The following is a 57671-nucleotide window of genomic DNA, read 5'->3' as shown; positions in this document are numbered from 1 at the left end:
CGGTGCCGGGGCCGCCCGGCGGCAGCCCGCCGCACGTGCCGCCGCCCACGACGGTGCGCACGCGGGGGGTGTCGTGCGAGCTCAGCGAGTTCGTCGACGCGCACCACGAGCGCCACGGCGCGGACGCCAGGACCTCGCGCACCGTGCCGACGACCTGCTCGCCGCCCGTCGACGGCAGCGGTACCGGTGCTCCCGGGTACGGCAGGCCGTGGGCGCCGGGGCCGTCCTCGCCGGGCGTCAGCCACGTCCACACCGGCCGGGTGAAACCCGTGTAGTTCATGGTGCCGTGCCAGCCGTCCCCGGCGAGGTCGCCGGAGGCGTCGTGGCCGTGCTCGGCCAGCAGCCACTGCTCCCGCCCGGTCTGCGCGCCCGCCGCCGCCAGGGTGCGCCGCAGCTCCCGGGCGACGTCGCCGGCGAGGTCCTGCTCGCGGTACCGGCCCGTCATGTTCGCCACGTCGATCCGCCAGCCGTCCAGGCTGAACGGCGGGCGGGACCAGCGGCCCACCACCGAGCCGGGCCCGGCGTACAGGGCCTCGCGCAGGGCGGGGGAGTCGTGGAACAGCTTCGGCAGCGACGGCACGCCCAGCCAGCTGACGTACGCGCCGGGGTGCTCGGTGAACCGGTAGAACGCCGCGGTGGGTGCGGCCGGGTCGGCCTGCGCCCGCCGGAACCACTCGTGCCCGTCCCCGGTGTGGTTCGTCGTCAGGTCGCACACGACGCGCAGGCCGCGCCGGTGCGCGGCCGCGGTGAGCCGCTGCAGCGCACCGTCCCCGCCGAGCGAGGCGTCGACGCGCTCGAAGCTCACCGCGTCGTAGCGGTGCACCGAGCGCCCCTCGAACACCGGGGTCAGGTACAGGCAGGTCGCCCCCAGGTCCGCCACGTGGTCCAGGTGTTCGGTGACGCCGTCCAGGTCGCCGCCGAACCACTCGCGCGCGGTGTCCGGGCCGTGGGCGGACACCGGGTCGTCCCAGCCGCGCCGCACCGCCCAGGGCGGTGCGGGCCGCTCGGCGCCCGAGCGGGCGAAGCGGTCGGGGAACACCTGGTAGACGACGGCGTCGGCCACCCAGCCGGGGGCCGGTTCGTGGGTCACGAGCTGGAAGTCGCCGGCGTCGGTCACCTCGCGCTCGTGCACCCCGGAGGCGGTGAGCCAGGCGTGGCGCACCGGGTCCCCGGGCCCGCCGACGAGCAGGAACCGGTAGCGGGTGACGGGGTTGTGCGCCGTCAGGGCGACCTGCCACCACGTCGCGTCCGCGGTGCGGTGCACGGCGGTGGCGGCGGTGAACCCCGGCTCGCCGTCGCGCACGCTGCGCAGCAGCACCCGCTGCACCGGGTGCGCGTGCGGCACCGCGACGCGCAGCCGCACCTGCTCGCCGGGACGCGGGGCGGGGTCGGAGACGTACAGACCGGACCCGTCGTGGTGGGGCTGGGTGAGCACCCCGCGGACGGGGGCGCTCACCCCTTGACCGAGCCCGCGGTCAGGCCACCGGTGATGAAGCGCTGCAGGAACTGGAACAGCAGCACGACGGGGACGCTGAACAGGACGGCGCCCGCCGCGAACAGCCCGAGGTTGTTGCTGCGGTCGGAGTCGATGATGCCGTACAGGCCGACCGCCAGGGTCTTGGACTCGTCGTCGGTGAGGAAGATGCCGGCGATGAGGAACTCGTTGATGACGCCGACGAAGCTCAGCAGGGCCGTCGTCGCCAGGACGGGGGCGATCAGCGGCAGCACGATGCGGAAGAACACCTGCGCGTGGCTGGCGCCGTCGATCGTCGCGGCCTCGTCGAGCTCCCTGGGCACCGTGTCGAAGAACCCCTTGATGAGCCAGACGTGCAGCAGCGCCCCGCCCATCAGGACCAGGCCGTACCCCACCAGGGTGTTCAGGCCCGCGGCGGGGACGACCTCACCGACCCCGCTGAACATCGAGAAGATCGCGATGACCGCCAGGAACTGCGGGAACATCTGGATCAGCAGCAGGCTGAGCAGTCCACCCCGGCGGCCGCGGAAGCGGAAGCGGGAGAAGGCGTAGGCGGCCAGCGCGCTGGCGAAGACCTGGGCGCTGGAGACCACCAGGCACAGGACGACCGTGTTGGCGTACCAGCGCACGAACGGACCGCGCTCACCGCTGAGCAGCCGGGTGAAGTTGCTGAGGGTGAACTGGCGCGGGACCAGACCCGTGCTCGCGACGGTGCCCAGGGGGTTGAACGCCGCGGAGAGGATGAACAGCACGGGGAAGACGGCGAAGGCGACGGCCACCAGCGCCACCACGTGCCGCCAGCCGACCTCGCGCCACCAGCGCGCGCCGTGCGGTCCGGGGCGGGCGGTGCGGCTCGGTGCCGCGCCGGCGCTGTCGCGCGCGGCGGACGTGGCGGCGGTGGTGGGCGGGGCCGGGATCGGGGTCGTCATGTCGTCCTCAGTTGACGTCTTCGAGCGATCGGGTGGCGCGGAACTGGACCGCCGCGAGGACCGCGGTCACCAGGAACAGCAGGGCCGAGACGGCGGCGGCGAAGCCGAACTGCGCGCCGGAGCCGCCGAAGGCGAGGCGGTAGGTGTAGCTGATGAGGATGTCCGTGGACCCCGCCGACGGGCTGTCCGGCGGGAAGGGACCGCCCTCGGTGAGCAGCTCGATGGCGTTGAAGTTGTTGAAGTTGAACGCGAAGGAGGCGATGAGCAGCGGGGTGACGGCCACCAGCAGCAGCGGCAGGACGATCCTGCGGAACGCCGTCCACGCCCGCGCCCCGTCCATGACGGCCGCCTCGCGCAGCTCGCCGGGGATGGACTGCAGCGCACCGGTGCAGACGACGAACATGTACGGGAAGCCCATCCACACGCTGGTCAGCAGCACCGCAGCCTTCGCCAGCCAGGGGTCGCCCAGCCAGTCCAGGCGCAGGCCCAGCAGCTCGTTGATCAGCCCGAAGTCGCGGTTGTAGAAGTTCGACCACACCAGCAGGGCGATCACCGAGGGGATGGCGTAGGGCAGCAGCAGGAGCGAGCGGTAGAGGCGCTGGCCGCGGATCCGGCGGTCGTCGAGCACGACGGCCAGGGCGAGCCCGACGGCGAACGACAGCCCCACCGCGAGCACGGCGAACGCCAGCGTCCAGGCGAAGACGCGCAGGAAGGCGCCCGAGACGGTGTCGTCGGTGACGATCCGCTCGTAGTTGGACAGGCCCACGCCCTGCAGCCAGCTCTGCGAGAACGCCGGGCGCCCGTCGGGGCCGACGAAGAACTCGCTGTCGCCCACCACGCCGATCCCGAATCTCTCACCGGTGCGGGTGTTCACGATGGTGTCGGTGGCCTCGTCGTGGCGCAGCACCGTGCGCCCCTCGAAGGCGCGGGCGACGCCCTGGGCGCGGATCGCGCCGTCCTCGGTGGGCAGGGTCAGCTCCTGCACGGCGGCGCCGGCGTCGTTGACCTGGCGGGGGGTGAGCAGCGTCCAGCCGTCCGCCGCGCTGACGCGCCCGTCGGTGACCGTGACCTCGCCGGCCTCGACCTCCTGCACGCCGTCGGCGTCGCCCACGGACACCTCGCCGGTTCGGGTGTCCACGAGGAAGAACGAGAACGGCCCCTCGGTGACCGATCCGCGGGTGGCGACCGTCAGGGCGTAGGTGGGGGAGTCGGGCAGCTGCTCCACGGAGCTGCCGACGATGCTGCTGATCGCCTCCTCCTTGGTCCCGCGCTTGCCGTCGCCGAAGTTCGTGAACGACAGCTGCAGGGTCGAGACGATCGGGTAGACGACCAGGGCGAGCAGGAACAGCGTTCCCGGCAGCAGGTACTTCGCGGGGACGAACCGGCTGGTGGAGTAGACGGCGACCAGTGAGACGGCACCGACGACCAGGGCGGTGAGCCCCACCCAGCTCTCCCGCGCGACCAGGGCGGGGGCCAGCCACACGGTGACGGCGGCGAGGGTGCCCAGCAGCAGCACGCGGAGCAGGGCCGCGGACGCGGTGACGGAGCGGCGCCCCGCGTCCGCACCCCGCCGCGGGGCGGCGGGGCTCGGGCTCGCGGGCACGGCGGCGGGGGGACGGGTGGGGGTGGAGGTCACTGCAGGCTCGCGCGGACGGTCTCACCGGTGGTGGTCATCGTCTGGGCGGGGTCCGCGCCGTTGATGACGGCGGCGTACGCCTTGCCCAGGGGCTCCCAGACGGCGGCCATCTGCGGCAGGGCGGGCAGGATCCGCCCGCCGGCGGCAGCCTCGGCGAAGACCGCGGTGTCGGGGTCGGCGGCGGACTGCTCGGCGAGGACCTCGCGCATCGCGGACGGGCGGGGTTCCGCCTCGTACAGCGCCCGCATCGTCTCCGGCCGGGCGGCGGCGTCGAGGACGAACGACTCGGCGAACGCCTTGTTCTCGCCCTTGCTGGCGACGTAGAAGGCCTGCACGCCGGTGAACGGCTGCGCCGGTGCCATCCCGGCGAACCCGGGGACGGGACTGAGCGCGTAGGGGGTTCCGGAGGTCTTCACGTCGGCGGTCGCCCACGGGCCCGAGACCAGGTAGGCGCAGCGGCCCTCGGTGAACAGCGAGATGGAGTTGTCGCCGGTGATGGAGGTCTTCAGCACGCCCTGCTGGGCGAGCTCGGCGACCTTCTGCGCGGCGGTGATGGAACCGGGTGCGCCGACCCCCAGGTCGCCGGGGACGTACTCGCCGGTGTCCGTGGTGCCGAACAGGTAGCCGCCGGCGGAGGTGTACAGCGGTTGCATGTGGTACGCGTCGCCCTCCTGGCCCTGCTGCAGGCACAGGGGGTTCTCGGCGCCCGAGGCGAGCCCGGTGGCCACGACGTCGTCGAAGGTGGCCGGCTGCTCGGGCACCAGGTCGGTGTTGCGGAACAGCGCGAGCGTCTCGACGGCGTAGGGCAGGCCGTAGACCTTCCCCTCGTAGGTGACGCCCTGCAGGGCGATGTCGGTGAACTGCGCCCGCTCGGCCTCGGGCAGGGCGAGGGGGTCGACGGCGCCGTTCTGCACCATGTTGCCGATCCAGTCGTGGGCGCCGATGACCACGTCGGGGCCGTTGCCGGCGGTGTTGGCGGTGACGAAGTTCGTCTGCAGGTCCTGCGAGACGGTCTGGACGGCGACGGTGATGCCGTTCTCCTCGCCGAACCGCTGGGCGACGTCCTCCAGCGCGGCGGCGCGCTTGTCGTCGGCCCAGACGACGAGGTCGGCGTCGGCGCGCTCCGGCGCCGCGGCGGACTCCCCGGACGCGGGCACCCGGGAGGGCGTGGTGCCGGGGGCGCCGGTGCCCTCGCCCCCGCCGCAGGCGGCGAGGGTCAGCCCGAGGCAGGTGGTGAGGGCGAGGGAGCGCAGGAGGGTGGCGCGCGAGGGGGACGTGGTCGAGGAGGGCATGCGGGCTCCTGGAGGTGCGGGACCGGGCGGCGGCGGTGCTCGGCGCGGCGGCGCGGGTTCTGCTCCGTTGTCAGAACGCGGCAAACCTAGCAAGAACTTGCAAGAGGTGGAAGCGTCTTCCACGACTCGCGGGCCGCGGGGTCCGCTACCGTCGCCGAGTGACAGCTCGACTGGCCCAGGTGGCGGCGCAGGCCGGCGTCAGCGAGGCGACGGTCAGCCGCGTCCTCAACGAGCGCCCCGGGGTGGCGGAGTCCACCCGTCAGGCGGTCCTGACCGCGCTCGACGTGCTCGGCTACGACCGGCCCTCCCGGTTGCGCGAGAGCGCCGCGGGCATGGTGGGCCTGATCGTCCCGGAGCTGTCCAACCCGGTGTTCCCCACCTTCGCGCAGGTCATCGAGACCGGTCTGGTGGTCAGCGGCTACATGCCCCTGCTGTGCACCCAGACCCCCGGCGGCGTGCAGGAGGACGACTACCTGCGGATGCTGCTGGACCGCGGCGTCTCCGGCGTCGTCTTCGTCTCGGGCCTGCACGCGGACACCGCCAGCGACCCCAAGCGCTACGTGCGCCTGCGCGACCGCGGACTGCCGCTGGTGCTCATCAACGGGTACCAGCCCGACGTCGACGCGCCCTGCATCTCCAACGACGACGCCGCCTCCATCGAGCTGACGGTGAGCCACCTGACCGCGCTGGGTCACACGCGCCTGGGGCTGGCGATCGGCCCGGAGCGCTTCCGGCCGGTCGAGCGCAAGACCGCCGCCTTCGGCGCCGCCGTGCGCCGGCACGTGGGGCCCGGTGCGCCGGCCCCCGTGGAGAACAGCGTCTTCTCCGTGGAGGGCGGTTACGCGGCGGCGGGCCGGCTGCTGGACGCGGGCGTCACCGCGATCGTGTGCGGTTCGGACCCGATGGCGCTGGGAGCGGTGCGGGCCGTGCGCGACCGCGGGCTGGACGTGCCGCGCGACGTCTCCGTCGTCGGCTCGGACGACTCCCCGCTCATGGCGTTCACCGACCCGCCGCTGACCACCGTGCGCCAGCCGGTGCAGGCGATGGGTGACGCCGCGGTGCGCGCGCTGGTCGACGAGATCGCCGGGCACCCCACGCCGCGCGGTGAGTTCCTGTTCCGCCCCGAGCTGGTGGTGCGCGCCTCCACGGGGGCCGTTCCGGCCCGCTGAGGTCCCCGGGGCCGGACCTCCCGGAGTGAGGTGACGGCCGATTCCTGCAAGTTCTTGCAAACTCGACGGCGAGCTTGCAGAATCCTCCTCACCCGCTGCGGCTCCCGCCAGCCGGCGCCCCGTCCTCCGACGGAGCCCGCCGGCGCGCCCCGCGGCCCGCCCACCACCGGCCGCACCGCCGCCGCCCGTGCCCGGGATCCCGTGCGCCGCCGCCCCGCCCCGAGAGGACCCGATGGACGCCCTGCTCGACTCGCCGCCCTGGACCAGCCTGTTCCCCGTGCACCCGGCCACCGCCGGCGCGCAGTGGTGGCGCACCGCGGTCGTCTACCAGGTCTACCCGCGATCCTTCGCCGACTCCGACGGTGACGGCGTCGGCGACCTGCCCGGCATCACCGCGCGCCTGGACCACCTCGCCTCGCTCGGCGTCGACGCGGTGTGGCTCTCGCCCTTCTACACCTCCCCGCAGGTCGACGCCGGCTACGACGTCGCCGACCACCGGGACGTCGACCCGGTGTTCGGCACCCTGGCCGACTTCGACGCGATGCTCGCCCGCGCGCACGCCCTGGGCCTGCGCGTCATCGTCGACGTGGTCCCCAACCACACCTCCGACGAGCACGCCTGGTTCCGCCGCGCGCTGGCGGCGCCGGCGGGTTCCGCGGAACGGGCCCGGTACGTCTTCCGCGACGGGCGCGGAGCGCAGGGGGAGGAGCCGCCGAACAACTGGCGCTCCATCTTCGGCGGCCCCGCCTGGACCCGGGTGAGCGAACCGGACGGCATGCCCGGTCAGTGGTACCTGCACCTGTTCGACGCCCGCCAGCCGGACCTGGACTGGACGAACCCCGAGGTGCGCGGCGAGTTCGAGAACGTGCTGAGGTTCTGGCTGGACCGGGGCGTCGACGGCTTCCGGGTGGACGTCGCCCACGGCCTGGTCAAGGCCGACGGGCTGCCGGACTGGGACGGCACCACCGCGATGGTCGAGGGCACCTCGGACGGCGCCACCGGGCCCATGTTCGACCAGGAGGGCGTGCACGAGATCTACCGCTCCTGGCGCGCCGTGCTGGACGCCTACCCCGGTGACCGGGTGCTCGTGGCCGAGGCGTGGCTCGACTCGCTCAGCCGCACCGCCCGCTACGTCCGTCCCGACGAGATGCACCAGGCCTTCAACTTCGCGTACCTGACCACGCCCTGGGACGCCGACCGCAACCGGCAGGTCGTCGTGGACTCCCTCACGGCCTCCGACGCCGTCGGCGCACCGACGACGTGGGTCCTGTCCAACCACGACGTCGTGCGGCACACCTCCCGCCTCGGCCTGGCCGACGCGGGGTCCCTGCCCAAGGGGATCCGGGCGCTCGACGAGCAGCCGGACGCCGAGCTGGGCCTGCGCCGCGCGCGGGCCGCCACGCTGCAGATGCTCGCGCTGCCCGGTGTGGCGTACCTGTACCAGGGGGAGGAGCTGGGCCTGCCCGAGGACACCGCCATGCCCGACGAGGCCCGGCAGGACCCGGCGTGGTTCCGCAGCGGCGGGCTCGAAGCCGGCCGTGACGGTTGCCGCGTCCCGCTGCCGTGGTCGGCGGCCGAACCCGCCCACGGGTTCTCGCCCACCGGCCGCTCCTGGCTGCCGCAACCGCCGTCGTTCGCGCGCCACGCCCTGGACGTGCAGCGGGGTGTGCCCGGCTCCACCTACGAGATGTACCGACGGGCCCTCGCGCTGCGCCGGCACCTGCAGCTGGCCTCCGGCTCCCTGGACCTGGTGGAGCTGGCGGGCACCCGCACCTGCGACGTGGTGGCGCTGCGCAACCGCGACGTCCTCGTCGTCACCGTCCACCGCGGGGCACCCGTCCTGCTGCCGGCCAGCTGCGACCTGCTGATCGCCAGCGACGACGTCGCGCGGGACGAGGCGGGGTGCCTCGTGCTGGAGCCCGGCACCACCGCGTGGGTGCTGCCGCCGCGCGTCGCCCGGCTGCCCCACGCCCGAACCACCGGCTGAACCCCGCGTCGAGTTCCGCGTCGAGCGCCCGGGTCCCAGTGCCCGGGCGCTCAGCGCGGGGTGCCGCCGCGGGCCACGAGGTCCTCCAGGGTCGCCCGGGCACCCCTGTCGTGCAGGGACTCCAGCGTCGCGGTGTACTCGGCGACGAACCGCTCGTCGTCGACGAGGTCGCCGAACAGGCTGCGGTCGGCGATGAACGCCGTCGGCTCGGCGCGGTTCCGCCGAGCGGTCGCCACCAGGCGATCCGCGAGGCGGTCGGACACCTCGATCGGGTTCCCCTGCTCGTCCACCCCCTCGGCGTAGCGGGCCCAGCTCGCCACCACGGCCGCGCCGCGGAAGAACTCCCCCCCGTGGGCGAGCTGGTGGCGGACCACCGGCAGCAGCCACTTGGGGATGCGGTCGGAGCTCTCGTTGCACAACCGCGCCACGGTGTCGCGCACCTCCCCGTTGGAGAAGCGGGCGATCAGCTCGTGCCGGTAGGCGTCCAGGTCCGTGCCCGGCACCGGGGGCAGGGTCGGGGTGCCCTCGCGCTCCATGTACTGCAGCAGGAACCGCGCGAACAACGGGTCCTGCACCACCTCGTGCACCAGCCGGTACCCGGCCAGGTGCCCGAAGTAGCACAGCGCCTGGTGGCTGGCGTTCAGCAGCCGCAGCTTCATCAGCTCGTACGGCTCGACGTCGTCGACGACCTGCACGCCGGCGTCCTCGTAGGGCGGGCGGCCGTCGGTGAAGTCGTCCTCCAGGACCCACTGGGTGAACGGCTCGCACACCACCGGCCAGGCGTCGTCCACGCCGAAGCGCTCGCGCACCTCGGCGCGGTCGTCGTCGGTGGTGGCGGGGGTGATGCGGTCCACCATCGAGCTGGGGAAGCGGACGTTCTCCTCCACCCAGGCGCCCAGTTCGGGGTCCCTGGCCCACGCGAAGGCGGTGAACACCTTGCGGGCCACGTGCCCGTTGCCCTGGATGTTGTCGCAGGACATGATCGTGAAGGGGCGCAGGCCCCGGTCGCGCCTGCGGCGCAGCGCCTCGGTGACCAGTCCGAAGCTGGTGCGGGCGGCCGCCCCGCCCACCAGGTCGGCGGCCACGTCCGGGTTGTCCAGCAGGAACTCGCCGGTGACGTCGTCGACGTTGTAACCGCCCTCGGTGACGGTGAGCGAGACGATGCGGATGCGCTCGTCGGCCATGGCCTCGACCGCCGCCTCCGGGTCCTGCGGGGCCAGGGTGAAGTCCAGGATCGAGCCGATCACGCGGGGTTCGCGCGTGCCGTCCGGGTGCTTGAGCATCAGCGTGTACAACCCGCCCTGGCGGTCCAGGACCTCCTTCATCCGCGCGTCGTGGGGCAGCACGCCGACACCGCGGATGCCCCAGTCCAGCGCCTGGCCCTGCTCCATGAGCCGGTCCAGGTACATCGCCTGGTGCGCGCGGTGGAACCCGCCCACGCCGAGGTGCACGATGCCCGGGGTGATCGCCGAGCGGTCGTAGGTGGGCACCGGCACCCGTGCGCCGACCTCCGCGAGGTTCTGCGGAGACAGGGCGACGGTGGACGTGGTCGAGGTCACTTGACGGCTCCGAGGGACAGGCCCTGGACCAGCTTGTCCTGGGCGGCGAAGCCGGCGACGAGCACCGGTAGGGAGATCACGGTCGCGGCCGCGCACAGCTGCGCCAGGAACAACCCCTGACTGGTGACGAAGCCGGTGAGGAAGACCGGGGCGGTACCCGCGACCGTCGCGGTCAGGGTGCGCGCCAGCAGCAGCTCGTTCCAGCTGAAGATGAAGCAGATCAGCGCGGTCGCGGCGATGCCGGGCACCGCCACCGGCGCCACCACCGAGCGCAGCGTGCGGATCAGCCCGGCGCCGTCGATGGAGGCGGCCTCCAGCATCTCCACGGGGACTTCGGCGAGGAACGAGCGCATCATCCACACCGCGATCGGCAGGTTCATCGAGGTGTACAGCAGCGACAGGTAGGTGATGTTGTCCAGCAGGCCGGCGTAGCGGGCGAACAGGTACAGCGGCAGCACGGCGGCGACGATCGGCATGAACTTCGTGGACAGGAAGAAGAACATGACGTCCGTCCAGCGCTTGACCGGCCGGATGGACAGCGCGTAGGCAGCGGGCATGGCCAGCAGCAGCACGATGATCATGGAGACGACCGAGGCGGACAGCGAGTTGATCAGCGGCGGCCACGGGCCGGCCTGGAAGAAGCTGCGGTAGCCCTGCAGGGTCAGCTCCGCCGCGATCGAGGGCGGATTGGTGGCCGCGTCGGTCTCGGAGTGGAAGGAGGTGAGCACCATCCACAGCACGGGGGCGACGAAGAGCAGCCCGACGATCCAGGCGAGCAGCCCCCACAGCGGGTTTCCGCGGTTCAGCTCACGGGCCCGTCGTTCGCGTCGGCTGGTGGGGACGTGCCCGGAGCTGGGACGGACCTCGGCGGCACGGCCGGTGGTGGTGCTCATCGGGCTCCCTCCTCCTTGAACATGGTCGAGACCACCCGCAGCGCGAACGTGGCGATGATGATCGTGCCGATGACGACGACGACACCCATCGCCGAGGCGAGCCCGTACCGCCCGGCCTGGAAGAACGTCTGGTAGATGGTGTAGGGCAGGTTCGCCGTTCCCAGCGCGCCGGAGGTGATGGTGAAGACGGCGTCGAAGTTCTGCACGATGTAGATGGCCCCGAGCAGGCCGCCCAGCTCCAGGTACTGCCGCAGGTGGGGGAAGGTCAGGTAGCGGAAGATCTGCCAGCCGTTGGCGCCGTCCATGCGGGCGGCCTCCTCCGCGTCGGCGGGCTTGGACTGCAGGCCGGCCAGCAGGATGAGCATCATGAACGGGGTCCACTGCCAGATCAGCGCCGCCTGGATCGACATCATCGGGGCGACGGTCAGGTACTCCGGCTGTGGCGCGTCCTCGGCGCCGAACAGGCCCCACACCCAGTTGAGCACGCCGTTGAGCAAACCGTAGGAGGGGTTGAACAAGGCGTGCTTCCACAGCAGCGCGGCGGCGATGGGGACCACGAGGAAGGGGGCGATCATCATGGTGCGCACCGCGCCTCGCCCGAAGAACCTCCGGTCCAGCAGCAGGGCGATCAGCATGCCCAGCACGAGGCTGACGCCCACGACGACGACGGTCAGGACGATCGTGTTCCAGACCGACTCGCGCAGCCGGGCGTTGGTGAAGACCTCCGCGTAGTTCTCGACACCGACGAAGTCGCGCTGGCCGGGGCGCAGCGCGTTCCAGTTCGTGAACGAGATGACGATCGTGGTCAGGAACGGGAGCTGGGTGGTGATGAAGAGGAAGATGAACGCCGGCATCAGCGGCGCCCGGCGGGCCCAGTTCGAGATCCTGCGGGCGCCCGTGGTCGAGGTGGTCGGCGGAGGGGTGACGGCGGTACCGGCCGCCGGCCGCCCCCTCGGGGTGTCGGTTCCCGTGCTCATCGGTGTGCTCCTGCGGGAGTCGTTTGCGGGAGTGGTTCGCGGGAGGCTGCGGCGAGGGGGCGCCGCCGGTGCGGGCCGGTGCGTGGGCCGCCCCACCGCGGGTGGCGGGGCGGCCCGGAGCTCACTGCCGGGTCACTCCTGGTAGACCTCGGTCACCTGCTCCTGGGCGATCTGCTGACCCTGCGCCAGGGCGTCGGGAACGGACGTCTGCCCGGCGATGGCGGAGCTGACCAGCTGCGAGACCTGCGTGGCCATGGCCGCGAACTCGGGGATCGCGACGAACTGGATGCCGGGTGCCGGGCGCGGCTGCACGCCGGGGCTCTGCGGGTCGGCGGTGAGGATCGCGTCGCGGGTCGCCTCGTAGAAGGGGGCGGCGGCCTGCTGGTACTGCTCGTTCTCGTACGTCGAGCTGCGCTTGCCGGAGGGCACCTTCGCCCAGCCGAGCTGCTCGCCGACGAGCTCCTCGTAGCCCTGGCTGGACGCCCAGGAGATGAACTCCCACGCGTCCTCCTTGTTCTGGGAGGCCTCCTGGATGCCCCACGCCCAGGTGTACAGCCACCCGGAGGCGTCGGTCTCGACGACCGGTGCGGCGACGTAGCCGATCTTGCCGGCGACGGGGGACCCCTCGGCCTCCAGGGAGCCGGCGGCGGAGGTGGCGTCGTACCACATCGCCACGTTGCCCTGGGTCATGTTGTTCAGGCACTCGGTGAACCCGGCCTGCGGGGCGCCGGCCTCGCCGTGGGCGCGCACCAGGTCGACGTAGAACTGGGTGGCCTCGGTGAACTCCGGCGAGTTCACCTTGGCGGTCCAGTCCTCCTCGAACCAGGTGCCGCCGAAGGTGTTGACCACCGTGGTCAGCGGCGCGAACACCTGCCCCCAGCCGGGCTGACCGCGCAGGCAGATGCCGCGCATGCCGGGCTGGACGTTGTCGACCCGGGCGGCGAGGTCGGCGACCTGCTGCCAGGTCGGGTTCTCGGGCATGGTCAGCCCGGCCTGCTCGAACACGTCCTTGCGGTACATGAGGAACGAGGACTCGCCGTAGAAGGGCTCGGCGTAGACGGAGCCGTCCTCGCCGGTCAGCGAGGACTCCATCGCCGGGAGGATGTCGTCCTGGTTGAACTCCTCGTCGCCCTCCAGGTACTCGTCCAGCGGCGCCAGCCAGCCGTTCTGCGAGTAGAAGGGCACCTCGTAGTTGGAGATCGAGGCCACGTCGTACTGCCCGGCCTGGCTGCTGAACTCCTGGGTGATCCGGTCGCGGACGTCGTTCTCCGGGAGCACCGTGAAGTTGACCTCGATGCCGGTCTCGGCGGTGAAGTGCTCCTCCGTCAGGTTCTCCAGGTCCACCATCTGCGGGTTGTTGACCATGATGACGCTGATGCTGCCGCCGTCCTCGCCGCCCTCGCCCCCGCCGTCCGCGTTCCCCCCGCCGGCGCCGGCGCAACCGGCCAGCAGGACCGTTCCGCTGAACGCCGCCGCCAGCGCCAGGCGCCGCGTGTGCCCTCCGAGCATCGTGCCCTCCGTGTCTTCGTCGACCGGTTCTCGCGGAGCCCTGGGGAGGTGTCCCGGCTGGTGCTCCACCCCGCTCATGTGAGCGGGTAGTTCTCAGCTGTGCGATAGTGACGCTCATCATGACGGGCTGTCAACCGGCCGCGCCCGTGCGCGGCCCGCTGCGGCGACGGGGAGGACGCGATGACGAAGGCGCTCGCGCGGGGATCGACCACCAGCGGGCTGGCCCTGGCCGCCGCCGTGGCCCAGCGCTTCCACATCGAGGGGCGGACGAAGGTCGACATCGCCCGCGACCTGGGGATCAGCCGCTTCAAGGTGGCCCGGCTGCTCGCGGAGGCCGCTGACGCGGGCCTCGTGCAGATCCGCGTGCTCGCCCCGCCCTCCGTCGACGGCGAGCTCGGTGAGGCGCTGCGCACCCGCTTCGGGCTGCGCGCCGCCTACGTGGTGCGCCCCGACGGCGACTCCGTCCCCGCCCGCCGTCGCGCCGTCGCGCAGTTCACCGCCGGGCTCCTGGAGGAGACCGCCGTACCCGAGGACGTCGTCGGCCTGGCGTGGGGGCGCACCGTCTCGCAGCTCGTCTCGGCGCTGTCCGCACCGCTGCGCACCCGCTTCGTGCAGCTCGCCGGGGCGCTGCCCCGCCCCGACGTGGAGGGCAGCGCCGTCGACCTCGTGCGCCGCGCCGCCGAGGCCACCGCCTCCACCGCGGCCACGTTCTACGCCCCCCTCGCCGTCCCCGACGCCGCCACCGCCGACAGCCTGCGTTCCCAGCCGGAGATCGCGCACGCGCTCGCCGAGCTCGACACCCTCACCCGTGCCGTCGTCTCCGTCGGTGCATGGCGGCAGGGGGAGTCCACCGCCCTGGACTCCCTCGACGCGGACACCGGCGCGCACCTGGCGCGCGCCGGTGTCGTCGCCGAGGTCACCGGGGTCCTCCTCGGGGCCGACGGCTCCGAGGTCCCCGGGCTGGCCGACCGGGTGGTCGGGGTCACCGGTGAGCAGCTGCGCCGCGCCGGCGACGTGGTCGCCATGTCCTGCGGGGAGGTGGCGGCCCGGGCCCCCGCCACGGCCGCAGTGCTGCGCAGCGGCCTGGTCTCCACCCTCGTCACCCACACCGAACTGGCGCGGGAGGTCCTGGACCTGCCGTAGCGGTGCTGGAGCGCTCGCGCCGAGCGGGTGTGCCGGACCGGGTGGAGAACCCCGGCCCGGCGTCCCGGAGCAGCACGGGCGATCCTCGGGTCGGCAGGGCGCGAGGGAGTTCGCCTCGTCGTCGAAGCGGTCGCCCACGTACCCCGCGGAGCGGCCGGGATCGACGGTCGATCCGGCTGGGTGTTCCGCTTCCCCGCCGGTCGGCGACCTCGTGGTCCTGCCGATGTCCGACTGCGGGCAGCCGGCCGATCACGGCGACGTGCCTTCGTCGGCGGTGTAGAGGTGCCACGAGCCGTCCTGCTCGACGGCGACAGCAGCCTGCACCGGCTGGCCGGAGACCGCGTGCAGCGGAGTACCGGGCGGCAGGTGGGCAGCATCCCCATCACGTGGATCGAAGGAGGGGTCGGTGACGGTGCCGGCGATCCGGCACTGCACGCGTCCCACCTCCTCAGCGATGCCGGTCGGCTCCACCGTCTGCGAGGTCAGGGAGTGCTGAACGCCGTTCAGCACCACGAACGAGACCCAGTCGATGGCCGCGCCCGCGGTCGCGGCGTCGGCGGAGGGGCACTGACCGCTCGGCACCACCTGCGGCCGGGGCGTCCTTCCACCGCAGGAGCAGGAGGCGCTGACGAGGGCGAGGAGCAGGGCCCCAGCGCCGCGAGCCGCCTGCTGAGATGCCGCGCCCTGCGCAGAGGTTCCTTCCGAGGCGGTGGATCCGGTCGACCGTCTCGGTCTTGAGCCGCTCCCCGCCAGCGGTGCCCGACGCTTCGCGCGTCGTGGCAGAGCCACACCCAGACCGCGGGTGGGCAGCCGCGAACGGAGCGTCACGCCGGGCACCTCGGCGCCAGCCCGACCGTGCCGTCGTCGTGGAGGAGGTCGGCGAGTAGCCGATCTGCGAGCGTTCACCGCAGGCGGCATCCCCCGACTCGCACGACCGGTGTCGACCGACCGGCCTCCAGCTGACACGGTTGTGACCGTGGACGTCGTCGTCGAGGTGGGTGGCTGGGAGCACGAGTGCTGCGGGTCCGCCGTCGAGCGCGACGACGTCGTCACCTTCGACTGCGTCCGCCACGTGGAACCGGACGGCCGGGTGCGGCTCGTCGAGAGCCACCACGACCTCGGGGCCGGCGAGCGGGTCCACGGGCGCGTGAGCGACATCCACGTCGTCGGGGACGGTGGATCGATCAGGCCGATCCTCCGCGTGCCCAGCGGCAGCGCCCTGCGGGGCTTCGACCCCGAGGACGACGGGCACCTGCAGGACCCCTGGACCGGTGAGGTGATCACCTCGGACAGCGCCGGCTTCCTCGTCACCGTCCGCACGGGCCGCTAGAAGCCGGCCACCTCGTGCGGCTCGTAGGGCGCCTCCAGCTCGGCGACCTCCTCGTCGGTCAGCTCCAGCTCCAGCGCAGCCACGGCGTCGTCGAGGTGGTGCGGCTTCGTCGCCCCGACGATCGGGGCGACCACCACGGGGTTGCGCGCCACCCACGCCAGCGCCACCTGCGCGCGCGGCACACCCCGGCGCTCGGCGACCCGTGCGACCGCCTGCACGATCCGCTCGTCGGAGTCGCGGTACAGCGTCTTGCCGAACTCGTCCCTCTCCGAGCGGTTCGTCGCCGCGTCCCAGTCGCGGGTGAGCTTCCCGCGCGCCAGCGGGCTCCACGGGATGACGCCGACGCCCTCGTCCGCGCACAGCGGCAGCATCTCGCGCTCCTCCTCGCGGTAGAGGAGGTTGTAGTGGTCCTGCATGGTGGCGAACCTCGTCCAGCCGTTCGCGTCCTGCAGGTGCAGGGCCTTGGCGAACTGCCACGCCCACATCGACGAGGCGCCGATGTAGCGGGCCTTGCCGGCCTTCACCACGTCGTGCAGCGCCTCCAGGGTCTCCTCGACCGGGGTCGTGGGGTCCCAGCGGTGGATCTGGTAGAGGTCGACGTGGTCGGTGCCCAGGCGGCGCAGCGATGCGTCGATCTCGGTGAGGATCGCGTGCCGGGACAGGCCGGCGCCGTTCGGGCCGGGGCGCATCCGCCCGTGGACCTTGGTGGCGATGACGACCTCGTGGCGCGGCACCGCCTTGAGCAGGACGTCCCCGAGGATCTCCTCGGAGGAGCCGTTCGAGTAGACGTTGGCGGTGTCGAAGAAGTTCACGCCCGCGTCCAGCGCCCGGTGCAGGAAGGGGGCGCTGTCCTCCTGCGGCAGCGTCCAGGGGTGCCCGCCGCGCTCGGGGTCGCCGTAGCTCATGCAGCCCAGGCAGAGCCGGGAGACCTCCAGGCCGGTGGAACCGAGCTTCACGTAGTCCATGCCGCGATCCTGCCCCCGCTCGTCCCGGTCCGCCCCCCCCGCCGGCGGCGGGAGGGGCCGGGCGCCCTCGGCCCGGGGCGGGGTGCGGCCGGAAGATCCGATTGCCGCGGTGCAACGCATGCAGGGGGCCACGCGTCTGAGGGGTGTCAGGGCCTCGGAGGGCACGCCCGCCCGGGACCACCCCCGACCGGAGGAGCACCTCGTGAACCGCACCGCCACCGCCACCGCCGTCGCCGCCGCGGCCCTCGCCGCCCTCACCGCCACCGGGACCGCGGCCGGGGCCACCGCCACCGCCTCCGCCGGCAGGGCCTCCAGCACCGTCGGCACCCCGGCGCCGGGCGCGCCCCTCCGCTTCACTCCCGGCGCCACGTCCGGCAGCGTCTCCGGTCACCTCACCGAGGGCGGCCGCGAGAGCTGGACCTTCCGGGCCCGTGCGGGGCAGACCGCCGTCGTGGACCTCACCAGCGGTGACCCCAGCACCCGCTGGACCCTCACCGCCCCCGACGGCACCCCCCTGCGCACGCAGATGGGCCAGGCCCAGGACGGCTCGCTCACCCTGCCCGCCACCGGCGCGTACACCCTCGACGTCCTGACCACCGGGGCGGCCGACTACACCCTCGACCTCGCGCTGCCGGTCCCGGTCCGCTTCGCCCCCGGTGCCACCAGCGCGACCGTGCACGCCGACCTGCCCGCCGGCGCCACCCGCGAGCTCGCGTTCGGCGCCCGCGCCGGGCAGAGCGCGCAGGTCGCCCTCCGCCACGCCGAGCCCGGCACCCGCTGGACCCTCGTCGGCCCCGACGGCACCCCCCTGCACACCGCGATGACCGAGGTGCAGGACCGGGTGGACGTGCCGCTGCCCGCCGACGGGACCTACCTGCTCACCGTCCTGACCGGCACCGCCGACGACGTGGACCTGCGGCTGAGCATCCCGGTGGCGTGAGCCGCGGGCGGGGCAGGGGTCAGGTGCCCAGGCGCACCGAGCTGTGCAGCAGGGCCGCGTGCACGAACGCCTGCGGCAGGTTCCCGCGCAGCTGCCGCTGCTGCACGTCCCACTCCTCCGCCAGCAGCGCGGCCGGCCCGCACGCGGCCCGGTTGCGCTCGAAGAACCGGAACGCCTCCACGTGCTGCCCGTCGGCGTGCAGCGCCTCCGCCACCAGGAACCCGCACAGCAGGAACGCGCCCTCCGTCGAGCCCAGCGGCATCGAGTCGGGGGAGTAGCGGTACACGTGGTGGTCCACCACCAGGTCGCGCCGCACCGCCGTCAGCGTGGCCCGGTGCCTGGGGTCGTCCAGCGGGGTGGCGCCCAGCAGCGCCGGGCGCAGCAGCGCCGCGTCCACCCCCGGCTGGCCCGGGCTGCGCTGCCAGCGCCCCTCGTCCGGGTGCAGGCAGCGCTGCGACGTCTCCGCCAGGATCGCGTCCGCCAGCGTGGCGGTGCGCACCGCGTCCTGCGCCGGCGCCACCGCCGCGATCGAGCGCAACCCCGCCACGCACTCCAGCCGCGAGTGCGTCCACCAGTCCGGCTCCAGCTCCCAGATGCCCGCCTCGGGTTCCCGCCAGCGACGCTCGACCGCCGTCACCGCCACGTCCACCGCGCGCCACCCGTCGGCGTCCAGCCGGTCGTGCCCGATCGCCGCGGCCAGCAGCTGCAGCACCGTGCCGAACACGTCCAGCTGGAACTGCTCGCGCACGTGGTTGCCGACGACGTCCCAGCCGCCCGGGTAGCCCGGCAGGCCCGTGCTGCGCTCGCGGGGCACCGGTGCGCCGTGCACCGTGTACGCCGGCACCAGGTGGTCGCCGTCCTCGAGGACCCGCTGCACCACGAAGGCCACCAGCGTGTCGAACAGCGGGTACGGGCCCCCGCACGCCGCCATCGCCAGTCCCGCGTAGCACTGGTCGCGCACCCACGCGTACCGGTAGTCGTAGCTGCGGCCGTTGTCGGCGTGCTCGGGCAGCGACGTCGTCGCCGCCGCCACCATGCCGCCGTCGTCGGACGTCAGGCCGCGGATCACCGCGTAGGAGTGCCGCGCCTCCACCGGCGCCACCGAGTGCGCGATGTCCGGCACCGCCGAGCGCCACGTGTGCATCGTCGACGACCACGCCCGCTCGGCGTCCACCGGCTCCGGCAGCTCCGCGTCGCCCACCTCCAGCACCAGGTCCACGCACCCGCCGGCCGGCACCCGCAACCGCCCGGTGAGCACCCCGCCGTCGACGGTCGCGTCGGGCAGGCCCGACAGGCGCACCCGCAGCCCGCCCGTGCGGGCCGTCCACCGGCCGTCGTCGCCGCGGCGCACGTCCCGCAGCGCCCGGGTCCCGAACCGGGCGCGCAGGTCCAGCACCACGTCCAGCTCCGCCACGCCCTCGACGGCGCGCACCTGCCGCAGCAGCACCGCCCGGTGCGGGTCGCTCGGCATCGCCATCGCGTCCAGGCACTCCACCGTGCCGTCGCCGCGACTGGTCCAGCGGTGCCGGAAGACGAGGGTGCCCTCCTCGTACCAGCCGCCCCAGACGAACGGGTGCGACGGCGTCACCGCGAACAGCCCGCGCCCGCCCAGCAGGGAGGCGAACACCGCGTCGTCGTGCCAGTCCGGGGCGCACATCCACACCACGTCCCCGCGCGGGCCGACCACCGCGCCGCGCGCGCCGTCCGCCACGAGCGCGTAGTCGCGCAGGACCTGCGGCGGGAACCGCGCCGCCAGGTCCTCCGGCGTCACGCCGCGCCCCGCGCCCCGGTGGTCAGCAGCAGCTTGCCGACGTGGGCGGAGGACTCCATCACCTCGTGCGCGCGGGCCGCCTCGGCCAGCGGGAACCGCTCGTGCACCACCGGCCGCACCGCGCCGTCGGCCACCAGCGGCCACACGTGGTCGCGCACGCCGGCGACGATCGCCGCCTTCTCCGCCGCCGGGCGCGAGCGCAGCGTCGTGGCGTGCACCGAGCCGCGCTTGGCGAGCAGCCGCCCCAGGTCCAGCTCCGCGCGGGCACCGCCCTGCGTGCCGATGACGACGAGGCGCCCGCCCGTGGCGAGGACGTCGACGTTGCGCCCCAGGTACGGTCCCCCCACCACGTCGAGGACGACGTCCGCCCCGGCCGGCTCGAACGCCCGCACCGCCTCGGCGAAGTCGTCCTCGCGGTAGTTCACGCCCAGCTGCGCGCCCAGCTCCGCGCAGCGGGCCAGCTTCTCCGCCGACCCGGCCGTCACCGCCACCCGGGCGCCCACCGCCCGCGCCAGCTGCACCGCCATCGTCCCGATGCCGCTGGAACCGCCGTGCACCAGCAGCAGCTCGCCGGGCCGCAGCCCCGCCAGCGTGAACACGTTGGACCACACCGTGCACGCCACCTCCGGCAGCGCTGCGGCGTCCACCAGGTCCACGCCCGCCGGCACCGGCAGCAGCTGACCGGCCGGCACCGCGACCCGCTCGGCGTACCCGCCGCCGCCCAGCAGCGCGCACACCTCCTCGCCCACCCGCCAGCCGGTCACCCCCTCGCCGAGGGCGGCGACCCGGCCCGACACCTCCAGGCCCGGGTGCGGCGGCGAACCCGGCGGGGACGGGTAGCGGCCCAGCCGCTGCACCACGTCGGCGCGGTTCACACCCGCCGCGACCACCTCGACGACCACCTCACCGGGCCCCGGCTCCGGGTCGGGCAGCTCCACCAGGTGCAGGGCCTCCGGGCCCCCGGGTTCCTCCACGGTCACGGCGCGCACGCCGCGACACTACGTCCGGGGCGCCCCGCCCGCCCCCGCACCGCCGGCGGCCAGCAGCGCCCGCGCCCGCGCCAGGTCCTCCGGCACGTCCACGTCCAGGTGCTCGTGCGCCTCCAGCGGCACCTCCACCACCCGCGCGGCGCGCGCGCCGAGCAGCTCGCGCACGGGCCGGCCCACCACGCCGGGCAGCGCCGCCACAACGGCCCTGGCGTGCGCGCGCCGGTACGCCGACAGCAGCGGCTGGCGCCGCCCCGAGCCGTCCACCCCCACCACCGCGTCCGCACCGCCGTCCGCCAGCGCCGCCAGCAGCCGCGGGACCGCCGCCGCCGCGAACGGCTGGTCCCCGCCCAGCAGCACCACCGGCCAGCCGGACCCCACCCCGGGCGCGACGCCGGCGTCCAGCGCGGCCAGCCCGGCGGCGAACCCGGCCAGCGGCCCACCACCCGGCGGCTCCTCCCGCACCGCCGGCACCCCGGCGACCCGGTCCGGCCCCACGAGCACCACCGGCCAGCACGGCGTCAGCCGCGCCAGCAGGTGCCGCAGCACGTCGCTCGAGCCCAGGGGGGCCGCGAGCTTGTCGGCGCCCGCGGCGCGCTCCGCGAACCGCGTGCCGCCACCACCGGCCAGCACCACCACCACCGCGTCCGCCGGTCGCGGCACCGCCGGAGTTCCCCGCACGCCCGTCCTCCAGTCGACACGCCGTCCACCGGTGGTCCGAACGGGCGGTTCCACCCCCGCCCGCTCACCCTCGGCTCCCCACCACCCGATCTGACAGACGTCTGCTCGAGCACCGGTGAGCCACCTCACCGCTCACCATCGCTTACGGAAGGTTGCCATGCTGCGGAACCTGAGCATCAGAGCGAAGCTGCTGATCCTCCTCGCGGTACCACTGCTGCTCCTCATGAGCGCCGTCGCTGCCATCGACACCGACTCCATCCTGGAGGCGGACGACGAGCGCGACCTGGCGAACTACGTCGGGATCTTCGAGGAGTACGACGCGGTCCTGCACGCCGTCCAGGAGGAGCGCCTGCTCACCGTCCAGTACGTGACGGTGCCGAGCGACGACCTGAAGGCGCGGGTCGACGCGGCCCGCGCCACCACCGACGCCACCATGCTGGCCTCGACGGCGGCCGCCGAGGAGTCCGGTGTCGAGTTCGACGAGGGCACCAAGGCCGTCGCGGTGGAGAACCTCACCGCTGCCGCCTACAGCACGCTGCCGCAGCTGCGCGCGGCCGTGGACGACCTGCGCACCACCCCGCTGAACGTCTTCGAGCTCTACAACGAGGTCTACGGCGCCGTCGCCGACCTGACGATCGCCGTCGCCGACGACTCCCCGACCCGCGACCTGGCGGCCCGCCTGGCCGCCACCGGGTACCTGTTCCGCGAGATCGACCAGATCTCCCAGGAGCAGCTGGCCGGCCTGATGGTGCTGCGCGGCACCGCCGGCACCGAGGTGCGCAACCTGCGCCTGAACTCGATCGGCCAGCAGGAGTACTTCGGCGCGCAGGTGCGCGGCCGTCTCGACGGCGAGGGCGCCGCCCTGCTCGACGACGCGCTGTCCACGTCGAAGGCCACCGCGGCCCAGGCGTTCGTCAACCAGGACCGCAACCTGTTCGCCGCCGCCATCTCCGGCTCGCCCAGCCTGAGCGAGGAGGACTGGACCGCGCACTCGCAGGCCCTCATCGACGCCTACCACGTGGCCGCCGACGAGATCGGTGCCGCCGCCGCCGCGACCGCGGAGCAGCGTGCCGGCGCCGCGCTGCGCAACGTCCTGCTCATCACCGTCGGCAGCCTCCTGGTGTTCGTCGCCGCCGTCGTCCTCGGCGTGCGCACCGCCCGCAGCATCGGCACCCGCCTGCGCGCCCTGTCCGCCGCCGCCACCGAGGTGCGCGACGAGCTGCCCCGCATGGTGGAGCGCATGCAGACCCCGGGCGAGGGCCCGGGCGTGGAGTTCACCCCGCTGACCGTCACCAGCACCGACGAGATCGGCCAGGTCGCGCACGTCATCAACGACCTGAACGAGACCACGTTCCGCATCGCCGGTGAGCAGGCCGCCCTGCGCGCCTCCATCGCCGAGATGTTCATCAACGTCGCCCGCCGCGACCAGGCGCTGCTGGCCCGCCAGCTGTCCTTCCTGGACCAGCTGGAGCGCACCGAGGAGAACCCCGACACCCTCGAGGACCTCTTCACCCTCGACCACCTGGCGACCCGGATGCGGCGCAACGCCGAGTCCCTGCTGGTCCTGGCCGGCATCAACACCGGGCGCCGACTGCGCCGCCCGCTGCCGCTGTCGGACGTCATCCGCACCGCGGCCGGCGAGATCGAGCACTACGACCGCGTCGACCTGTCGCTGCAGGTGGACCCCCCGGTCGTCGGCCACCTGGCGCTGTCCCTGTCGCACCTGCTCGCCGAGCTGCTGGAGAACGCCACCACGTTCTCCGACCCCGGCACCCGCGTCGTCGTCGCCACCAGCGAGAGCGCCCGCGGCATCGAGGTGGCGATCACCGACACCGGCCTCGGCATGAACGAGGAGGAGCTGCGCACCGCCCGCGAGCGCATCGCCGGCGGCCGCGCCAGCGAGTTCGTCGGCGCGCAGCGCCTCGGCTTCTACGTGGTGGGCCGCCTGGCCGCCCGCCTGGACCTCGAGGTCGACTTCCGCTCCGGCGAGGGCGCGGGCACCACGGTCACCGTGCTGCTCGGGCCGGCGGTCTTCACTCCCGGCAGCGTCTCCGCGGAGGTCCCCGACCTCGCTCCCGCGGCGGCCACCGCGGCCCTGCCGGCCGCCGAGCCCGCGGCCCTGCCGGCCGCCGAGCCCGCGGCCGCACCGGCTGCCGAGCCCGCGGCCGCACCGGCTGCGGCGATCGTCCTGCCGCCGGCCGAGCCGGTGACCACCGGTCCCGACTCGATCGTCGCCAACCCGCTGGCCGCGGACGGCGTCGGCGGAGCGCTGTCGGCCACGCTGGAGGAGTCGGCCGCCCGTGCGGCCGGCGAGGCCGGCGTCGCCGCCCCCGCACCGCAGGTCAGCGGCACCGGCCGCAGCCTGCCCACCCGCCGCAAGCCCACCCGCGGCGCAGGGGCGGACGAGGCCCGCGCGGCGGCCCCGGCGGCCCCGGTGGCGGCCGAGCCGGCCTGGCGGCCGGTGTCCGCCCCCGCCCCCGCGGCGGGCGCGGCCCCGGTGATGCCCAAGCGCGAGCGCAAGGCGGAGGCTCCCGCCACGCTGACCGCGGCGCAGGACATCCTGCCCCGCGCCGGCCGCAAGCCCCGCCCGGTGCGCGACTCCGCCACCCCGCCCAAGACGGCGGCCGAGGCCTTCTGGACCTCCCGCCGTCGCGGGGCGGAGCCCCGGGGCGAGGAGCGCCCCGCCCCGGCTCCGGTTCCTGAGCAGACCGCGCCCGCGGCCCCGCGGGAGACCGCCGCCGCGCCCGCCGAGGCGACGCCGTTCGTCCCCGCCCCCGCGCCCTCGCCCGAGGTGCTCGCCCCCGAGGCGCCGGCCCCGGCCCCGGTGGCGGCCCCGGTGGCGGCCCCGGTGGCGCGCACCGTCGGGGACACGCTGCGCCAGCGCAACGCGCTCGCCGCGGAGGCCCTCTCCGCGCTCACCGACGGCCAGGCCTTCAGCCCGTCGATGGGTGGCGGCTCCGCACCGCTGGTGCGCCGGCAGGCCGGCGCCACGCCGGCCGCGGCCAAGCCGGCGGTTCCCGCCCGGCCGGCGGCCGCCCGCCAGCGCCGCGCCCCCGCGGACGTCCGCTCGATGCTGTCCGGCTTCCAGGCCGGCGTGTCCCGCGGCCGCGCCGAGGGCGACGCGCCCCCGGCCGCCCGTCCCGACGGCGGGGACGCCCGTGACGGCGCCTGAGAGTTCCCGCGGCTCCCGACCGGGAGCCGCGGGACGCGGGGGGGCACCCGCCCGTCCGCACCACCCCCATGCCCACCCCGATCACCACCCCGACCGCACGGCGAACGTACGGACCACTCCGAGAAGAGGAACCCCACTGTGACCGCGCTTAGCTCCGAGGCCGCCGACTTCAGCTGGCTCCTCGACAACTTCGTCCGCAGCACGCCCGGTGTGCAGCACACCGTGGTCGTGTCCGCCGACGGCCTGCTCATGGCCATGTCCGACCACCTGCACCGCGAGGCCGGCGACCAGCTCGCCGCGATCGTCTCCGGCGTCTCCAGCCTCGCCCGCGGCGCCGCCCGCCAGCTGGAGTCCGGCGAGGTGCGCCAGGCCATCATCGAGATGGACGACTCGTTCTTCTTCCTGGTGAACGTCTCCGACGGGTCCGTGCTCGCCGTGTCCGCCGAGTCCGGCTGCGACGTCGGCCTCATCGGCTACGAGATGGCCATGCTGGTGCAGCGCTTCGAGACCGTCCTGACCCCGCAGCTGGTCTCGGAGATGCGGGCCTCGCTGCCCACCTCCTCGCCGGCCGGCGCCCGGTGGTGACAGCGACATGACAGCAGCAGGCAGCGCGGACCTCTGGTCCGACGACGACGAGGACGCCGAGGAGTTCACCGTCCGGCCGTACACGGTCACCGGTGGGCGAACTCGCCCCACGAACAGCGACCTGCCGGTCGAGGCGCTCGTGGAGGCCCTGGGGGAGCCGGAGATCGGCATGACCCCCGAGCGGCGCAGGATCCTGGAGCTCACCAGGACGTCCTACCTGTCGATCGCGGAACTGTCCGCCCACGTGCACCTCCCGGTCGGCGTCGTCCGCGTCGTGGTGAGCGACCTCGCCGCCTCCGGGAAGATCCGCGTCCACGGCCTCACCCTGGCCACGTCCCCCCAACCCGCGACCACCATCAGCGTCCTGGAGAGTGTTCTCAATGGCATTTCCTCGCTCTGACGTGAGCACCCCCGCGCCAGGCGTCGCTGCCGGGGGGACCGCCACGGAGCCCACCGCCCCGCCCACCGTCGTCAAGATCGTCGTGGCCGGCGGGTTCGCCGTCGGGAAGACGACCTTCATCGGGTCCATCTCCGACATCGAGCCGCTGCGCACCGAGGCGGCCATGACCGAGCACTCGGTCGGCGTCGACGACGCCGGCCTGAACTCGGACCGCAAGACCTCCACCACCGTCGCCATGGACTTCGGCCGCATCGCCCTGCCGGGCAACCTGTGGCTGTACCTGTTCGGCACCCCCGGCCAGGACCGCTTCCTGTTCATGTGGGACGACCTGGTCAAGGGCGCCATCGGCGCGGTCGTGCTGGTCGACACCGACCGCCTCGACCAGTGCTTCCCCGCCGTGGACTACTTCGAGTCCCGCGGCATCCCCTTCGTCGTCGCGGTCAACTGCTTCGACGGCGTCGCCCAGCACGACCTGGACTCCGTGCGCGAGGCGCTCGCGGTGCCGGACCACGTGCCGCTCGTCTACACCGACGCGCGCAGCAAGGCCGCGACCAAGCACAGCCTCATCACGCTCGTGCAGACCGCGCTGGCCCGCCTCAACGCCGCCTGAGCAGGCCGTCGGCCGGCCGTCCCGACGCCGCGGGCCGGCACCCCACGCAGGGGTGCCGGCCCGCGGCGTTTCAGTTCCCGGCCGCCGGTGCCGATGGGTGAGTCAGGCACCACCACGACGAGCCGGCCACGGAGCCGGAGCGCCGCAGACCACCCCGTCGCGAGATCCGGAGCGGAACCGCATGGACGACATGGACGAGATCGTCCAGGAATTCCTGGTCGAGAGCTACGAGAACCTGGACCAGCTGGACTCCGACCTCGTCGCGCTGGAGCAGCAGCCCGGCAGCCGCGAGCTGCTGGCCAGCGTCTTCCGCACGATCCACACGATCAAGGGCACGAGCGGCTTCCTGGCCTTCTCCCGCCTGGAGTCCGTCGCGCACGTCGGCGAGAACCTCCTGGCCCGCCTGCGCGACGGGCAGCTGGTCATGACCCCCACCAGCACCGACGTGCTGCTGCGCATGGTGGACACCATCCGCGCGCTGCTCACCTCCATCGAGGAGAACGGCGCCGAGGCGTCCGTCGAGGTCGACCAGGTCGTCGCCGCGATCCGCGCCGTCCTGGACGGCGAGGAGCCGGTGCTGCCGCCCGCCGACGGTGCCGGCGTTGAGGTCTCCACCGAGGCCCCCGCGCCCGCCGAGGCCCCCGCGCCCGCGGTGGAGGTCGCCGAGCAGGAGGCCCCCGCCGAGGAGGCGCCCGTGGCGGAGGCCCCCGTGGTGGCCGAGCCGGTGGTGGCCGAGCCCGTGGTGGTCGAGCCCGTGGTGGTCGAGCCCGTGGTGGTCGAGCCCGTGGCCGAACCCGTGGTGGTCGAGGCGCCCGCACCGGTCGCCGAGGTCCCCGCCGCACCGGCCCCCGCTGCCGCCCCCGCGGCGCCCACCGCCCCCGCCGGCGGCGGTTCCGAGAAGGCGTCCGCCGTCGAGGCCACCATCCGCGTGGACGTCGAGCTGCTGGAGTCCCTGGTCCGCCAGGCCGGCGAGCTCGTCCTCGCCCGCAACCAGATCCTCCAGCGCGCCTCCGGGCTGCGCGACGAGGAGCTCACCCGCGCCTGCCACCGCCTGAACCTCGTCGCCAGCGAGATGCAGGAGTCCGTCATGCGGACCCGCATGCAGGCCATCGACCACGTCTGGGCCAAGCTGCCGCGCGTCGTGCGCGACCTCGGCAACATGCTCGGCCGCAAGATCAAGCTGGAGATGGAGGGCGGTGACACCGAGCTCGACCGCACCCTGCTGGAGGCGGTCAAGGACCCGCTGACCCACATCGTCCGCAACGCCGTCGACCACGGCATCGAGCCGCCGGACGTGCGCCGCGCCGCGGGCAAGAACGAGGTCGGCACCCTGAAGCTGCGCGCCGCCCACGAGGGCGGCCAGGTCGTCGTCGAGGTCCGCGACGACGGCAAGGGCATCGACCCGGCCGTCATCGGCGCCAAGGCCGTCGAGAAGGGCCTGGTCACCGCCGCCCGCCTGGAGAACCTCACCAGCAGCGACATCCTGCAGTTCCTGTTCCTGCCCGGCTTCTCCACCGCCGCGAAGGTCACCAACGTCTCCGGTCGCGGCGTCGGCATGGACGTCGTCAAGACCAACATCGAGCGCATCGGCGGTTCCGTCGACGTCGAGTCCACTCCCGGCGCCGGCACCACCTGGCGGCTGCGGATCCCGCTGACCCTGGCGATCGTGCCCGCCCTGACCGTCGAGTGCGCCGGGCAGCGCTACGCCATGCCGCAGGTGAACCTGCTGGAGCTGGTCAGCCTGGACGCCGAGCGCATGGCCAAGGCCATCGAGGACGTCGGCGGCGCGAAGGTGTACCGCCTGCGCGGTGCGCTGCTGCCGCTGATCCGGCTGGAGGAGGTGCTGGAGCTGAAGCGCCCCGCCGGCGTGGAGGTCTCCGACAAGCTCGTCATCGCCGTGCTGGAGTGCGACGGCCGCCGGTTCGGCCTCGTCGTCGACCGCGTCCTGGACACCGAGGAGATCGTCGTCAAGCCGCTCTCCGGCGTGCTGAAGGCGATCGGCACCTACGCCGGCGCCACCATCGCCGGCGACGGGCGCGTCTCCCTCATCCTCGACGTGCAGTCGCTGGCGCGCCGCACCATGCGCGCCGACGGCCTGGAGCACGTGGCCGCCGAGGCCGCCACCACCGCCGCCGCCACCGGCGAGGGCCAGCGCCTGCTGGTCGTCGGCCTGGGCGACGACCGCCGGGTCGCGATCCCGCTGGACGTCGTCACGCGCCTGGAGGAGTTCAAGACCGAGTCCATCGAGCGCGTCGGGCGCCGCGAGGTCGTCCGCTACCGCGGCGAGATCCTGCCGCTGGTGCGCCTGTCCAACCACCTGGGCAGCATGCGCGGCTTCGACGAGCCGGAGCTCACCGCGCTGCCGGGCGTCGTGTACTCGGCGCGCGGCCGCTCCGTCGCGATCGTCGTCGACGAGATCGTCGACATCGTCTCCGGCCAGGACGCGCGCAGCGACATCGACGACGCCGGCCTGGTCGGTTCCGCGGTCATCCGCGACCGCGTCACCGAGCTGCTGGACGTCCGGTCGGCGATCCTCGCGGCCGACCCGCACTTCTTCTCCGAGCAGGCTCAGAACGAGTTCGCCGCCGCTTCCTCTCGACTGGGGGTCTGAGATGTCGACGCAGTACGCAACCTTCACCCTCGCCGGCCACCTGTTCGGCGTGGAGGTCCGACGCGTGCAGGAGGTGCTCACCGAGCAGCCCCGCACGCCCGCCCCGCTGGCGCCCCGCGCGGTCGCCGGCCTGATCAACCTGCGCGGCCAGGTCGTCACCGCCCTGGACCTGCGCCGCCGGCTCGGGATGCCCGACCGCGCCGAGGGGCAGGCCGCGATGAACGTCGTGGTCCGCGCCGCCGAGGAGGTCTGGAGCCTGCTGGTCGACTCGATCGGCGGGGTCATCGAGGCCGCCGACGCGACCTTCGAGCCGCCGCCGGACACGCTGTCCGGCCCGATCCGCGAACTGATCCGCGGCGCCTACAAGCTCGACGACGCGCTGCTGCTCGTCCTCGACGTCGACAAGGCGCTGGAGATCGAGGGCGCGCTCACGGCCTGACGCGCCCGCCCGGGCCCCCCACCGCACGCGGTGGCGGCCCCGCTGCGTTCCCGGCCCCGCTGCGTTCCCGGCCCCGCTGCGGGCCGTCAGCGGGGGCGGCGGTACAGGGCCAGCTCGTCCTGCGGCACGCGCGGCACGCCGTCGAGCCCCCGGCCCCCGCTCGTCGCCGCGTCCGGCGCCGGTGCGGCGGGCGCCCCGGCGCGCGGGCCCACCGGCTCGCGCCCGGGCGCCGGGCCCGCGCGGTCGGCGGGGGAGTCCTCGGCGTCCCCGCGCGCCGCGCCGGGAGGAGCGTCCTGGCCGCCGTCCGCCGCGGGGTCCCCGTCGTCCCCGCGCTCCGCGCCGGCGCCCGGCCCGCGCAGCAGCGCGAACGCCGACGCGGCGGCCAGGGCGGCCGTCAGCACCAGCACGCCGACCGTGCCGGCGTGCGCGGTGAACGGCGTCCCCACCTGCCACGCCCCCCGCGGCAGCAGCTCGGCGGCCTGGGCGGCGAACCCGGCCAGCGCCGCGAGGGCCGCCAGCGCCGTGCCCGCCGCGATCGCGGCCGCGGCCCACCGCGCCACCGCGCGCGGCACCAGCGCCGCCGGGCGGCCCGCCACCACCAGGGCCGCGAGCACCACCGTCCCCAGCGCCCCCGCCAGCAGCGGCAGGTGCGGCGGCTGCACCTGCCACAGCAGCGACCAGCGCTCCGTCAGCAGCTGCGCCGTCGTCGGGCGCACCACCCCCTGCACCGCGGCCAGCAGCCCCGTCGAGGGGTCCACCAGCCCGAACACGGTGTCCAGGGAACCGTCCAGCACGCGGCGGGCCGCCTCGACCGCCAGCACCGTCGGGGCCGCCGCCGCCGCGGTCAGCGCCCAGCCCGCCCACGACGCCGAGCGCCGGGCCGGGTGCCGGGGCGGAGCGGCGGGCGGGGGAGCCGCCCCGGTGGGGACGTCGCGATCAGCCACGCCACGACGCTAGTGCGGTGCGCCGCCGTCCGGGGGTGCTCCGGGAACCCGCGGCGGGCGGCGGTACAGGGCGCGGTCCTCCGCCCGCAGCCGCGGCGGGCCACCCGGGGCCGCCGCGGTGGCGTCCCCGTGCTCCCCCGGCCGCGCCGGGGGCGGTGGTCCCTGCTCCGGGCCGGTCGCCACCGGGGCGGGGCGCGGCGGCACTCGCCCGGCGGGGGCCTCGGCGGAGGACGCGGTGGGGGACGCGGCGGGGACCTCGGCGGAGGGCGCGGCGGGGGTCTCGGCGGGGGACGCGGTGGCGGCCTCGGTGGGGGAGGGGGGCGGGCGCAGCAGCACCGCCCCGCACGCCACCGCCAGCACGGCGGCCAGCGCCGCGGTGCCCAGCGGCACGCTCGCCTCCAGCCACCCCCACGTGTCCAGGACGAAGTACGGCAGCTCCTCGTCCAGCTGCCCGGAGCGGGACACCGTGGCCAGCGACCCGGCCGCCAGTCCCAGCGCCGCCAGCGCCACCAGCGCCGCCACCGCCGCACCGGCCCGCCGCTGCACCCGCCCGGGTGCCGGCCACCCCGGCCGTCCCGCCAGCACCGCGCCCGTCACGGCCAGCAGGCCCACCACCGACGCCAGCAGCGCCGTGCTCACCGGGATCGCGTCGAGCATCACCGGCCACCGGTCCGTCAGCCCCAGCACGACCTCGTCGTCGCCGGGACCGGCGAACCCCTCGCCGGTGCGCCACCCGAAGTGCTCGCGGTCGCGGGCGCCGGTCAGGAACCTGCGGCAGCTCTCCGCCGCCGGCAGCAGCGGGAGGGCCGGTGCCAGCACGAGCAGCCAGGCGGCCCGGTCCCCGCCGGGTCCGTCCCCGTCTGGTCCGTCCCCGCCGGGTCCGTCCCCGTCTGGTCCGTCCCCGCCGGGTCCGTCCCCGTCTGGTCCGTCCCCGCCGTGCTCGCGCTGCTCCCCGGGCTCCGGGCGCTCGCCGTCCGGCCCGTGCTGCACGTCCCAGCCCGCCATGGCTCGACGTTACGGCGCGCGCGTGCCGGCGTCCCCCCGACGGAGCAGCGCGACCGCGCTGCGTGACCCGCCCGGCGGGCCCGACACACCCGTACGTGTGACGGCGCGTGGTGGAGGCCGATACGCGGTGTCAGGGTGGCGGCAGGCCACCCGGTCCAGGGTGGTCGGGCGCCACCCGGCCGGGCGGCGTCGCCGCGGCAGCCGGGAGGCGACCCCCATGCACTACTCGCTCGTGAGCTCGCCGGTGCTCGGCTTCGACCTGGTGCGCCTGCCCGCGGGCGACTCCGCCGCGGAGGTCCTGCTGCGCGCCCTGGGCAGCGGTCCCCGCGAGCTGGACGTGCTCGCCGCGCAGCACGACCCGGACGTGCGGGCGCGGGCGTGGCGCTCGGTGCGCGAGGCCGCGCGGTCGGTCCCGCAGATCACCGACCTGCTGGGCCAGGTCGCCGACGGCCTGGCGGCGGGCGCGTTCACCGACGAGGTCAGCGGCCCGCGCGTGGAGGCGGGGGTGGTGCGCGTGCTGCAGGGCTCCACGATCGCCGACGCGGACGCGCTGGTGCGCCTGGTGCACCACGACGTCCTCGACTGGACGTGGAGCGCCCCGCTGGACGGCGGGCCCCGCCTGCGCACGGAGACCGCCGGCCGTGCCGCGGACGTCCTCGCCGACGCGGCCGTGTCCGCCTACCTCGGCGACCGGCTGCCCGACGGGGTGCGCCGGGTCCTGGCCAGCCCCTACCTGCACGCCGCGCGGGACCTGGCGCCGCTGCCGTCGGTGCCGGAGGGCCTGGGGGAGGAGCAGGCGGGGGTGCGCCGGGTGCTGGAACGGCTGGCGCGGCTGGACGGCACCGACCGGGCGTGCCTGCGCGCGGTCGCCGACACGCACCGGGCCGGTGGGGGCGAGTGGGCGAGCGCCGTGCACGACGCCTCCTGGGCGGTGCACCTGTCGGGACGGGTGCGCACCGCGGCGGCCGCGCAGCTGCTGGCGGTGCGGGCCTTCCGCGCCGGGGGGCTGGACGCGGCGGACGGCGCCGGGGGCTTGTGGAACGTCGTCAGCGGGGTCGTGCACGCCGAGGTGGTGGCCGACCTGCTGTCCGGCGACACGCGCGCGGTGCTGCTGCGCCCCTGGGTGGCCGCCTTCGGCGAGGCCTGACCCTCCGTCCCCCTCCGGCACCCCCCCACCCCGCGGTGATCAAGGAAGTGGCAACTTCCTTGATCACCGCGGGGGAGTGGGCGGGGTGCACGGGTGCGGCGGGTACGGTGCCGCCGTGCAGTCGCCGGCCCGAGGTGCGGTGCGCCTGGTCCGGGCGGGGGTCGTGGCGCTGGCCGTCGTGGCCCTGGCCGCGGGCGCGCACGTCGCCGGCGGCGAGCAGCTGCCGCCCGTCCTGGTGCTGCTGGCCCTGGCCGCGCTCACCGGCTGCGGCGCCCACGTCCTGACCGGCCGGCGCCTGTCCGCGCCCGCCCTGCTGGCCGCCCTCGGCGGTGGGCAGGTCCTCCTGCACACCGCCCTGCGCACCTTCGCCGCCGACACCGTCGCCGTGCCCTCCCACGGGCACCACCAGGAGTGGGTGCCGCTGGCCGCGCAGGCGCTGACCCACGCGCCCGACGGCGGCTCGCCGCTGCCGATGCTGCTCGCCCACGCCGCCGCGACCGCCGCCGCCGCCGGTGTGCTGGCCCGCGGTGAACGGGCCGTGTGGTCGCTGTGGTCGTGGCTGCAGCCGCTGCGGGCCGTGGTGCTCGCGGTCCTGCGGGTGCCGGTGCTGCTGCCGGTGCGGCCCGTGCCGGTCCTCGTTGCGGTGCGCCCGCGCTCCGTGGTCGCGCGCCGGGTGGCGCGCCGTGGTCCCCCGGCGGGGTCCGTCCCCGCCACGACCACCCGCTGAACCACCCCGGAGGAACCCGATGAGCTCCACCCAGCGCTCCACCCTGCCCGCGCGCCTGCTGCTGCCCGCCGCCGGCGCCGCCGCCCTCGTGCTCACCTCGGCGCTGCCCGCGTCCGCCCACGTGCGGGCCCTGCCCGACAGCACCGCCGCCGGCTCGTACAGCGTCGTGACGCTGCGCGTGCCCAACGAGTCCGACACGGCCGCCACCACCTCGCTGAGCGTCGACCTGCCCACCGGCACGCCGTTCACCCACGTCGCCGTCGAACCCGTCCCCGGCTGGACGGCCACCGTGCAGGAGGGGGCGCTGCCCGAGCCCGTCGAGGTCGGCGGCGCGACGATCACCGAGGCGCCGCTGAACGTCACCTGGACCGCCGACCCGGGGACCGCCGGCATCGGCGTCGGCCAGTTCCAGGAGTTCGGCCTGCAGGTCGGCCCGCTGCCGGAGGCCGGCACCCGCGTGGTGCTGCCGGCGGTGCAGACGTACGCCGACGGGGAGGTGGCCGACTGGTCGCAGGTCGCCGACGCGGGCGCCGAGGAGCCGGCCAGTCCCGCGCCGGAGTTCACGGTGACCGCCGCGCAGGGCGACCACCACGCGGCCGCCACCACCGGCACCGGCGCGGAGGCGGCCGCTGCCCCGGACGGCGAGGCCGTCGCGGTGGTGGACGGCGGGGACGGGGCGGCCCGCGCCCTCGGCGCCGCCGGCCTCGTGCTGGGGGCGGCCGCCCTCGTGGTGGCGCTGCTGCGCCGCCGCCCCGCCGCCCGCTGACCCCCGCCCCACCCCGCGGTGATCAAGGAAGTTGCCACTTCCTTGATCACCGCGGGGGTGAGCGGGGTGGGGGCCCGGGGCGTCCCGCTGCGCCCGTCGTCCCGGCGCACCCGGTCCGGGACGCGGTTCAAGGTTTCGCCGCTCGCGCCGATGGATGAGGGAGCCGCCCACCGGGGCGGCCCGAGCGAGAGGTCGGTGCAGCGTGCGCGAGAGGATCCGCGTCCTGGTCGTGGACGACTCCGTCGTCGTCCGGCGCATCGTCACCGACGTCCTCGCCGGGGACCCCGCCATCGAGGTCGTCGGCACCGCCGGCAACGGCAGGATCGCCCTCGAGAAGATCCAGCAGCTGAAGCCGGACGCGGTCACCCTCGACATCGAGATGCCCGTCATGGACGGCCTGCAGACGATCAAGGAGATCCGGCGCATCGACCGCCGGCTCCCCGTCGTGATGTTCTCCACGCTCACCGAGCGCGGCGCCAGCGCCACCCTGGAGGCGCTGTCCTCCGGCGCGTCCGACTACGTGACCAAGCCCGCCAACGTGGGCAGCGTCAACGAGTCCATGGAGTCGGTGCGCGTCCAGCTCATCCCCAAGATCAAGGCGCTGGTGCCCGGTGGCGCCCCGGCGGCCCTCGCCCCCCGGCTCGCCGCACCCGCCGTCCCCGCCGCGCCCGTCGCCGTGCGCACCCGCACCGCGCCCGCCCGCACCCCGCGGGCGCTCGTCGTCGGCTCCTCCACCGGTGGCCCCGAGGCCCTCTCCAGCGTGCTGGCGAAGATCCCCGCCGGCATCGGCGTGCCCGTGCTCGTCACCCAGCACATGCCGCCGGTGTTCACCCGCCTGTACGCGCAGCGCCTCGACAAGGTCAGCGCCCTGACCGTCGTCGAGGCCACCGACGGGCAGGACGTCCAGGCCGGCACCGTCTACGTCGCCCCCGGCGACTTCCACATGGAGGTCGTGCGCCGCGGCGCGGGCCTGGCCGTGAAGCTGCACCAGGGCCCGCCGGAGAACTTCTGCCGACCCGCCGTCGACGTCATGGTGCGCTCGGCCGTCGCGGCGTTCGGCGGTGACCTCCTCGCGCTCATCCTCACCGGCATGGGCTCGGACGGGAAGCTCGGCTGCAGGGCCGTCGCGGACGCCGGCGGTCAGGTCGTCGTGCAGGACGAGGCCACCTCCGTCGTGTGGGGGATGCCGGGTGCGGTCGCCCGCGAGGGCATCGCCGACGAGGTGCTGCCGCTCAGCGCCATCCCCGACGCCCTGCTGCGCCGCCTCGGCGGTGCGCGGCAGACCGCGTCCGCACGCGTCCCCGCGCTGCCGGCGACGTCCCTCACCGCTCAGCGCACCACCGGTTCCGCCCTCTCCGCGGTCCGTCCGGGCGCCCTGCCGCCGGCGTCAGCGCCGGCGGCCCGCACCGCCGCTGCTGCGGCCCGACCCACTACTGGCAGGTGGTGACATGGCACTGACCCCCACGGCTTTCGAGTGGGTCTGCACGCTCGTCCGCAAGGAGAGCGCGATCGTCCTGGAGAAGGGCAAGGAGTACCTCGTCGAGTCGCGGCTCGTCCCGCTGGCCCGCGCGGCCGGCGCGGCGGACGTCAACGCCTACGTCGACGGGGTGCGCCTGCGTCCCGACCGCAGGACGCAGGTGGCGATCGTCGAGGCGCTGACCACGAACGAGACCTCGTGGTACCGCGACGGGGCCCCGTTCCAGGCGTTCTCCACGACGGTGGTCCCGGCGCTGAAGCAGTCGCGCGCCACCACCCGTTCGCTGCGGATCTGGTCCGCCGCCTCCTCCACCGGTCAGGAGGCGTACAGCCTGGCGATCGGGCTGCACGACTCCGTGCTCGCCGAGGGCTGGCGCGCGGAGATCCTGGCGACGGACCTGTCCACCGAGGTCCTGGAGAAGGCCAAGGCCGGGACGTACTCGCAGCTGGAGGTCAACCGCGGCCTGCCCGCCCCCCTGCTCGTCCGGCACTTCACGCGGGCCGGCATGAACTGGCAGGTGAACGCGAACATCCGCCAGATGGTGAGGTTCCAGCAGCTGAACCTCACCAGCAGCTACGCCGCGCTCGGGCAGTTCGACGTGGTGTTCCTGCGCAACGTGCTCATCTACTTCGACCTCGCCACGAAGCGGGACATCCTCGGCCGGGTGCGGCGCGTGCTCCGGCCCGACGGGTACCTCTTCCTGGGAGGTGCTGAAACCACCCTGGGCGTCGACGACAACTGGGAACGGCAACTGATCGGACGGGTCTCCGTCCACCGCCCCAAGAACTGAGAGGACAGAGGACATGAAGGCACTGGTCGTCGACGACTCCCGCGCCATGCGGAAGATCATCGCGGGCGCGCTGCGCAAGCTGGGGTACGAGACCGTGGAAGCGGCCGACGGCGCCGAGGCGCTGAAGGTCCTCCAGGAGGGCCCGCTGCCCGAGCTGGCGACGGTCGACTGGAACATGCCGGTGATGGACGGCCTGACGTTCGTCACCCAGGTGCGCGCGATCCGCGAGTACCGCTCGCTGAGCATCATGATGGTCACCACCGAGGCGGAGCACGGTCAGATCGTGCGCGCCCTCGCCGCGGGTGCCCACGAGTACCTGATCAAGCCCTTCACGGTGGAGGCGCTGGAGGAGAAGCTGGCCCTGCTGGGTCTGCTGCCGGAGGTGACCGCATGACGCAGGACACGGGTCTCGAGGCGCAGGAGGTCGTCGACTACGTCGAGGACGAGGCCCTCGCGCAGATCGTCGACCAGATGTGGCAGTCGTACTTCGGCCACGTCGAGCCGCTGCTGCCGGCGTTCGAGCCGCACGAGGTCCCCGCGCCGGTGCTGTGCGCCAGCGTCGGGATCTCCGGTGCGCGCCCGGGGCTGGTGACCGTCCTGGTCGAGAAGGCCGCCGGCACCCCCCTGGCCGCCGCCCTCCTGCAGGAGGACGGCGAGCTGACCGACGAGGACGTCTACGACGCCCTCGGCGAGGTCGCCAACATCATCGGCGGCAACATCAAGGCCCTGGTCCCGGACGCCGGTGCCCTCGGCCTGCCCGCCATCGCGGAGGCCCCGCCGCTGCCGCGTTCCAACAGCCGCTGCGCGGCGCGCCTGGACGCGAACTGGCAGGGTCACTGGGTGACGTTCATCGTGTGGCTGTCGGGAACGGGGGCCTGATCGTGAAGGCCCTGGTGGTGGACGACAGCCGCGTCATGCGGCAGATCGTCATCCGCACCCTGCGCCAGGCGGGTTACGACTGGGTCGACGTGGTCCAGGCCGAGAACGGGCGCGAGGGTTTCGAGGCGGTCCGCGCCGAGAACCCCGACATCGTCCTGTCGGACTGGAACATGCCGGAGGCCTCCGGCTACGAGATGCTGCAGAACCTGCGCGGCTCCGGCCTGGACGTGCCGTTCGGGTTCGTCACCTCGGAGGGCTCGGAGGAGATGCGCGAGAAGGCGGCCGCCGCCGGCGCGCTGTTCCTCATCGCGAAGCCGTTCACGCCGGAGGCGTTCGCCGAGGCGCTCTCCCCGGTCCTGGACGGTGGCGCGGTCAAGGCCGCCGCCCCCGCGGCGGCGCCCGCGACCGAGCGGGCCGTGACGATGGACCGCAGCCCGCTGCCGTCGAACCTGGCGATCCGCAACCTGCTGTCGGACCTGCTCGGCCGCGAGGTCGAGGTCTCCCCGGGCACGCCGTGCCCGGTGGGCGGCAAGCCGGGTTCCGCGGTGGGCCTGTACGTCGACGACCGGCTGCGCTCCGCGGCCGTCGTGGTCTTCGACTTCGCGCTGGCCGCGCACGCCGGCGCGTCGATCGGCCTGCTGCCCCCCGGGGCCAGCGAGGCCGCCGTCGAGGACGGCGAGCTGTCCGAGGCGCTGCGCGTCAACGCCAACGAGGTCCTGAACATCATGGCGTCGCTGTTCAACGTGGAGGGTGCCCCGCACCTGAAGCTGCACGCGGCGTACGCCCCGGGCGAGGTCCTGCGGCCGGACGTGACCCAGTGGGCCACGAGCACCGGCAGCCGGCTCGACCTGACCGTCGAGGTCGCTCGCTACGGCAAGGGCAAGCTCAGCATCGTCACGCTCTGAGCGCACCCGACCACGGCCCCCGTCGCCCCGCGCGACGGGGGCCGTCGTCATCCCCCCGACCTCCCCTCCGCCGCGGAAACCATGGTTTCCGCCCCGGCGGGAGGCGTGTCGAGGGCGGAAACGATGGTTTCCGCGGGGGAGGGGGCGGGTCAGGGACGGGGGTCGCGGGGCAGGACGATCGTCGTGGTGTCGTCCCCGCCCACCGCCCGCAGCGGCGGCGGCGCGGGACGGCCCAGCAGGTAGCCCTGGGCGCAGTCCACCTCCAGCTCGCGCAGCACCTCCAGCTCCGCGGGCCGCTCCACCCCCTCCGCGACCAGCGTCGCCCCCACCTCCGAGGCGAAACCCACCAGGGCGCGGGCCACCGCCCGCCGCGCCGGGTCGCCGTCGATGCCGCGCACGAACGCGATGTCCAGCTTCACCACGTCCGGCGACAGGTGCAGCACGTGCTGCAGGCTCGCGAACCCCGAACCGGCGTCGTCCACGGCCAGCCGCAGCCCCTCGGCGCGCAGCTCCGCGGTGCTCTCCACCAGCGCCGCGTAGTCGTCCACCCGGTGGTGCTCGGTGACCTCCACGACGACCCGCTCCGGTTGCGAGGCCAGCAGCACCTGGCGGGTGGCCGCGTCCAGCAGCGCCTCCGCGGAGGCGTTCACGCTCAGGTACGCCCCGGCGGGCAGGGCCGGCAGCAGCGTCAGCGCCGACTCCAGCGCCGCCCGCTCCAGCCGCACCCCCATCCCGGAGTCGCGGGCGTCGGCGAACACCTGCTCCGGCCCGCGCGGGTAGCCGTCCTCGCCGGTGAAGCGGCTGAGGGCCTCCGCGCCCACCACCGCCCCGCTGCGCAGGTCCACCACCGGCTGCAGGACGGTGCGGCGCCCGCGGCCGGCCACCAGGGCGTCCAGGGACGCCAGCCTGCCGCGGTGCTCGGCGCTGCGCCGGTCGCGGTGGTGCAGCACCCCGGCGACGAGGGCGGCCACCACGTGCAGCGCCTCCACCTGGCGGGCGTCGAGCGGTTCGGCGGCGCTCGCCGGCACCCCCAGCAACCGCCCGCCGGGCACGCCGTCCGGCCGCCGCACCTCCACCGACAGCGCCTCGCGCGCCAGGTCCGTGCCGGCGAGGAGCCGGACGGTGGCGCGCGGGTCCAGGGTGCTGGAGGTCAGCTCGACGACCGGGTGGTCCCCACCGGGACGCGCCAGCGCAGCCACGGGGGTGCCGAAGATGTCGCGGGCGAGGTCCAGCAGCTGGGCGACGGCGTCGTCGTCCCCCACGGCGCCCCTCCCACGTCGACGTTCCCGGTGGCGCCGTTCCCCCCGCCGCCAGGGCCGACCCTGGCAGATGACGGTGCGCGAGGCAACGGCGACAGGCCGTCAAGGGCGCGGTGGTCGCCCCGACGGGCCGTGCCGGCGCATCCGCCACACCGCGCCCATCGCCTCGGTGATGATCGCGCCCGACATCTTCGAGGTGCCCGCGGTGCGCTCGGTGAACAGGATCGGCACCTCGCGCACGCTCGCGCCCCGCTCCAGCGCCGCCAGCGTCGTCTGGATCTGGAAGGCGTACCCGGCGGCGGTGAGGCGGGACAGGTCCAGCGAGCGCAGCAGGTCCGCCCGCCACGCCTTGTAGCCGCCGGTGAGGTCCGCCACCGGTGCCCGCAGCAGCACGCGCGCGTACGTGTTCGCGCCCCGCGAGAGGGCCTTGCGGTACCAGGGCCAGGCGTCGTCGAGGGCGCCGCCGGCGACGTACCGCGCGCCCAGCACCAGGTCCGCGCCCGCGGCCACCTCGTCCAGCATCCGGGGCAGCACCTCGACCGGGTGGGAGCCGTCGGCGTCCATCTGCACGACCACGTCGTGGTCGCCGGTGCGCAGCGCCTCCGCGAACCCCGCCCGGTACGCCGCGCCCAGGCCGTCCTTGACGGTGCGGGTCAGCAGCCGCACCCGACCCTCGGGCAGGCCCGCGGCGACGCGGCGCACGATCTCGCCGGTGCCGTCGGGGGAGGAGTCGTCCACCACCAGCACGTCCGGGGCGGCGGGGGACTCCAGCAGCCGCTGCAGCATCGCGGCGATGTTGCCGGCCTCGTCGTACGTGGGCAGGACGACGACGGCGCGGAGGGCGTGGGGCAACGGGACTCGCTCGGTCTCGTGGGCTGACGGGGCTCCGACGCTACCCCACGTCCCCGCCGCGGCGGGTCGCCCCACGGGGGCGGCGCACCCCGCTGGCCGCTGGCCCCCGCCCGGCGCGCCGGTGGTGGGGCGGGGCGGCGCCGGGCCCCGGGCGGGACCGGGCGGGGGTCAGGCGTTGACGGGGACGAAGCGGGGCGTGCTCGCGCTGGGCAGCACGACGGCCTGGGCGGTGACGACGCGCTCGCCGTCGAACGTCAGCGCGGGGGAGCCGTGCAGCTCGTACCCCTCGGCGAGGGCGGCGCTGACCTTCTCGCAGAAGGCGCGGTCGTCGGTGCCGGTGAGCAGCCGGTAGCGCAGGCGGCCGTCGGTCTCGCCGGTGGGGTTCGTCATCGCGGGGTCCTCGTCTCCGTGCGCGGGTGCGGGCGGGTGTGCTCGCGCCCGACGGTACCCCCGCCCCAGCGGCACCGGGGCCGCTGGGGCGAGGCGGTCAGCCGGCCTTGACCTTCACCTTCACCTGCTTGCTGGTGGTGCTGCCGAAGCGGTTGGTCAGCACCGCGGTGTAGGTGTACGTGCCGGGCGCCTTGCCGGTGACGTGGAACTCCACGTGCTGCGCCTGCGGGGTCCGCTCGGGCACGTCCCGGCGGGCCACCTCGGTGCCGTTCTCCAGCAGCACGACCGTCTCGGCGTTCTGCCCCTTCCTGACGTCCACGCCGATCGTGTAGTCGCCGTCGTGGTCGGGGTTCGCGTCGTCGGAGAGCTTGGCGACCTCGGGCGCGGCCGTGGCCGGTCCGGGGACCCGCTCGCCGACGGGTGCGGCGCTCGTGTACCGCAGGTCCGGCGCCGCCGGCGTCGACATGCCCTCACCGAGGAAGTAGGAGGTGTGCGGGGGCTGGTTGTAGCCGGTGTTCTGCCACGCCACCGCGAGGCGGTACGCCGGGTCGGACATCAGCGTGCGCAGCCGCACGTCGGTGGGGTCCACCGTCGTGGCGATCCGCAGCGCCGAGGAGTCCGCGAGCCGGGTCACGACCTCCTCGCGCCAGTCGCCGAACAGGTCGGCCTGCAGGGCGGGGTTGCCCTTGGTGCCGTTGCCGCTCAGGGTCCCGGTGGCCCGGTAGACCTCCTCGGCGCGGCCCTCCTGCCAGTTCCACTCCGAGATCGTCGGGACACCGGCGCCCGTGTCCGGGTCGTAGTCGTGGTCGGTGACCTCCCGCAGCAGGTCCCCGTCCCACCAGGTGAGGAAGTTCGCCGCGGGGATGCCGGTGGAGATCAGCTCACCGGAGGCCGAGCGCATCTGGCCGACCGGGGAGTTCCACGCCGCGTCCCCGCCGACCGCCCACCCCTCGGCGCCGGCGTGGCGGGGGTCGACGTCGCCCATCGCCGCCCGGCCGGTGTCCCGCTCCGCCGGGATCGACCAGAGCACCTCGCCGGTCGCCGCGTCGCGGAAGGTGGCGCCGCGGCCACCGGAGCGGTCGATGTCCTCGTGGGCGGCGAACACCTCCTGGCCGGGCCGCGAGGGGTCGAAGTCGGACACGTGCAGGGCGTCGCCGTGACCGAGCCCGGTGTTGTGCAGGGCGGTTCCGTCGTCGTCGAGGGTCACGGAGCCGAAGACGATCTCGTCCTTCTGGTCGCCGTCCACGTCGGCCACGGAGAACTGGTGGTTGCCCTGGCCGGCGTACTGCTCGCCCGCCTCGTCGCTGTCGAAGACCCAGCGCTGCGTCAGGTCCGAGCCGTCCCAGTCCCAGGCGGCCACGACGGCGCGCGTGTAGTAGCCGCGGCTGAAGACGGCGCTGGGGTGCTCCCCGTCCAGGTACGCGGTGCCGGCCAGGAACCGGTCCACGCGGTTGCCGTACGTGTCGCCCCAGGAACCCACGTCGCCGCGCGCCGGGACGTAGTCTGCGGTGTCGAGCGCGACACCGCGGGCGCCGTCGAAGACGGTGAGGAACTCCGGGCCGGACAGGACGTAGCCGTTCGCGGTGCGGTGGTCGGCGTCGGGGTCGCCGATGACGGTCCCCGCCGCGTCCGTGGTGCCGTCCGCGGTCTTCACGACCAGTTCTGCCCTGCCGTCGCCGTCGTAGTCGTACACCTGGAACTGGGTGTAGTGGGCCCCGGAACGGATGTTCACCCCGAGGTCGATGCGCCAGAGCCTGGTGCCGTCGAGCTCGTAGGCGTCCAGGTAGGTGTTGCCCGTGTACCCGGGCCGGGAGTTGTCCTGGGCGTTGGAGGGGTACCACTTGACGACGACCTCGTACTGCCCGTCCCCGTCGAGGTCGGCGACGGAGGCGTCGTTGGCGCTGTACGTGTACGCCACCCCGTCCGGGGTGGTGCCGCCGGCGGGCCGGTCGAGGGGCACGTCGAGGTGCTGCTGCTGCCAGGGGCGGAACTCGTCGGTGGCCCAGCGCTCGATCCCGTCGACCACGGTGCTGACCCGGTACGTGGAACCCTCCGCGCCGCCGGCGTCGAGGAGGTTCGTCGAGCCCGTGACCGGCCGGTCGTTCACCAGCTCACCGTCCCGGTACACGTTGAACGCCAGGTCCTGCGGGTCGTCGCCGAGCAGGCGCCAGCCCACGTAGGTGCCCTCGCCGGTGCTCACGGCCACGGGGGAGCGGTCGATGCGCTCGGCCTGCCGCTGCAGGTGCACGGTGGCCGGGACCGCGACGCTCCCGGAGCGCTCCGAGCGCCCGCCGGGTGCGACCGCCGCGACCGCGTACTCGTGGTCGGCGGTCGGCTGGGCCGAGGTGTCGGTCCAGGTGGTGCCCGTCGTCCTGGTCACGCGCACCGGTTCACGCCCCGCCCTCGACCGGTAGACGTCGTAGGCGGCCGCGCCCTCGACCGCCGACCACGCCAGGTCGACGCCGTCGCCGTCCCAGGCGGCGGTGAGGTCCTGCGGGGTGGCCGGGGCGGGGGCGCCGGCGTCGACGACCGTGACGGTCAGGGCCTCGGAGCGCGCGCCCTCCCGGCCCGTCGCCCCGAGGGCGGCCACCTCGTAGGTGTAGGTGTCGGCGAGCTGGACGTCCCCGTCGGTCCAGGAGGGCGCGTCCACGTCGGCCACCGCGGTGGCCTGCCCGCCGTCCGCGGACCGGTGCACGCGGTACCCGGAGGCGCCGTCGACCGCGGGCCAGGCCAGGCCGACCGACGCGGACCCGGCCGTCGCACCGACCGACGCGGTGACGTCCCGGGGGGTTCCGACCGGTCGCAGGACCTCGATCGAGTTCAGCCGGGGTGAGCTGCCGGAGAACGTCAGGTCCAGGTGGCCGCCGCTCGCCCGGACCCCCTCCAGGACCCGTTCGCCGACGACGCCGGACCCGGGGTTGCGGGCGGGCAGGGTCTGCCCGCCGACCGCGACGCCGGTGCTGCTGGAGGCGATGAGGTCGCCGGAGCGCACCACCACGGTGTAGGTGCCGTCGGGGACGTCGACGCGGAACGTGGTGCCGGCGGCGGGCAGGACGAAGTCGCGGCCGGCGAGGTCCCCGTCGCCGCCGCGGTCGCGGCAGGCGTTCGCGGCGAGGGGGGTGAGGAAGCCGTACCCCTGCTCGCTGCTGTACGCCGTGGTCGGGGCGACGGCCGTGTGGTCGTCCGCGGTGGGGCTTCCCGCGCACTGGAGGTCGAAGAGGCGGTCGGGCAGGGGTGCGGCCCCGGCCGGCAGGCCGGTGCCCGCGGCGATCACCAGGGACAGCAGGGCGGTACCGCCCGCGCCGGCGGCGCGGCGGGTGCGGGAGGACGGGCGGGGGGAGTGCTGCGGCAGCACCGGCATCACCTTGTCTCGTCGTCGAGAGCGCCCGGTCGCGGCGGGGGTGCCGGGCGGCGTCGTGACGCGCCGCGCACCGTGGACCGCTGCAGCGGGGACCTGTGGGTGAAACGTTTCTACGGCGTGGCCGGCGGTCGAGTCAACGGGTGCGGCCGAACTCGGGAAAACGCTTCCTCGACCTCGGTGCCGCACGGGCGGGGCCGAGGACCCCCGAACGGCCCATCCGGGGACGCCCCCGCCCCGCCGAGAACGAGGAGCAGAGCGGCCCCGCACCCCCGGGCGGTGCCGCCCGCACCCCGAGAGGAGGCCACCGTGAACACCCACCGCGCCACCGCCCGCCCCGCCGGTCACCCGCGCGTCGTCGAAGCCCCGCCCGCCACCGCCGCCGAGGTCACCGCCCTGGCCTCCCTGCTGATGCGGCGGCCCGAGCTGGTCCGCCTCGACGACGAGAGCCTCCTGCTGCGCCTGGCGCGCACCACGGCCGTCGGTCACCTCCTGCGCGCGCGCACCGTCGCGACCCTGCCCGAGGGCGAGCGCCTGCTGGACGCGATGCTCGCCGACGGGCGCGCCGTCGTCCTCGACGTCACCGACCCCGCCCCCCGCGAGGGCGTCCTCGCGGTGCGCCGGCCCGCCACGACCCGCGACCTGCCGCGCGCCCGCGACCTGGCCCGCGCCCTCGCCCCCCTCGCGTCCCTGCGCTGAGGGGACGCCGCCGGGACCGTGGACACCGCCGGCACCGTGGGCGCCGCCGCCGCACGGGGGGCGCCGGCCGGGTCCGTAGACTGGTGGGCGCGCCGCGGCGCTGAAGGAGGGCTGGCCGAGTGGTTGAAGGCGGCGGTCTTGAAAACCGCTAGGGAGGTACCCACTCCTTCCTCATGGGTTCGAATCCCATGCCCTCCGCACCCGTCCCGCCCGTGCCCGGGCACACCGTCCCTGGAGGTCCCCGTGAGCAGCACCGCCCCCGAGCTGCCGGCGCAGCGGCGTGCCGCGGCGGTCCGCGCCTTCCGCGCCCTGCCCGCCGCGGACCGCCGCGACGTCCTCGCCCTGGCCCGACAGGGCCGGCGCCACCCGGACGAGCGCGTCGTCGCCGTCGCCTGGTGGTACGCGGCGGCGGTGCTGCAGCCGCGCTGGTGGAACCGGGTGCCGGCGGGACTGCTGCCGCTGCCGGGGCTGGTCCTGCTGTGCGCGGCGTTCGCCGTGGACGCGTGGCCGCTGGCCGTGCTGGCGGTCCTGCTGATCGCCGCGGGCCTGAACCTGGTGTGGCAGCGGCTGACGACCGAGCCGCTGCTGCGGCTGGCCCGTCCCGCCGAGGTCGCGGACGCCCCCGAGGTGCCCGGCGCACCCGCCGGCCGCTGAGCGTCCCCGGCGCGCGCCCCGCGGCCGGGGGTGAGCCCGCGCCGCCCCGCCTGCCGGGCGCGCCTCAGCGCACGGTGCGCAGCGCCAGCGGCAGGCACCGCACCCGCACCGTCGCCCCGCCGGCCACGGGCAGCACCTCGCCGTCCATCTGCAGCGGCATGGGGTTGCGGGTGCGGAACTCGTACGGCTCGCTGCGGGACTCCACGCGGTGCCGGCCGCGCAGGACGCGCGCGAACTCCGCCAGCAGCCGCAGCTTGCTGCGGTGCTTGATGAGCAGCACCTCGAAGCGGCCGTCGTCGGGGGCGGAGTCGTCGGACAGGTGCGCGTACTTCGCCATCCGGTCGATGTTGGCGAACAGCAGGCTGTCGATGCGGACGTCCCGGCCGTCGTGGGTGAGGGTCATCGGCCGGTACTTCCAGAACGCCCGCACGACCAGCAGCTTCTCCTTCACCGCGTCCAGGTCGTGCTCGTTGAGGGCGGCGGCGGCCACGGGCGTGATGCCGACCCCGACGTAGGAGTGCGCCACGCGCGGCTCGCCGTCGCCGGTGTCGACCTCCAGCAGGTCCATGCGATCGGGGCGCCCGTCGCCGGCGGCGACCTCGGCGATGGCCTCGACGAGGGGGCGGCCGTGGGTGGCGTTGGCGTGGTCGTTGGCGTTGCCGGAGGGCAGCACGGTGGCCATCCCGCCGTCGTGCCCGGCGCGGCCCGCGGCGACGACGCCGTTGACGACCTCGTGGTAGCCGCCGTCGCCGCTGGCGGAGACCACCAGCACCCCGGGGTGGCGGGCGACGTGCTCGCGGGCGATCTGCTCGGCGTGCCCGGCGCGCTCGGTCTCCACGAGCTCCACGGGCAGGTCGGGGACGCGCTCGGCGAGCTGGTCGCGCAGGGCGCGCGCGTTGGCGGGACCGTCACCGGTGCTGTTGGGGTTGAGCACGACGACGACGCGCCGCAACGGGGTGCTGGAGCCGGTCACGTCCCGACCGTAGGGGAAAGGGCCAGGCGCGGCCCGTCGTCGCGCCGGCGGGACGGACGGACGCCGGCCGGGACTCGTGGTCTTCCCCTCCACGTGCCCCGGCCGGCGCGGTCCCATCCTGCCACCGGCCGGGCGCCGGTGGGAACCCCGGCCGCCCCCGCGGGGTGGGCCGCGGGACGGTTCGGGGCGCGGTCGGGCCGGTTCCTCGACAGGATGCGGCGCATGTGCGACGTCACGCCGAGAGCGGAGGTGGCCCTGCCGGCCGACCTCTCGGCGGCCCGGCGGGCCCGCGGGTTCCTGCGCGGGTCGCTGTGCCGGGTGCACCAGGAGGCGGCGCTGGAGCCGGCGCTGCTGCTGCTGTCGGAGCTGGTGGTGAACGCGGTGCGCCACGGCGCCCCGCCGGTGCGGGCGGCGGTGGAGTGCCGGGTGGAGGTGCTGCGGCTGGAGGCCGGTGACGGCAGCCCCGCGCGCCCGCGGCTGCGGCGCTCGCCGGTGGAGGCGGAGTCGGGGCGCGGGGTGGAGCTGGTGGACGTGCTGAGCCGGCGGTGGGGCGTGCGGGCGGACGTGACGGGCAAGACCGTCTGGTGCGACGTGGCGGCCTGAGCGGCGGGTCAGCGGGCGAGGACGCGCACGGCGGCGATGGCGACGTCGTCGTCGCTGCCGTCGGGCAGCATCCGGTGGATGAGCTCGTCGCACAGCTCCTCCAGCGGCGCACCCGCCAGGTCGGCGACCGCGTCGTGCAGCTCCGCCAGCCGCACCTCCATGGGGCGGTCGCGCCGCTCCACGAGCCCGTCGGTGTAGAGCAGCACCGTCGAGCCCAGCGCCAGCTGCGCCTCGTGCTCCACGCGGTCGTGGTGGGGGCCCAGGCCGATGATGAGCCCGTCGCCGGCGAGCTCGCCCACGCTCCCGTCGGGAGCGGCCACCACCGGCGGCAGGTGCCCGGCGGTGCACCAGCGGATCCCGCGGCACCCCGGGGTGGAGCGGGCGTCCAGCTGCAGCACGACCGCCGTGGCCAGCGTCGTGACGCCCAGCCCGTCCAGGAGCCCGTCCAGGCGCTGCAGCACCTCCCGCGGCGCGGCGGAGCGGTCGTGCGCCAGCGTGCGCACCATGGTGCGCAGCTGCCCCATGGCGGCGGCGGCGGAGACGTCGTGCCCCATGACGTCGCCGATGACGACGGTGGTGCAGCCGTCCGGCTGGGTGAAGGCGTCGTACCAGTCGCCGCCGACCTGCGCGGCCTCGGCGGCGGGGATGTAGCGGGTGGCGACCTCCAGGCCGGGCGCGTCGCGCGGCGGGCCGAGCAGGCTGCGCTGCAGGGTCTCGGAGGAGCGGCGCTGCTGCGCGTACAGCCGGGCGTTCTCCAGCGCCACGCCGGCGCGGGCGCCGAGGTCGGCCGCGGTGAGCAGGTCGTCCTCGGTGTACGGCGAGCGGTCCGGGCCGCTGAGCAGCGTCAGGGCGCCCGTGACCTGCCCGCGGGCGCGCAGCGGCACGACGAGGGCGCTGCCCAGGCCGAGGCGCCGCATGAGGGCGGTGGTGCCCTCGTCGCCGACGCCGCGCTCCATGTCGGCGTCGGTGACGTGCACGAGGGTCGGGCCGAGCTCCCCGCGCAGCACCCGCATGGACACGGACGTGTCGAGCAGCGCGGCCTGCGTGCGGGCGAACCGCTCCACGTCGGCCGCGTGCGCGGGGTTCGCGTGGGCGGCCCGCACCTGCCGGGTGCGCCCGGCGGTGTCCAGGACGGTCGCGAACGCCCACTCGGCGAACGCGGGCACCACCAGGGAGGGCAGCATGTCCTGCGCGGCGTCGGGGTCCAGCACCGCGGACAGCTCGTCGGCGACGGAGGAGAGGTACTCCAGGCGGCGGCGCGCGTCGCGGGCGGCGGCCAGGGCGGCGTCGCGCTCGCGCTCCGCCTGCACGCGCAGCGTCACGTCGGACTGCACCCCGACGTGGTGGGTGACGTTCCCCGCGGCGTCGTGCACGGGGGAGATGACCACCTCGTTCCAGAACGCGGTGCCGTCCGCGCGGTAGTTCAGCAGCAGCTCGGTGACGGTCTCGCCGCTGTCCAGCGCCTTCCTGATGCGGCGCACCGCCTCGCGGTCGGTCCCGGGGCCCTGCAGGAACCGGCAGTTGCTGCCGAGCACGTCCCTGCCGTAGCCGGTGACCCGCTCGAAGGCGGGGTTCACCCACACCAGCGGGTCGTCGGGCTGGTTGGGGTCGGAGATGGTGAAGGAGAGGTCGCTGGCCAGCACGGCGCGGCTGTGCAGCTGCTCGGCGGACTCGCGGGCGCCCGCGACGAGCGCCTTCTCCCGCAGCGGCAGCAGCACCACGAGCGCGAGGGTGGTCAGCTCCTCCACGGGCGCGTCCGTCAGCGGCAGCCCCACCACCCACAGCGCCTCGCGGGGGGAGGCCATGGCGGAGCCGCGGGCGGCGCTGACGCGCTCGCCGTCGACGGGCTGCCCCCGGGCGATGCGCGAGAGGGGGCTGGCGGGTTCACCGGTGCCGGGGTCGGACAGGTCGGAACCGTCGGAGGCCTGCAGGCCGGCGACGCGGGACCACTCGTCGATGCCGCAGGGCAGGGAGGCGCCGGGGGCGAGCTCCTCGGCGAGGGGGTTGGCGAACAGCACGGTGCCGTCGGTGACGCGCACGAGCAGCACCGCTCCCGGCTGACCGTGGACGACGCTGGGCAGCGAGTCGGCCACCGCGTCGTCCGCCAACGCGGCGTGGGTCCCGTCCATCGGCGGGAGCGTAACCCGCGGGGGTGCCCGGCGCCCGCCCGCCGCCCGCCCGGTGCCGTCCACCCGGGTGCGGGGCGCGCGCCTCCTCAGCGACGGGGTCGCGCGGGGGGAGACGGGCGCTGCGCGGGCGGGGCGGGCGTCCGCTGCGCGGGCGGGGCGGGGTGCCGTCGCTTCTCGGCGTACATGCGCCGGTCGGCGGCCGCCAGCAGCGCGGCGAGGTCGTCGCCGCCGGTGGCGTCGACGGCGCCCAGGGAGGTGCCGACGGCGACGGTGGTGCCGCCGGGCAGGCGGGCGGGGGAGGTGACGGCCGCGCGCAGCCGCCGCAGCGCGTCGGTGGTGGTGGGGGCGTCGGCGCCGCCGGTGTGCAGGAGGACGACGAACTCGTCGCCGCCGAGGCGGGCGACGATCCCGTGCCCGTCGAGGACGGCGGCGGCGCGCGCCACGACGGTGCGCAGGACGGCGTCGCCGGCGTCGTGCCCGAACGTGTCGTTGACGGCCTTGAAGCCGTCGAGGTCGAACAGGGCGAGCGTCCAGGTGCCGCTGCCGGCGGTGAGGTGGCGGCGGGCGTGCTCGGCGAGGCCGCGACGGCTGTGGGCGCCGGTGAGCTCGTCGCGCTGCGCGGCCGCGGCGGCGACCTGGGCGAGCTGGGCGCGGCGGGCCTGCACGGCGGCGAGCAGCACGGACAGGGCGAGCGCGGCGACGGCGGTGCCGAGGGTGGCGGGCCCGGGGGCGGCGGTGCCGAGCCGGGCGGCGGTGAGGGCGCTGACGGCCAGCGGCGCGACGACCTGCGCGGCGACGGTGACGGCGAGGACGAGCCGGGGGTGGGTGCGCACCGGCACGCGCGGCAGCGCGGTGCCGCCGGTGGGGGCGGGCGGCCCGGCGCGCAGGTGGGTGATCAGGAGGGTGAGGACACCGGCGGCGATGAGGACGATCCCGGCACCGCCGCCGAGGGGGTCGGCGCGGGTGAGGGCCTGGACCATGACGGCGTCGCCGAGCACGACCGCGCTCACCCCGGCGGCGGTGACGGCGAGCAGCCGGGTGGCGGTCCGGTCGGGGCGCGGGGTCGTCCAGGCGGCGCCGAGGACGGCGCCGAGCGCGGCGGCGGCCACGACGACGTCGAAGAACGTGAACAGGGAGTAGGAGCGGCCGTCGTCGACGAGGACGCCCAGCGGGGTGGCGAGCAGGGCGAGGGCGGTGACGCTGACGGTGACCTGCGCCTGCGCCAGGCCGCGCCGCCACGTCCAGCGCCGCCCCTCGGTGACGGGGGTGGTCAGGGCGAGGACGCCGAGGACGGCGGCGTACCGGACCACCTCGAGGGTCATCGTCACCCCGGGCTCGAACTCGCCGTCGGCGAAGCTGACGCCGGTGGTGTCGGTGGTCAGCAGCCAGTAGGTGTCGCCGGCGGCGGTGAGGCCCCAGTAGGCGGCGAGGAGGGCGAGGACGTGGCGCCCGCGGCGGCTGGGGGCCAGGTGCGCGGCTGCGGCCAGCACGGTGGTGGCCAGGACCTCCGCGGCCATCACGGGCGCTTCGAGGGTGCCGCCGAAGCCGCCGAGGAGGGCGGCGAGGCCGAGGACGAGCGCGACGACGAGGGCCGCGCGGACGCTCCTCGCCCCGGTCGCCCGCCGAGCGGTGAGGCTGTGCTCGTCGCGCTGCACCGGTTCCTCCTCCCGTCTGGTCCCGGGGACGATCGTCGCAGGCGGGGTGCCGGCGGGGGGTGCGCTTCGGTGAACGTGTCGTCCTCTCCTCGTCACGCAGCGTGGTGTCCGCGGGGTGTCACCCGGTCGAGCGCTGCGGTGCGGGCCCGAGCGTGCCGATGACACGGTGTGGACCGGAGCACCGGGACGGGAGCCGCGCTGCGCGGTCTGGCCCGCCCGACCGTCGTGGACTGGCTGAAGGAGATCGCCGGGGTCGTCGGCCCGAGCGAGGCGCTGCTGGCGTGGTCGCGCGCGACCCTCGCCACGGGCCTGCACGGCACGGCGCTGACCCCGGCGCAGATGCGCGTGGTCGGCGAGCGCCTCGCCGCCGACGCGACCGACCCGCGGCTGCGCCTGGCCGTGCGCAGCTGCCTGCTGAGACTGCGCGTGCACGGCGCGCTGGAGACGACGAAGGGGGCACCGAGGTGACGACGGAGCAGGGACCGCGCGCCGGCACGGCGGAGGACGCGGTGGAGGGCTCGCCCGAGTGGTACGCGTGGATGGCCCGGCAGCTCGCCACCGCCGCCCCCGTCACGGACGACGCCCTCTACGACCACGACCGCCTGGACGCGGTGGCGGCGCTGCGCGCCGACGAGGTGGAGCACGTGCAGCCGCTGGTGGGCGACCTGCTGGCGCGCGGCGCCGCCGAGACCGGCGCCCCGGTGGCGATGCTCAACGTGGTCCTCACCGGCGCGCAGGTCATCGCGGGCGCGCACGGCCTGACCGGCTGGATGGCCGAGGCGCGTGCGACGCCCGCCGAGTGGGCGCTGTGCGCGCGGGTGGTGCGATCCGGCGAGGAGCTGGTGGTGCCGGACCTGGCCGCCGACGCCACGACGCGGGAGAACCCGCTGTCGACGGTGGACGGGTTGCGCACCTACGCGGGCGTGCCGGTGCGCACCCGCTCCGGTCACGTCGTGGGGTCGGTGTGCGTGATGGGCGGCGAGCCGCGGGAGTTCTCCGGGGCGGACCTGGACGCGCTGCGGGCGGTGGCGGCGGAGGCCGCGCAGCGGCTGGAGGGCGCGGCGGGGGCCTGAGCCTGCCCGTCGCGGTGGCGCGTGGTCGCCGCCGGGTGGTCGCGGTGGTGGGGAGCCGGGTGCTGCGGCGGTCGGCTCCCCGTGCGCGTCCCGCCCTCCCGCACCCCGGTGATCTTGCACGGTTGAGCGTTCAGCAGTGCAAGATCACCGCGGAGGGGGAGGGGTGGCGCCCGCGCGTCAGGCGGTGGGGACGGCGAGCCCCGGCACCGGGTAGGTGCGGGTGAGCTGGGCGGGCACGCCGTCGAGGGGGACGGCCGCGGAGTACAGCCAGCCCTGGCCGAGGGGGGCGTTCATCTCCCGGCAGGCGGTGGCCTGGCGCTCGGTCTCGACGCCTTCGACGACGACGGCCATGCCGAGGCGGGTGGCGAGGTCGACGACGCAGGTGACGACGGAGCGCCCGTTGCCGGCCTCGGTGATGGAGCTGGTGAGGGAGCGGTCGATCTTCAGGACGTGCACGGGCAGCCGGTCGAGGTAGCCGAACGCGGAGTAGCCGGTGCCGAAGTCGTCGATGGCGATGGTGCAGCCGAGGCCGGCGAGCTCGGTGACGACGCGCTCGGCGGGGGAGTCGGCGTCGAGGAAGACGGACTCGGTGAGCTCCAGGGTGAGCAGGTGCGGCGGCACGCCGTGCCGGGTGAGGACGTCGCGGACGGTGTCGGCGAACCCGGGTGCCTGCAGCTGCACGACGGAGACGTTGACGGTGAGCCCGACCCCGGCGGCGAACGCGCCGGCGGTGGTGGCGCCGCGCACGGCGGTGCGCAGGACGTGCTCGCCGAGGGCGACGACGAGGTTGGACTCCTCGGCGACGGCGATGAACTCGCCGGGGTGGATGCGGCCGAGGGCAGGGTCGTCCCAGCGGGCGAGGGCCTCGAACTTCTCCACGCGGCCGGTGTCGAAGGACACGATCGGCTGGTAGTGGACGTCGAGGTGGCCGTCGCGCAGGGCGGCGCTGAGGCGCTCGCGCAGGAGGGTGCGGCGGGCGTGGGCGGCGGCGACGTCGCCGGAGTACACGGACACGTGGCCGCGGCCGGCCAGGCGGGCGTCGCGCAGGGCGATGTCGGCGCGCAGGAGGGCCGTCAGGGGGTCGCCGGCCTCGCCGCCGTCCCCCTCGCCGTCGTCCCCCTCGCCGTCGTCCCCCTCGCCGTCGTCCCCCTCGCCGTCGTCCCCCTCGCCGTCGTCCCCCTCGCCGTCGTCCCCCTCGCCGTCGTCCCCCTCGCCGTCGTCCCCCTCGCCGTCGTGGCGGGTGGGCCGGGCGGGGCAGGGGGCGACGCCGGCGACGGCGGACACCGGGAAGCGCGCGGCGCCGTCGACCCGGGCGGGGGCTTCGGCGACGACGCCGACGAGGGCGTGGGCGAGCCGCAGGGCGTGCTCGACGTCCCCGGGCACCAGGACGGCGATCTCGTCGCCGGCGGTGCGGTGGGCGGTGGCGCCCCACGGTTCGGCGGCGCGGCGGACCTGGTGGGCGGCGGCACGGACGAGGGCGTCGCCGGTGGTGACGCCGAGGACGTCGTTGACGTCGTCGAGGCCGGTGAGCTGGAGCAGCACGAGGGCGTGGTCGCGGTCGGGGCCGGTGAGGGCGCGGTGCAGGGCGGCGCGGTTGGGCAGGCCGGTGAGGTCGTCGTGCAGGGCCTGGAAGGTGAGGTGGGCGGTGCTGCGGTCGACGGCGCGCGCGGTGGTGACGTGCCGGACGGTGAAGGTGGCGAGCACCCACAGGTAGAAGGCGAAGAGCACGGGGTCGGCGCGCGGGAACGCGACGAGGACGGCGATGTCCACGAGCAGCACGGGCCCGGGCACGAGGGAGGCGATCTCCATGCGGCGGGCGGCGCGCGCGGCGGCGACGCCGGCGTGCCGGGGCGCGGCGGTGGGGGCGACGGCGGCGGCGGTGAGACCGGCGAGGAGGGCGACGGTGATCGCGACGTGCGCGACGTCCTGCTGGGGGGTGAGGGCGGCCACGGCGGTGGCGGCGGTCATGGTCCCGGCGGCGAGGCAGGTGAGGCGCATCCGGGCGTGCTCCACGGCGAGGGCGACGGCCATGCCGACGTGGGTGGACACCACGAGCAGGCAGGGCGAGGCGATCACCCAGGTGGTGCTGCCGGGGTCGGTGGAGCGGGAGAGGAGTTCCCAGGCGGCCACGGCGAGGGCGCTGCCGAGCATGAGGGCGTCGACGACGAGCGGGGGGTCGTCGGTGCCGGAGCGGGCGGCGAGGACGTGCTGCACGCCCAGTCCGAGCATCCCGAGGACCGCGGCGGTGAGGGCGAGGTCGGTGAGGGGCACGGGGCCGGCGGTGGCGTGCGGCCACAGGCCGGCGATGGTGACGCCGACGCCCCAGGTGGTGCCGGCGACGCCGTAGGCGAGGGCTTGCAGGTGCCCGAGCGCCCACCGCACCACGAGCGGCAGCGCGGCGCCGAGGAGGGCGGCGAGGCCGATCGCGGTGGTGATGCGGTCGGCCTGGTGCCAGCGGTCGTGCACGAGGGGGACGAGGGCGAGCAGCGGCAGCGTGAGGAGCGCCGCGACCGCGGCGCGGGCGCGCGGGGTCGCGGGGGCTGCTGCGGTCACGGGGTGTGCATCGGCGTCGCGGGGCGCGGGCTTGACGGGGCCGTGCGGGGGTCACCCACAGGAGTCACGGGGGCGGGGGTCCCTGCGTGGGTGGTGACCCGGTCCGCTGTGACTAGGCCGAACGGGTCTGGAGGGGTCAGCGGGACGGGTGAGGCGTCCCGTTACCAAACTGTTATGTACCCCCCCTCAAGGCAAAAGCGCAGGTCACGCCGTGTGTCGGTTGTGTGACAGAGGGGTCGAGTCCCACCAGTCCCATAACTCACCGTGTTGCCATCGTGACTCTCGTGTACGTTCGACTGCGTCACCAGGGAACTCCGCTGAGTAGTGGAGGAGCTGGCGGCAGCAGGCTCGCACTGAGCCGGCCCCCGTGGGGGGGAACATCACTTCACAACTGCCTTGGAGGCAATCGTGACCGCAGCAACCTCCCGGTTGCGCCGGCGTGGTATCGGGGCCGGCGTCGCGGCTCTCGTGGGTCTGACCACCGTCGGGTTCTCTTCTTCCGCTTTTGCCGCCCCCGGCTTCACCGCCGACCGCGTCTTCGGCGACAACCGCTTCGAGACGGCCGCCAACATCGCGCTGGAGACGTTCCCCGACGGCGTGAGCACCGCCGTCCTCGTCAACGCCTACAGCCCTGCTGACGCGCTGTCGGCCGCCGCGCTCGCCGGTTCGCTGGACGCCGCCGTGCTCCTCACCGACCAGGGCTCCCTGAACGCGGACACCGAGGACGCGCTCGAGGTCCTGGGCGTGGAGAACGTCGTGGTCGTCGGTGGCGCTGCCGCCGTGAGCGCGGAGCAGTACAGGGCTCTCGACGCCACCTACGCGGTGGAGCGCGTGTTCGGTGCCGACCGCGTCGCCACCGCCGTGGACGTCCTCGGCGAGCTGTCCGCGTCGCCCGAGGCCTCCAACCAGGCCTTCGTGGTCCGCGCGTTCGGCAACCCGGCCGACTCCCTGGCCGCCGGCCCGATCGCCTACGCGAACGGCATCCCGATCCTGCCGGTCGCCGGTGCCGTGGACGAGGCGTGGATCAACGCCGTGCGGGAAGCCGGTATCGACACCGTGACCGTCCTCGGTGGCACCGCTGCCGTGCCGGCGTCCGTGGAGGAGTCCCTCCGCGACGCCGACTTCACGGTCAACGACCGCGTCTTCGGCGCGAGCGGCCAGGCCACCGCGGCCGAGCTGGCGCGCATCGCCGTGTCCGAGTGGGGCTTCTCCAACACCGGCGTCGGCATCGCCCGCGGCGACACCACCGAGGTGACCAACGCGGCCGACGCGCTCACCAGCTCCCAGTGGCTGGGAACCCAGCAGTTCCCGCTGCTGCTCACCCAGGGCAACGGCGTGCTCGGCGACCCCGCCGCGAACTACCTGCGCGACAACTCCGGGACCCTCGTCGCCGGCGCTGTCTTCGGTGGCACCGCGGCCGTGGCCCCCGAGGTCGTCGAGGCTGTCGAGGATGCCGCTCAGGGTGAGGCTCCGCCCACCAACCAGGCCTTCAGCATCACCGCGAACGACGACGCCGTGGTCAACGAGGGCGGCGAGGTCACCTACACCGTCTCGGGCGTTCCTGCCGGCGACGTGACCATCGCTCTGGCCGAGGCTAGCGCTGTCACCGTCACCGACGGCACCGTCACCTTCGAGGACAACGACGGTGCTGCGGAGCTGGGCTCCGTGGCCGCCCGCGTGATCTCCGTCAACGACACCGTGGTCAGCTCCCCCTCCGCCATCGTGACCACTGAGGTCGAGGCGGGGACCTTCACCTTCACGGTCGTCGGTGGGGCCAACGCCGAGGAGGCGATCGTCCCGGTCATCTTCGTCGACGGCGAGGATGACGGTCTGGACGTCGGCGACGACGGTGCTCCCGTCGACGACTTCGGTGTGGGGCCGGCCACCACGTTCGCCACCGTCACCGGTCTGGTGGCCACCTCGGCCACGCCACTGCGCCAGTACGGCACCACCTACACCCAGACCGTCCAGCTGGTGACCGACACCAACGACGAGGACGGAAACCCGCAGACGGCTCCGTACGCCGGGGAGAGCATCGTCTTCCAGGTCCTCCGTGGCGGTACTGCGGTCAACACCCAGGTCGTGACCACGGACGCCACCGGTACCGCTTCCTTCAGCTACACCCTGGCTGACCCGGACGCCGACAGCAGCAACCAGACTGTTGACACCGTTCTCGCCTGGATCGACTCCAACGGAGACCGTGTCAACGGTGGCGACGAGCCGGACGTGACCAGCACGGTGACCTGGACGGACGCCGCTGCCGCCACCCGCACGCTGGACCTTGAGGCCGAGGCGGAGTTCGCTCAGGTCGCTTCGGCCAGCAGCGTGAGCGCGACGGTCACCGACCAGTACGGCAACCCGCTGGTCGGTGAGGACGTCGTCTTCACCATCACCCGCACGGACAACGCAGGTGTCGAGACGGTCGTGGGTCCCTACACCCGCACCAGCAACGCCGACGGCGTGGCCACCCTGCGTTACACCGGGCCGGTTGACTCGGCCACCGACGTGGTCACTGCGGGCGTCAACACCGACGACGACGCCGACCTGGAGATCACCCAGGGTGCGCCGACGTCGGTCACCTGGTACGAGGAGGCCGAGGAGTCCGCGGCCGCCCAGACGGGCACTGTGCTGGCCGCCAACACCGAGGCCAACACGTTGTACGCCAACGTCGGGGGGACTGTCCTTCAGTTCAACTACGGCTCCGGGCAGCTCTTCGCGGTGGGCGGTGACGGTCGGACGCTGGACCAGTTCGAGGCCGCGATCACCGATGCCCTCAGCCAGGGTGCTCCGCTGACCTTCTCGGTGACGAACTACCTCGTGGACGACGCGGTGGCGACCTTCAACCTCGAAGAACTCGCCACGCTCCAGGGGGTCACCTCCAGCGAGACCAACGGCGCTGCTCTGGACCAGGGCGACAGCTTCACGCTGAACTTCTCCGACGCGGTCACCTTCAACAGCTCCGTCACTCTGGTGGACGCGGACGGCACGTCGGTCACTCTGACGGACGACGCACCCAACCCGACCGCTGTCTTCGCCGCCGCGGGGGAGAACGCGATCCGCGTCACCGTCGCTGCTGGTGTGAACGTGGCCGCGTTCGACCCCACCAACGTTCGTGTTACCGCTCTGGCGGGCATCGCGGACGCCGACACCAACACCCCTGCTCCGGTGGGCCCTAAGGCGCCGACCGACCAGCCGCCGGCTGAGGGGGGAGACACCGACGGTGACGGCGTGAACGACGACATCGACGCGTTCCCGCTGAACCCGGCGGAGTCGGTCGACACCGACGAGGACGGCATCGGCAACAACGCGGACGACGACGACGACAACGACACCGTCGCCGACGCCGACGACGCGTTGCCGCTGGACGTCAACGAGTCGGTCGACACCGACAAGGACGGCATCGGCAACAACGCGGACGGCGACGACGACAACGACACCTGCGCCGACGCCGACGACGCGTTGCCGCTGGACGTCGACGAGTCGGTCGACACCGACAAGGACGGCATCGGCAACAGCGCGGACGGCGACGACGACAACGACACCTGCGCCGACGCCGACGACGCGTTGCCGCTGGACGTCGACGAGTCGGTCGACACCGACAAGGACGGCATCGGCAACAGCGCGGACGGCGACGACGACAACGACACCGTCGCCGCCGCCGACGACGCGTTCCCGCTGGCCGCCAACGAGTCGGTCGACACCGACAAGGACGGCACCGGCAACCGCGCGGACCTCGACGACGACAACGACACCGTCGCCGACGCCGACGACGCGT

47 protein-coding genes, 1 tRNA gene and 1 pseudogene (1 of these 49 running past the window's edge) are annotated in these 57671 nt (G+C 75.0%); 26 read left to right on the top strand and 23 right to left on the bottom strand.

The window, feature by feature from the left end; genetic code table 11:
• The 4 genes in view from V9U69_RS16110 to V9U69_RS16095 are tightly spaced (at most 29 nt apart) and all read right to left on the bottom strand, a layout consistent with a single transcriptional unit that may run on beyond the window.
• A protein-coding gene (locus V9U69_RS16110) for a glycoside hydrolase family 13 protein (protein ID WP_337062870.1) crosses the window boundary here: on the bottom strand, positions 1 to 1456 show its 5' portion. The gene continues 503 nt to the left of window position 1, outside the view; only the first 1456 of its 1959 coding nucleotides appear in the window; the start codon lies at positions 1454 to 1456; its stop codon lies off the left edge, out of view.
• Positions 1453 to 2403 (bottom strand): sugar ABC transporter permease, encoded by a 951-nt coding sequence (locus V9U69_RS16105; RefSeq protein ID WP_337062869.1) that lies wholly within the window; start codon positions 2401 to 2403, stop codon positions 1453 to 1455. Before V9U69_RS16105 ends, V9U69_RS16110 begins: the two co-directional genes overlap by 4 nt.
• 7 nt (positions 2404 to 2410) lie before the next feature.
• Entirely contained in the window at positions 2411 to 4006 is a 1596-nt protein-coding gene (locus tag V9U69_RS16100) for an ABC transporter permease subunit (protein ID WP_337062868.1), read from the bottom strand.
• Positions 4007 to 4035: 29 nt separating this feature from the next.
• Positions 4036 to 5331 (bottom strand): sugar ABC transporter substrate-binding protein, encoded by a 1296-nt coding sequence (locus tag V9U69_RS16095; protein WP_337062867.1) that lies wholly within the window; start codon positions 5329 to 5331, stop codon positions 4036 to 4038.
• Positions 5332 to 5489: 158 nt separating this feature from the next.
• Between V9U69_RS16095 and V9U69_RS16090 the strand changes: the two genes are divergently transcribed.
• Together V9U69_RS16090 and V9U69_RS16085 are read left to right on the top strand one after the other, a co-directional pair.
• Positions 5490 to 6500, top strand: coding sequence for a LacI family DNA-binding transcriptional regulator (locus V9U69_RS16090; protein WP_337062866.1), 1011 nt, complete (start codon positions 5490 to 5492; stop codon positions 6498 to 6500).
• A 232-nt stretch (positions 6501 to 6732) separates the two neighbouring features.
• Entirely contained in the window at positions 6733 to 8487 is a 1755-nt protein-coding gene (locus V9U69_RS16085; RefSeq protein ID WP_337062865.1) for a glycoside hydrolase family 13 protein, read from the top strand.
• Positions 8488 to 8537: 50 nt separating this feature from the next.
• Here the strand turns inward: V9U69_RS16085 and V9U69_RS16080 are convergent, their stop codons facing one another.
• The 4 genes from V9U69_RS16080 to V9U69_RS16065 all read right to left on the bottom strand — a co-directional run bounded on the left by V9U69_RS16080 (position 8538) and on the right by V9U69_RS16065 (position 13425).
• Positions 8538 to 10046, bottom strand: coding sequence for a mannitol dehydrogenase family protein (locus tag V9U69_RS16080; RefSeq protein ID WP_337062864.1), 1509 nt, complete (start codon positions 10044 to 10046; stop codon positions 8538 to 8540).
• The gene (locus tag V9U69_RS16075) at positions 10043 to 10939 is read right to left on the bottom strand and encodes a carbohydrate ABC transporter permease (RefSeq protein ID WP_337062863.1); all 897 of its coding nucleotides are present in this window, start codon (positions 10937 to 10939) and stop codon (positions 10043 to 10045) included. The genes V9U69_RS16080 and V9U69_RS16075 overlap by 4 nt, the downstream gene beginning before the upstream one ends.
• Entirely contained in the window at positions 10936 to 11916 is a 981-nt protein-coding gene (locus V9U69_RS16070; protein ID WP_337062862.1) for a carbohydrate ABC transporter permease, read from the bottom strand. Before V9U69_RS16070 ends, V9U69_RS16075 begins: the two co-directional genes overlap by 4 nt.
• Before the next feature lie 132 nt (positions 11917 to 12048).
• Positions 12049 to 13425: an ABC transporter substrate-binding protein gene (locus V9U69_RS16065; RefSeq protein ID WP_337062861.1), complete on the bottom strand. Its 1377-nt coding sequence runs from the start codon at positions 13423 to 13425 to the stop codon at positions 12049 to 12051.
• 180 nt (positions 13426 to 13605) lie between these two features.
• Here V9U69_RS16065 and V9U69_RS16060 point away from each other — a divergent pair, with 180 nt between their 5' ends.
• Entirely contained in the window at positions 13606 to 14568 is a 963-nt protein-coding gene (locus V9U69_RS16060) for a sugar-binding transcriptional regulator (protein WP_337062860.1), read from the top strand.
• 249 nt (positions 14569 to 14817) lie between these two features.
• Here V9U69_RS16060 and V9U69_RS16055 read toward each other — a convergent pair whose 3' ends face one another.
• Positions 14818 to 15081 carry a hypothetical protein gene (locus V9U69_RS16055; protein WP_337062859.1) on the bottom strand — a complete coding sequence of 88 codons (264 nt, stop codon included), beginning with the start codon at positions 15079 to 15081 and terminating at the stop codon, positions 14818 to 14820.
• Positions 15082 to 15544: 463 nt separating this feature from the next.
• Between V9U69_RS16055 and V9U69_RS16050 the strand changes: the two genes are divergently transcribed.
• Entirely contained in the window at positions 15545 to 15898 is a 354-nt protein-coding gene (locus V9U69_RS16050) for a DUF6578 domain-containing protein (protein WP_337062858.1), read from the top strand.
• Here V9U69_RS16050 and V9U69_RS16045 read toward each other — a convergent pair.
• Positions 15895 to 16863 (bottom strand): aldo/keto reductase, encoded by a 969-nt coding sequence (locus V9U69_RS16045; RefSeq protein WP_337062857.1) that lies wholly within the window; start codon positions 16861 to 16863, stop codon positions 15895 to 15897. The two genes, V9U69_RS16050 and V9U69_RS16045, sit on opposite strands and share 4 nt — an antisense overlap.
• A 202-nt stretch (positions 16864 to 17065) precedes the next feature.
• Here V9U69_RS16045 and V9U69_RS16040 point away from each other — a divergent pair, with 202 nt between their 5' ends.
• Entirely contained in the window at positions 17066 to 17803 is a 738-nt protein-coding gene (locus V9U69_RS16040) for a hypothetical protein (protein ID WP_337062856.1), read from the top strand.
• Between the two features lie 19 nt (positions 17804 to 17822).
• Here V9U69_RS16040 and V9U69_RS16035 read toward each other — a convergent pair whose 3' ends face one another.
• From V9U69_RS16035 to V9U69_RS16025, 3 genes are read right to left on the bottom strand one after another with little or no spacing between them, the layout of a single operon-like run.
• Positions 17823 to 19574: a glycoside hydrolase family 15 protein gene (locus V9U69_RS16035; RefSeq protein WP_337062855.1), complete on the bottom strand. Its 1752-nt coding sequence runs from the start codon at positions 19572 to 19574 to the stop codon at positions 17823 to 17825.
• The gene (locus tag V9U69_RS16030) at positions 19571 to 20563 is read right to left on the bottom strand and encodes an NAD(P)H-quinone oxidoreductase (RefSeq protein WP_337062854.1); all 993 of its coding nucleotides are present in this window, start codon (positions 20561 to 20563) and stop codon (positions 19571 to 19573) included. Before V9U69_RS16030 ends, V9U69_RS16035 begins: the two co-directional genes overlap by 4 nt.
• A gap of 9 nt (positions 20564 to 20572) precedes the next feature.
• A complete protein-coding gene (locus V9U69_RS16025; RefSeq protein WP_337062853.1) occupies positions 20573 to 21223 on the bottom strand; it encodes an NTP transferase domain-containing protein in 651 nt (216 codons plus the stop codon).
• A 175-nt stretch (positions 21224 to 21398) separates the two neighbouring features.
• Between V9U69_RS16025 and V9U69_RS16020 the strand changes: the two genes are divergently transcribed.
• From V9U69_RS16020 to V9U69_RS15995, 6 genes are all read left to right on the top strand, one after another.
• Entirely contained in the window at positions 21399 to 24413 is a 3015-nt protein-coding gene (locus tag V9U69_RS16020) for a sensor histidine kinase (protein WP_337062852.1), read from the top strand.
• A 138-nt stretch (positions 24414 to 24551) separates the two neighbouring features.
• Positions 24552 to 24998, top strand: coding sequence for a roadblock/LC7 domain-containing protein (locus V9U69_RS16015; RefSeq protein ID WP_337062851.1), 447 nt, complete (start codon positions 24552 to 24554; stop codon positions 24996 to 24998).
• Between the two features lie 7 nt (positions 24999 to 25005).
• Positions 25006 to 25398 carry a DUF742 domain-containing protein gene (locus tag V9U69_RS16010; protein ID WP_337062850.1) on the top strand — a complete coding sequence of 131 codons (393 nt, stop codon included), beginning with the start codon at positions 25006 to 25008 and terminating at the stop codon, positions 25396 to 25398.
• Positions 25379 to 26008 (top strand): GTP-binding protein, encoded by a 630-nt coding sequence (locus V9U69_RS16005; protein WP_442907790.1) that lies wholly within the window; start codon positions 25379 to 25381, stop codon positions 26006 to 26008. The genes V9U69_RS16010 and V9U69_RS16005 overlap by 20 nt, the downstream gene beginning before the upstream one ends.
• A 181-nt stretch (positions 26009 to 26189) precedes the next feature.
• Positions 26190 to 28619 (top strand): chemotaxis protein CheA, encoded by a 2430-nt coding sequence (locus V9U69_RS16000; RefSeq protein WP_337062848.1) that lies wholly within the window; start codon positions 26190 to 26192, stop codon positions 28617 to 28619.
• A gap of 1 nt (position 28620) precedes the next feature.
• Positions 28621 to 29058 (top strand): chemotaxis protein CheW, encoded by a 438-nt coding sequence (locus tag V9U69_RS15995; RefSeq protein ID WP_337062847.1) that lies wholly within the window; start codon positions 28621 to 28623, stop codon positions 29056 to 29058.
• A gap of 86 nt (positions 29059 to 29144) precedes the next feature.
• On the opposite strand, the gene V9U69_RS15990 is transcribed toward V9U69_RS15995, so the two are convergent.
• The gene (locus tag V9U69_RS15990) at positions 29145 to 30002 is read right to left on the bottom strand and encodes a hypothetical protein (protein ID WP_337062846.1); all 858 of its coding nucleotides are present in this window, start codon (positions 30000 to 30002) and stop codon (positions 29145 to 29147) included.
• A gap of 9 nt (positions 30003 to 30011) precedes the next feature.
• Positions 30012 to 31007: a hypothetical protein gene (locus tag V9U69_RS15985; protein ID WP_337062845.1), complete on the bottom strand. Its 996-nt coding sequence runs from the start codon at positions 31005 to 31007 to the stop codon at positions 30012 to 30014.
• A gap of 217 nt (positions 31008 to 31224) precedes the next feature.
• On the opposite strand from V9U69_RS15985, the gene V9U69_RS15980 reads away from it, so the two are divergent.
• From V9U69_RS15980 to V9U69_RS19385, 8 genes and pseudogenes are all read left to right on the top strand, one after another.
• Entirely contained in the window at positions 31225 to 32154 is a 930-nt protein-coding gene (locus V9U69_RS15980) for a hypothetical protein (RefSeq protein ID WP_337062844.1), read from the top strand.
• 115 nt (positions 32155 to 32269) lie between these two features.
• Positions 32270 to 32881 carry a hypothetical protein gene (locus V9U69_RS15975; RefSeq protein ID WP_337062843.1) on the top strand — a complete coding sequence of 204 codons (612 nt, stop codon included), beginning with the start codon at positions 32270 to 32272 and terminating at the stop codon, positions 32879 to 32881.
• 19 nt (positions 32882 to 32900) lie between these two features.
• Entirely contained in the window at positions 32901 to 33647 is a 747-nt protein-coding gene (locus V9U69_RS15970) for a YcnI family copper-binding membrane protein (protein WP_337062842.1), read from the top strand.
• 202 nt (positions 33648 to 33849) lie between these two features.
• The gene (locus tag V9U69_RS15965) at positions 33850 to 35094 is read left to right on the top strand and encodes a protein-glutamate methylesterase/protein-glutamine glutaminase (protein WP_337062841.1); all 1245 of its coding nucleotides are present in this window, start codon (positions 33850 to 33852) and stop codon (positions 35092 to 35094) included.
• Between the two features lies 1 nt (position 35095).
• The gene (locus tag V9U69_RS15960) at positions 35096 to 35914 is read left to right on the top strand and encodes a CheR family methyltransferase (RefSeq protein WP_337062840.1); all 819 of its coding nucleotides are present in this window, start codon (positions 35096 to 35098) and stop codon (positions 35912 to 35914) included.
• A gap of 13 nt (positions 35915 to 35927) precedes the next feature.
• Positions 35928 to 36308: a response regulator gene (locus tag V9U69_RS15955; RefSeq protein WP_242125282.1), complete on the top strand. Its 381-nt coding sequence runs from the start codon at positions 35928 to 35930 to the stop codon at positions 36306 to 36308.
• Positions 36305 to 36793, top strand: coding sequence for a chemotaxis protein CheX (locus tag V9U69_RS15950; protein ID WP_337062839.1), 489 nt, complete (start codon positions 36305 to 36307; stop codon positions 36791 to 36793). The genes V9U69_RS15955 and V9U69_RS15950 overlap by 4 nt, the downstream gene beginning before the upstream one ends.
• Positions 36794 to 36795: 2 nt before the next feature.
• Positions 36796 to 37152: pseudogene (locus V9U69_RS19385) on the top strand (response regulator); the annotation flags it as partial.
• A gap of 695 nt (positions 37153 to 37847) precedes the next feature.
• On the opposite strand, the gene V9U69_RS15940 reads toward V9U69_RS19385, so the two are convergent.
• From V9U69_RS15940 to V9U69_RS15925, 4 genes are all read right to left on the bottom strand, one after another.
• A complete protein-coding gene (locus tag V9U69_RS15940; RefSeq protein ID WP_337062837.1) occupies positions 37848 to 38960 on the bottom strand; it encodes an EAL domain-containing protein in 1113 nt (370 codons plus the stop codon).
• A 99-nt stretch (positions 38961 to 39059) separates the two neighbouring features.
• On the bottom strand, positions 39060 to 39809 hold the full coding sequence (locus V9U69_RS15935; protein WP_337062836.1) for a polyprenol monophosphomannose synthase: 750 nt from the start codon (positions 39807 to 39809) through the stop codon (positions 39060 to 39062).
• A gap of 168 nt (positions 39810 to 39977) precedes the next feature.
• Complete coding sequence (locus tag V9U69_RS15930; RefSeq protein ID WP_337062835.1) at positions 39978 to 40199, bottom strand: DUF1737 domain-containing protein; 222 nt, start codon at positions 40197 to 40199, stop codon at positions 39978 to 39980.
• 97 nt (positions 40200 to 40296) lie between these two features.
• Entirely contained in the window at positions 40297 to 43560 is a 3264-nt protein-coding gene (locus V9U69_RS15925) for a rhamnogalacturonan lyase family protein (RefSeq protein WP_337062834.1), read from the bottom strand.
• 306 nt (positions 43561 to 43866) lie between these two features.
• Here V9U69_RS15925 and V9U69_RS15920 point away from each other — a divergent pair, with 306 nt between their 5' ends.
• From V9U69_RS15920 to V9U69_RS15910, 3 genes are all read left to right on the top strand, one after another.
• Positions 43867 to 44256, top strand: coding sequence for a hypothetical protein (locus V9U69_RS15920; RefSeq protein WP_337062833.1), 390 nt, complete (start codon positions 43867 to 43869; stop codon positions 44254 to 44256).
• A gap of 105 nt (positions 44257 to 44361) precedes the next feature.
• Positions 44362 to 44454, top strand: a tRNA-Ser gene (locus V9U69_RS15915).
• A 45-nt stretch (positions 44455 to 44499) separates the two neighbouring features.
• Positions 44500 to 44910 carry a hypothetical protein gene (locus V9U69_RS15910; RefSeq protein ID WP_337062832.1) on the top strand — a complete coding sequence of 137 codons (411 nt, stop codon included), beginning with the start codon at positions 44500 to 44502 and terminating at the stop codon, positions 44908 to 44910.
• Positions 44911 to 44974: 64 nt separating this feature from the next.
• Here the strand turns inward: V9U69_RS15910 and V9U69_RS15905 are convergent, their stop codons facing one another.
• Positions 44975 to 45883 (bottom strand): diacylglycerol/lipid kinase family protein, encoded by a 909-nt coding sequence (locus V9U69_RS15905; RefSeq protein ID WP_337062831.1) that lies wholly within the window; start codon positions 45881 to 45883, stop codon positions 44975 to 44977.
• 222 nt (positions 45884 to 46105) lie between these two features.
• Between V9U69_RS15905 and V9U69_RS15900 the strand changes: the two genes are divergently transcribed.
• On the top strand, positions 46106 to 46486 hold the full coding sequence (locus tag V9U69_RS15900; RefSeq protein WP_337062830.1) for an ATP-binding protein: 381 nt from the start codon (positions 46106 to 46108) through the stop codon (positions 46484 to 46486).
• An 8-nt stretch (positions 46487 to 46494) separates the two neighbouring features.
• Here V9U69_RS15900 and V9U69_RS15895 read toward each other — a convergent pair whose 3' ends face one another.
• Together V9U69_RS15895 and V9U69_RS15890 are read right to left on the bottom strand one after the other, a co-directional pair.
• A complete protein-coding gene (locus V9U69_RS15895; protein ID WP_337062829.1) occupies positions 46495 to 48615 on the bottom strand; it encodes a PP2C family protein-serine/threonine phosphatase in 2121 nt (706 codons plus the stop codon).
• Positions 48616 to 48701: 86 nt separating this feature from the next.
• Positions 48702 to 50270 (bottom strand): GGDEF domain-containing protein, encoded by a 1569-nt coding sequence (locus V9U69_RS15890; RefSeq protein ID WP_337062828.1) that lies wholly within the window; start codon positions 50268 to 50270, stop codon positions 48702 to 48704.
• Between the two features lie 168 nt (positions 50271 to 50438).
• On the opposite strand from V9U69_RS15890, the gene V9U69_RS15885 reads away from it, so the two are divergent.
• Positions 50439 to 50738, top strand: coding sequence for a hypothetical protein (locus V9U69_RS15885; RefSeq protein WP_337062827.1), 300 nt, complete (start codon positions 50439 to 50441; stop codon positions 50736 to 50738).
• Positions 50735 to 51343, top strand: a complete 609-nt coding sequence (locus V9U69_RS15880) for a GAF domain-containing protein (protein ID WP_337062826.1) — start codon at positions 50735 to 50737, stop codon at positions 51341 to 51343. The genes V9U69_RS15885 and V9U69_RS15880 overlap by 4 nt, the downstream gene beginning before the upstream one ends.
• A 177-nt stretch (positions 51344 to 51520) precedes the next feature.
• Here V9U69_RS15880 and V9U69_RS15875 read toward each other — a convergent pair whose 3' ends face one another.
• Entirely contained in the window at positions 51521 to 53896 is a 2376-nt protein-coding gene (locus tag V9U69_RS15875) for a putative bifunctional diguanylate cyclase/phosphodiesterase (protein WP_337062825.1), read from the bottom strand.
• Positions 53897 to 54304: 408 nt separating this feature from the next.
• Here V9U69_RS15875 and V9U69_RS15870 point away from each other — a divergent pair.
• Positions 54305 to 57671: cell wall-binding repeat-containing protein (locus tag V9U69_RS15870; RefSeq protein WP_337062824.1), on the top strand; the 3367-nt coding region annotated here is incomplete at its 3' end.

The organism is Kineococcus sp. G2 (assembly GCF_037154035.1).
In the GTDB taxonomy this organism is placed as follows: domain Bacteria; phylum Actinomycetota; class Actinomycetes; order Actinomycetales; family Kineococcaceae; genus Kineococcus.
This window is presented reverse-complemented; position numbering and strand designations above follow the sequence as displayed.

Excerpts from the sequence above, each read along its gene's own strand:
- V9U69_RS16105 (WP_337062869.1), bottom strand. The coding sequence starts at position 2,403 with ATGACGACCCCGATCCCGGCCCCGCCCACCACCGCCGCCACGTCCGCC.
- V9U69_RS16095 (WP_337062867.1), bottom strand. The coding sequence starts at position 5,331 with ATGCCCTCCTCGACCACGTCCCCCTCGCGCGCCACCCTCCTGCGCTCC.
- V9U69_RS16085 (WP_337062865.1), top strand. The coding sequence starts at position 6,733 with ATGGACGCCCTGCTCGACTCGCCGCCCTGGACCAGCCTGTTCCCCGTG.
- V9U69_RS16075 (WP_337062863.1), bottom strand. The coding sequence starts at position 10,939 with ATGAGCACCACCACCGGCCGTGCCGCCGAGGTCCGTCCCAGCTCCGGG.
- V9U69_RS16070 (WP_337062862.1), bottom strand. The coding sequence starts at position 11,916 with ATGAGCACGGGAACCGACACCCCGAGGGGGCGGCCGGCGGCCGGTACC.
- V9U69_RS16065 (WP_337062861.1), bottom strand. The coding sequence starts at position 13,425 with ATGCTCGGAGGGCACACGCGGCGCCTGGCGCTGGCGGCGGCGTTCAGC.
- V9U69_RS16060 (WP_337062860.1), top strand. The coding sequence starts at position 13,606 with ATGACGAAGGCGCTCGCGCGGGGATCGACCACCAGCGGGCTGGCCCTG.
- V9U69_RS16045 (WP_337062857.1), bottom strand. The coding sequence starts at position 16,863 with ATGGACTACGTGAAGCTCGGTTCCACCGGCCTGGAGGTCTCCCGGCTC.
- V9U69_RS16020 (WP_337062852.1), top strand. The coding sequence starts at position 21,399 with ATGCTGCGGAACCTGAGCATCAGAGCGAAGCTGCTGATCCTCCTCGCG.
- V9U69_RS16010 (WP_337062850.1), top strand. The coding sequence starts at position 25,006 with ATGACAGCAGCAGGCAGCGCGGACCTCTGGTCCGACGACGACGAGGAC.
- V9U69_RS16005 (WP_442907790.1), top strand. The coding sequence starts at position 25,379 with ATGGCATTTCCTCGCTCTGACGTGAGCACCCCCGCGCCAGGCGTCGCT.
- V9U69_RS16000 (WP_337062848.1), top strand. The coding sequence starts at position 26,190 with ATGGACGACATGGACGAGATCGTCCAGGAATTCCTGGTCGAGAGCTAC.
- V9U69_RS15995 (WP_337062847.1), top strand. The coding sequence starts at position 28,621 with ATGTCGACGCAGTACGCAACCTTCACCCTCGCCGGCCACCTGTTCGGC.
- V9U69_RS15985 (WP_337062845.1), bottom strand. The coding sequence starts at position 31,007 with ATGGCGGGCTGGGACGTGCAGCACGGGCCGGACGGCGAGCGCCCGGAG.
- V9U69_RS15980 (WP_337062844.1), top strand. The coding sequence starts at position 31,225 with ATGCACTACTCGCTCGTGAGCTCGCCGGTGCTCGGCTTCGACCTGGTG.
- V9U69_RS15970 (WP_337062842.1), top strand. The coding sequence starts at position 32,901 with ATGAGCTCCACCCAGCGCTCCACCCTGCCCGCGCGCCTGCTGCTGCCC.
- V9U69_RS15960 (WP_337062840.1), top strand. The coding sequence starts at position 35,096 with ATGGCACTGACCCCCACGGCTTTCGAGTGGGTCTGCACGCTCGTCCGC.
- V9U69_RS15955 (WP_242125282.1), top strand. The coding sequence starts at position 35,928 with ATGAAGGCACTGGTCGTCGACGACTCCCGCGCCATGCGGAAGATCATC.
- V9U69_RS15950 (WP_337062839.1), top strand. The coding sequence starts at position 36,305 with ATGACGCAGGACACGGGTCTCGAGGCGCAGGAGGTCGTCGACTACGTC.
- V9U69_RS15930 (WP_337062835.1), bottom strand. The coding sequence starts at position 40,199 with ATGACGAACCCCACCGGCGAGACCGACGGCCGCCTGCGCTACCGGCTG.
- V9U69_RS15925 (WP_337062834.1), bottom strand. The coding sequence starts at position 43,560 with ATGCCGGTGCTGCCGCAGCACTCCCCCCGCCCGTCCTCCCGCACCCGC.
- V9U69_RS15900 (WP_337062830.1), top strand. The coding sequence starts at position 46,106 with ATGTGCGACGTCACGCCGAGAGCGGAGGTGGCCCTGCCGGCCGACCTC.
- V9U69_RS15895 (WP_337062829.1), bottom strand. The coding sequence starts at position 48,615 with ATGGACGGGACCCACGCCGCGTTGGCGGACGACGCGGTGGCCGACTCG.